The sequence below is a fragment of the Actinobaculum suis genome (genome assembly GCF_900102025.1).
Lineage (GTDB): Bacteria > Actinomycetota > Actinomycetes > Actinomycetales > Actinomycetaceae > Actinobaculum > Actinobaculum suis.
The window spans coordinates 1-49,999 of sequence record NZ_FNAU01000015.1 but is presented as its reverse complement, the minus strand read 5'-3'; the positions used below and the strand labels follow the sequence as shown (position 1 = coordinate 49,999).

At 56.3% G+C, this 49,999-nt stretch carries 42 protein-coding genes and 1 pseudogene; 8 read left to right on the top strand and 35 right to left on the bottom strand.

All coding sequences use genetic code 11. The annotated features are described in order from the left end of the window. Positions 1-160: 160 nt before the first annotated feature. The gene (gene pulA, locus BLT47_RS07840; protein ID WP_143021817.1) at positions 161-5,332 is read right to left on the bottom strand and encodes a type I pullulanase; all 5,172 of its coding nucleotides are present in this window, start codon (positions 5,330-5,332) and stop codon (positions 161-163) included. Positions 5,333-5,778: 446 nt separating this feature from the next. Between pulA and BLT47_RS07830 the strand changes: the two genes are divergently transcribed. Together BLT47_RS07830 and rpsT are read left to right on the top strand one after the other, a co-directional pair. Beyond that, positions 5,779-6,291 (top strand): PH domain-containing protein, encoded by a 513-nt coding sequence (locus tag BLT47_RS07830; protein WP_176764506.1) that lies wholly within the window; start codon positions 5,779-5,781, stop codon positions 6,289-6,291. 242 nt (positions 6,292-6,533) lie between these two features. Then, on the top strand, positions 6,534-6,797 hold the full coding sequence (gene rpsT, locus BLT47_RS07825) for a 30S ribosomal protein S20 (RefSeq protein WP_049619551.1): 264 nt from the start codon (positions 6,534-6,536) through the stop codon (positions 6,795-6,797). A gap of 171 nt (positions 6,798-6,968) precedes the next feature. Here rpsT and pntB read toward each other — a convergent pair whose 3' ends face one another. From pntB to BLT47_RS07790, 7 genes are all read right to left on the bottom strand, one after another. Continuing rightward, complete coding sequence (gene pntB / locus BLT47_RS07820; RefSeq protein ID WP_083330167.1) at positions 6,969-8,414, bottom strand: Re/Si-specific NAD(P)(+) transhydrogenase subunit beta; 1,446 nt, start codon at positions 8,412-8,414, stop codon at positions 6,969-6,971. Positions 8,415-8,426: 12 nt separating this feature from the next. Beyond that, positions 8,427-9,962, bottom strand: coding sequence for a Re/Si-specific NAD(P)(+) transhydrogenase subunit alpha (locus BLT47_RS07815; RefSeq protein WP_049619553.1), 1,536 nt, complete (start codon positions 9,960-9,962; stop codon positions 8,427-8,429). Between the two features lie 495 nt (positions 9,963-10,457). After that, a complete protein-coding gene (holA, locus tag BLT47_RS07810) occupies positions 10,458-11,456 on the bottom strand; it encodes a DNA polymerase III subunit delta (protein WP_074663524.1) in 999 nt (332 codons plus the stop codon). Positions 11,457-11,664: 208 nt separating this feature from the next. Beyond that, complete coding sequence (locus tag BLT47_RS07805) at positions 11,665-14,097, bottom strand: ComEC/Rec2 family competence protein (RefSeq protein ID WP_074663497.1); 2,433 nt, start codon at positions 14,095-14,097, stop codon at positions 11,665-11,667. Continuing rightward, complete coding sequence (locus BLT47_RS09005; RefSeq protein ID WP_143021815.1) at positions 14,094-15,446, bottom strand: ComEA family DNA-binding protein; 1,353 nt, start codon at positions 15,444-15,446, stop codon at positions 14,094-14,096. Before BLT47_RS09005 ends, BLT47_RS07805 begins: the two co-directional genes overlap by 4 nt. A 325-nt stretch (positions 15,447-15,771) precedes the next feature. Further along, positions 15,772-16,737, bottom strand: a complete 966-nt coding sequence (locus BLT47_RS07795) for an aldose 1-epimerase (protein ID WP_065415401.1) — start codon at positions 16,735-16,737, stop codon at positions 15,772-15,774. Positions 16,738-16,748: 11 nt separating this feature from the next. Beyond that, positions 16,749-19,679 carry a leucine--tRNA ligase gene (locus tag BLT47_RS07790; protein ID WP_074663493.1) on the bottom strand — a complete coding sequence of 977 codons (2,931 nt, stop codon included), beginning with the start codon at positions 19,677-19,679 and terminating at the stop codon, positions 16,749-16,751. 132 nt (positions 19,680-19,811) lie between these two features. On the opposite strand from BLT47_RS07790, the gene BLT47_RS07785 reads away from it, so the two are divergent. After that, a complete protein-coding gene (locus BLT47_RS07785) occupies positions 19,812-20,252 on the top strand; it encodes an HIT family protein (RefSeq protein WP_049619558.1) in 441 nt (146 codons plus the stop codon). Between the two features lie 212 nt (positions 20,253-20,464). Here the strand turns inward: BLT47_RS07785 and BLT47_RS07780 are convergent, their stop codons facing one another. Together BLT47_RS07780 and BLT47_RS07775 are read right to left on the bottom strand one after the other, a co-directional pair. Next, positions 20,465-21,283 carry an HAD-IIB family hydrolase gene (locus BLT47_RS07780; RefSeq protein WP_231583100.1) on the bottom strand — a complete coding sequence of 273 codons (819 nt, stop codon included), beginning with the start codon at positions 21,281-21,283 and terminating at the stop codon, positions 20,465-20,467. Continuing rightward, the gene (locus BLT47_RS07775) at positions 21,280-21,813 is read right to left on the bottom strand and encodes a hypothetical protein (RefSeq protein WP_049619559.1); all 534 of its coding nucleotides are present in this window, start codon (positions 21,811-21,813) and stop codon (positions 21,280-21,282) included. The genes BLT47_RS07780 and BLT47_RS07775 overlap by 4 nt, the downstream gene beginning before the upstream one ends. Positions 21,814-22,114: 301 nt before the next feature. Here BLT47_RS07775 and BLT47_RS07770 point away from each other — a divergent pair, with 301 nt between their 5' ends. Beyond that, positions 22,115-22,777, top strand: coding sequence for a metal-dependent transcriptional regulator (locus BLT47_RS07770; RefSeq protein WP_074663489.1), 663 nt, complete (start codon positions 22,115-22,117; stop codon positions 22,775-22,777). Positions 22,778-22,871: 94 nt separating this feature from the next. On the opposite strand, the gene BLT47_RS07765 is transcribed toward BLT47_RS07770, so the two are convergent. The 3 genes from BLT47_RS07765 to BLT47_RS07755 form a co-directional block, all read right to left on the bottom strand. Continuing rightward, a complete protein-coding gene (locus tag BLT47_RS07765) occupies positions 22,872-23,051 on the bottom strand; it encodes a hypothetical protein (protein ID WP_049619397.1) in 180 nt (59 codons plus the stop codon). A gap of 279 nt (positions 23,052-23,330) precedes the next feature. Next, a complete protein-coding gene (locus tag BLT47_RS07760) occupies positions 23,331-24,683 on the bottom strand; it encodes an NAD(P)/FAD-dependent oxidoreductase (protein ID WP_049619396.1) in 1,353 nt (450 codons plus the stop codon). A 103-nt stretch (positions 24,684-24,786) separates the two neighbouring features. Further along, positions 24,787-25,629 (bottom strand): HAD-IIB family hydrolase, encoded by an 843-nt coding sequence (locus BLT47_RS07755; RefSeq protein ID WP_049619395.1) that lies wholly within the window; start codon positions 25,627-25,629, stop codon positions 24,787-24,789. A 393-nt stretch (positions 25,630-26,022) separates the two neighbouring features. Here BLT47_RS07755 and BLT47_RS09460 point away from each other — a divergent pair, with 393 nt between their 5' ends. The 3 genes from BLT47_RS09460 to gcvPB are packed head-to-tail and all read left to right on the top strand — an operon-like array spanning position 26,023 to position 30,861. After that, positions 26,023-27,465: an aminomethyl transferase family protein gene (locus BLT47_RS09460; RefSeq protein WP_074663485.1), complete on the top strand. Its 1,443-nt coding sequence runs from the start codon at positions 26,023-26,025 to the stop codon at positions 27,463-27,465. Between the two features lie 5 nt (positions 27,466-27,470). Next, positions 27,471-27,851, top strand: a complete 381-nt coding sequence (gene gcvH, locus BLT47_RS07740) for a glycine cleavage system protein GcvH (RefSeq protein WP_049619394.1) — start codon at positions 27,471-27,473, stop codon at positions 27,849-27,851. Between the two features lies 1 nt (position 27,852). Further along, positions 27,853-30,861, top strand: a complete 3,009-nt coding sequence (gene gcvPB / locus BLT47_RS07735; protein WP_176764505.1) for an aminomethyl-transferring glycine dehydrogenase subunit GcvPB — start codon at positions 27,853-27,855, stop codon at positions 30,859-30,861. A 304-nt stretch (positions 30,862-31,165) separates the two neighbouring features. Here gcvPB and BLT47_RS07730 read toward each other — a convergent pair whose 3' ends face one another. The 6 genes from BLT47_RS07730 to BLT47_RS07700 form a co-directional block, all read right to left on the bottom strand. Continuing rightward, complete coding sequence (locus BLT47_RS07730) at positions 31,166-32,065, bottom strand: metal ABC transporter permease (protein ID WP_049619392.1); 900 nt, start codon at positions 32,063-32,065, stop codon at positions 31,166-31,168. Next, positions 32,058-32,879, bottom strand: a complete 822-nt coding sequence (locus BLT47_RS07725) for a metal ABC transporter ATP-binding protein (protein WP_049619391.1) — start codon at positions 32,877-32,879, stop codon at positions 32,058-32,060. Before BLT47_RS07725 ends, BLT47_RS07730 begins: the two co-directional genes overlap by 8 nt. A gap of 250 nt (positions 32,880-33,129) precedes the next feature. Beyond that, positions 33,130-34,215 (bottom strand): metal ABC transporter solute-binding protein, Zn/Mn family, encoded by a 1,086-nt coding sequence (locus BLT47_RS07720; protein ID WP_074663479.1) that lies wholly within the window; start codon positions 34,213-34,215, stop codon positions 33,130-33,132. A gap of 542 nt (positions 34,216-34,757) precedes the next feature. Then, positions 34,758-35,717 (bottom strand): ABC transporter substrate-binding protein, encoded by a 960-nt coding sequence (locus BLT47_RS07710; protein WP_074663472.1) that lies wholly within the window; start codon positions 35,715-35,717, stop codon positions 34,758-34,760. Next, entirely contained in the window at positions 35,718-36,386 is a 669-nt protein-coding gene (locus BLT47_RS07705; protein ID WP_218055950.1) for an ABC transporter ATP-binding protein, read from the bottom strand. It abuts the gene before it with no gap. Positions 36,387-36,427: 41 nt separating this feature from the next. Continuing rightward, positions 36,428-37,486: a FecCD family ABC transporter permease gene (locus BLT47_RS07700; RefSeq protein WP_143021814.1), complete on the bottom strand. Its 1,059-nt coding sequence runs from the start codon at positions 37,484-37,486 to the stop codon at positions 36,428-36,430. Positions 37,487-37,712: 226 nt separating this feature from the next. Between BLT47_RS07700 and BLT47_RS07695 the strand changes: the two genes are divergently transcribed. Beyond that, the gene (locus BLT47_RS07695) at positions 37,713-38,111 is read left to right on the top strand and encodes an ArsR/SmtB family transcription factor (RefSeq protein ID WP_074663468.1); all 399 of its coding nucleotides are present in this window, start codon (positions 37,713-37,715) and stop codon (positions 38,109-38,111) included. Positions 38,112-38,428: 317 nt separating this feature from the next. On the opposite strand, the gene BLT47_RS07690 is transcribed toward BLT47_RS07695, so the two are convergent. The 16 genes and pseudogenes from BLT47_RS07690 to BLT47_RS09675 all read right to left on the bottom strand — a co-directional run bounded on the left by BLT47_RS07690 (position 38,429) and on the right by BLT47_RS09675 (position 49,832). After that, positions 38,429-39,304, bottom strand: coding sequence for an urease accessory protein UreD (locus BLT47_RS07690; protein ID WP_074663464.1), 876 nt, complete (start codon positions 39,302-39,304; stop codon positions 38,429-38,431). A 15-nt stretch (positions 39,305-39,319) separates the two neighbouring features. Next, positions 39,320-39,934, bottom strand: a complete 615-nt coding sequence (gene ureG / locus BLT47_RS07685) for an urease accessory protein UreG (protein ID WP_049619386.1) — start codon at positions 39,932-39,934, stop codon at positions 39,320-39,322. A 73-nt stretch (positions 39,935-40,007) separates the two neighbouring features. After that, complete coding sequence (locus BLT47_RS07680; RefSeq protein WP_049619385.1) at positions 40,008-40,733, bottom strand: urease accessory protein UreF; 726 nt, start codon at positions 40,731-40,733, stop codon at positions 40,008-40,010. Next, a complete protein-coding gene (locus tag BLT47_RS07675) occupies positions 40,714-41,187 on the bottom strand; it encodes an urease accessory protein UreE (protein ID WP_049619384.1) in 474 nt (157 codons plus the stop codon). The genes BLT47_RS07680 and BLT47_RS07675 overlap by 20 nt, the downstream gene beginning before the upstream one ends. A gap of 168 nt (positions 41,188-41,355) precedes the next feature. Next, positions 41,356-43,056: an urease subunit alpha gene (gene ureC / locus BLT47_RS07670; RefSeq protein WP_304363205.1), complete on the bottom strand. Its 1,701-nt coding sequence runs from the start codon at positions 43,054-43,056 to the stop codon at positions 41,356-41,358. Positions 43,057-43,127: 71 nt separating this feature from the next. After that, positions 43,128-43,439 carry an urease subunit beta gene (locus BLT47_RS07665; protein WP_049619382.1) on the bottom strand — a complete coding sequence of 104 codons (312 nt, stop codon included), beginning with the start codon at positions 43,437-43,439 and terminating at the stop codon, positions 43,128-43,130. Positions 43,440-43,476: 37 nt separating this feature from the next. Then, complete coding sequence (locus BLT47_RS07660) at positions 43,477-43,779, bottom strand: urease subunit gamma (RefSeq protein ID WP_049619381.1); 303 nt, start codon at positions 43,777-43,779, stop codon at positions 43,477-43,479. Positions 43,780-43,976: 197 nt separating this feature from the next. Next, positions 43,977-45,146 (bottom strand): DMT family transporter, encoded by a 1,170-nt coding sequence (locus BLT47_RS07655; RefSeq protein WP_082160012.1) that lies wholly within the window; start codon positions 45,144-45,146, stop codon positions 43,977-43,979. Positions 45,147-46,106: 960 nt separating this feature from the next. Continuing rightward, a complete protein-coding gene (locus BLT47_RS07650) occupies positions 46,107-46,496 on the bottom strand; it encodes an SDR family NAD(P)-dependent oxidoreductase (protein ID WP_053093599.1) in 390 nt (129 codons plus the stop codon). Continuing rightward, positions 46,493-46,618, bottom strand: a complete 126-nt coding sequence (locus BLT47_RS09455) for an SDR family NAD(P)-dependent oxidoreductase (RefSeq protein ID WP_197077798.1) — start codon at positions 46,616-46,618, stop codon at positions 46,493-46,495. Before BLT47_RS09455 ends, BLT47_RS07650 begins: the two co-directional genes overlap by 4 nt. A gap of 166 nt (positions 46,619-46,784) precedes the next feature. Further along, positions 46,785-47,651: a 3-hydroxyacyl-CoA dehydrogenase NAD-binding domain-containing protein gene (locus BLT47_RS07640; RefSeq protein WP_049619380.1), complete on the bottom strand. Its 867-nt coding sequence runs from the start codon at positions 47,649-47,651 to the stop codon at positions 46,785-46,787. Positions 47,652-47,760: 109 nt separating this feature from the next. Further along, positions 47,761-48,224 (bottom strand): annotated as a pseudogene (locus BLT47_RS09680) (terminase TerL endonuclease subunit); the annotation flags it as partial. 97 nt (positions 48,225-48,321) lie between these two features. Next, positions 48,322-48,747 carry a hypothetical protein gene (locus BLT47_RS07630; protein WP_049619378.1) on the bottom strand — a complete coding sequence of 142 codons (426 nt, stop codon included), beginning with the start codon at positions 48,745-48,747 and terminating at the stop codon, positions 48,322-48,324. Positions 48,748-48,825: 78 nt separating this feature from the next. Next, positions 48,826-49,239, bottom strand: a complete 414-nt coding sequence (locus BLT47_RS09185; RefSeq protein WP_141670175.1) for a hypothetical protein — start codon at positions 49,237-49,239, stop codon at positions 48,826-48,828. A 165-nt stretch (positions 49,240-49,404) separates the two neighbouring features. Then, on the bottom strand, positions 49,405-49,536 hold the full coding sequence (locus BLT47_RS09750) for an HNH endonuclease (RefSeq protein ID WP_197077797.1): 132 nt from the start codon (positions 49,534-49,536) through the stop codon (positions 49,405-49,407). Positions 49,537-49,664: 128 nt separating this feature from the next. Next, a complete protein-coding gene (locus tag BLT47_RS09675; RefSeq protein WP_407706107.1) occupies positions 49,665-49,832 on the bottom strand; it encodes a type II toxin-antitoxin system RelE family toxin in 168 nt (55 codons plus the stop codon). Positions 49,833-49,999: the final 167 nt, after the last annotated feature.

The following is a 49,999-nucleotide window of genomic DNA, read 5'->3' as shown; positions in this document are numbered from 1 at the left end:
CAAGCCCAAAGCCTTAGCCACACACGCAATCGACTCGCCAGTATCAATCACCTGACTCGCAGCATCCCGCCGGTATTCAGGGGTAAACCGCCTTCCCTTACGATTCATAGCGAGCCAGAAGACACAACCTCCCAAGGAATCAACACCACAGGCAATCCCTCTAATCCAGTGTCAACAAAACAAGGGCAATCCCAGTACCTTCAGCACCAGTCTGGCCAGCATCTTCAGCACCGGCCTGGCCGGCGTCTTCAGCGCCAGTCTGATCGGCGTCTTCAGCACCCGGTTCGCCCGCATTATCTGTATGCAGGCGCAAAACCGTGGCGCTAAGCGCGCCCGCGGCATAGGGCGTTTCGCCGATCGTTACCGTTTGTGGCGCGGAAAGCTCTACCTTTCCATTCGCTACCAGTAGGTCGTATGTGCCGGCGGGGATATCCACAGGAACGGCGGCGTCGGTGGAATTCAACACCACCACATAGCTGTGCTCGGTGTCTCGCACCGTCCAAGCAACTACGCCGTCGGCGGCCCGCAGCAGCTTGGAATTAGCATTTACCTGTTCGAAAGTGGGATAGCGGAAGGCCGGCGCACTTTGCCGAAGCGCCAATAAGCCGCGCGTATAAGCCACCGAATCGGCTTGCTCGTGTGCCCGGCTCCAATCGATCGCATTCGGACCGTCCCCGGAATTGTAAGAATTTTCGTCTCCACCCTTGGTACGCAAGAATTCCTGCCCCAATTGCGCGGCCGGAATCCCCTGTGCCAAATAAACCGTGGAATTAGCTAGCTTTGCGCGTGCTGCCCGAGTTTGTTCCGAATCATCGGGCCGGGAAGCGAGCAGTTTATCGAACAGGGTGAGATTGTCGTGGATTTCCACGTAGTTCACGATCTGACCGGGCGCGGCATAACCAGTATTGGCATTCCCGTTCGTACACGGGCTCAGCCCCTCCGGCTTTTGGCAACCCAAAACATTATTCGCAATGAGGGTTTCCTGGCCCGATTTTCCCGATACAAAACCAGTATCGGAAGCCTCAAACACGGAACCTTTCAAACCATCACGAATCGAATCATTAAAGAAAGCCACGCCATTATCGTCAGCGCCTACCGCGCCGGGCGCGAGCTTACCCGCATTGGGCTGGATTGCCATCGCATCCTTCGGCAAAGTGCGGTTCATATCCCAACCTTCACCGAGCACAATGATGGAAGGATCGATCTGGTTGAGTGCTGCCCGCACTTCCCGCATGGTTTCCACATCGTGCAGGCCCATGAGGTCGAAGCGGAATCCGTCCACCCCGTATTCGGTAGCCCAATAGACCACCGAATCGACGATGTATTTGCGCATCATCGCCCGTTCCGAAGCCGTGTCATTACCTACCCCGGAATTATTGACCAGCTTGCCCGCAGCGTCATACCGGAAGTAATAGCCCGGAACCGTCAGATTAAAGGCGTGCTTTTCGGGGTTGTATACGTGGTTATAGACCACATCCATAATCACCCGCAAACCTGCTTTATGCAGACCAGCCACCATTTGCTTCGCTTCGGCCAGGCGGGCTTTCGGATCGGCCGGATCCGAAGCATACGAACCTTCCGGCACATTGTAATTCTCCGGGTCATAACCCCAGTTTTGCTGGCCATGTTGGGCGGCTGCATAGCCTAGATCTCCGGATTCATCCACGGAACCAAAATCGTAGAACGGCATGATCTGCACGTGGGTAACGCCCAACTGTTTCAGATAATCCAAACCGGATGGATTACCGGTTTTGGCCTGGGTGCCGCCTTCCACCACGCCCAAATATTTGCCGCGTTTTGCCGCAGAAATACCCGAATCGGGCTGAATCGAAAAATCGCGAATATTCATTTCCGCAATACTTGCATTAGTGGCCGGGCCAAAAGCTGGCATCCGCTCCCCTTGGGCACCGCGGGAAGCACTTTCCGGAGAAAGTACTACGCTTCGCATCCCGTTTTCCACAGCGGCATGGGCATAGGGATCTGGGGAAAGATTTTCCGTGCCATTAGCGAAGGTAACCCGGAAGTCATAGGCCGTGCCGTCGAGGTCTCCCGGCAGCCGCACTTGCCACACGCCTTTCTCCCCGCGGGTAAGTGCGTGTTCGGTGGCCAGGGGTGCTTCGCGGTCTGTGGTTTTGTAGAGCCGCACGTGAACTTGCGCTGCGGTAGGTGCCCACAGCGCGAAAGTGGTTCCCGTTTTTTCGTATTGGGCGCCAAGCGCGCCACTATAGGCATAAGCTGCGTCAAATTCCGGGGTGCGTACCACCGCGCCAGCGCTTGCCGTTACTTCACCGTATTCCGGTGCGCTTACCTGGTAAGCGGCGGCGACGTCGAGCGGCTGGGCCGTAGTAATCACCACTGCCGATTTATCTGCCGCCAGTTCTACATTCGCAACCTGCGCGCCGGCCACCTGCACGGTCTGCGGCGTAAGCGCGGCCGGATCCACCGGGCCGGCCAGCCGGGCCGTGATTTGCGAAAGGCCAGAAATTTCTGCTTTCACCAAACCGCGTTTGGTGTTGATAACACTAGGATTCGTATACACCGTCCAGTCTCCACTAACGAGCCAGATCTCGGCTTCACCTTTACTATTTGTGCCATTACCACCCGGATCTGTAATCGTAATCGCCGATTGCGGTATCACCCGGTCGCCTTCACCCGGATCTTTACTCTTCCACGCATCTGCGCCCTCGCGCACAATAAAACTCGGGCTGGCTATCCCGCTACCGGATTCGAGCCGGAATGTTGCTAGCTTGCCCCAATCATCATGGCTGTTGAAAGGCCGGGAAGAACCGTTGAGCCCCTCCGCCCAGGTCCACAGATCCCAATCTTGATAGTCGCCGGCCGGGCGCAGGTAGTGGACTTTCACGTCCAATACTGCCGGCCGTTTTTGGTACTGCGCTGGGGCTTGAGTCGCCGTTGTATCGCTACCGCCAGTTATCCACACTTCGGCGGTGCCGCTGGAAGCGTCGAGCATACGATCCCCGCCATCTTTATCCCAGGCCGGTGTGGTCACAATAAAGCCAAGTTTTCCTGGCTCGTAAGCTCCCGGAATTTCTGTTTCGAATACTTTCCCGAAACTATCTTCGCCGGTGAACTGGTAGTGCTTACCGGCCAAAGTATTGCCTTCTTTATCGTTTCCCCACAGGTAAACTCCGCGTTGCGCGCCGGCGGTATCCCCGGCAGCCGGAGCATAATGCACTATTACGCGGGTCTTTGGTTCATATTGGGGTGGCACCGGATTGGTAAAACTCAGCTGTTTATCTGCCACGGCCGCGTAGGTAGTGCCCGGTTCTACCCGGTAGTTACCGCCGCCTGCCGGGTTGTCCCAAACGCCAGCCCCGTTATTGAATACGAATTCGGTAGCTTGCGCGGTATTGATCCGCAAGGAATACCAGCCGTCGCCCACCTTTTGCATGGGCTGGCCCGGTACCTGGGTCCAGGCATCGCCGCGGCCATAGTGCAAGTACGGGGCGGTCCAAGTGCTTTCCGGCTTGTAGAAAATCGTGGTTTCTGGGTCTGCCGGGCCGGCTGGCGTGTTGCTTTCCGGTGGTAGTTGCGGATCGGCCGGATCGCTTGCCGCCCCGCGCGCAGCTGGATGATCGCTTCCGGGTTGTACGCCCGCAATTAGAGCTACGGCACTGCGCGGCTGGATTTCCGTGGCGATTTTGCCGTCTTTTACGGCAACCGTCTGTGAACAATCACCGGCCGCATACACGTTGCAATACGTGCCATTGGGCAGGCTCGTGTGGTAGCTAACCGCGGCCGGTTGTGCGGTGTTATTGAGAGCCAGGAAGCCCTGTTGGCCGCGCTCGAAAGCAATATTGTTATCGCCGTCGTCTTGCCAGTTTTGTACCGGTTCACCGGCAGTCGCGTTATGGAAGGCAATCATGCCGCGAATAGCCGTCCACCTTTGCGTGCAGTTCCACCCTGAACCGGGCCCGCAACTAGTTTCCGGAACCGCGGTTTCGCTCGCGCCCGGAGCTCCCGCATCCGCATCGGTGAACTGATAGCCCGAATAAACATTTGGGGTGCCATATCCGTAGCCGAGCAAGAAAGCATTCGCGAGCTGGTACATCCGCCCGTCTTTATAAGACAGCGTGGCCTCCCCGCGTTCCGTATCCCAGTTATCCACAAATACCGTGGCCTGTTGGCTCGGCACTAACCCGGAAGCAATATCGCTAAGCTTGCGCTCCCCGCCCTGCAGGGAACCCTTAAAACGCTGCCGCAACTGGTAAGCGAAAGAAAACTCGGTAACCTCCCCGCTACCTGTATATTTGCTGGGCTGGATTTGCGGGGCCTCCCCCGGATTGCCAATAACTTCTTGCATCCACCAAATCCGGGAGGCCGGCACCTCGACCTTTTCCGCAGCTTTTTCTTTGATCGCCGCAACATCTTCCGGGGACATATGTTTCACGGCATCTACCCGGAAACCAGCCACGCCCATGCCTAATAGGTCCGCAAAATATTGACCTAACCGGTCCCGAACCTTTTCGCTCCCGGTATCCAAATCTTGCAAACCAGACAGCCGGCAATTCCACACGTTTTCCGCATTCCGGTAATCGCTAATATTCTCCGTGCACTTGTGGAAATCTTCCGGACCATATCCGGCCTGGGGATAATTCCCCGCGGCATCAAAACTGCTACCCGCAATCCCGGTGCCTGCTTCCCGGTCCACCCCGGTGGTGTGATTGATAACGGCGTCTACGATGACGCCCACACCCGCCGCCCGGCAAGTATTAATCATTTGTTGGAATTCGGCCGCGGTGCCCAACTTCGATTCCAGCTGATAGCTCACCGGCTGATACGAAGTCCACCACGCCGAGCCTTTGATCGTCTCCTGCGGCGGCGAGACCTGCACATAGGCCACGCCAGCCGGCCCCAAAGTTTGCGTACATTCCTTTGCTACCGAGTTCCAAGGGTGCTGGAACAAAGTGACGACGACGCCGGAGCGCCCGACCGGCGCTTCACCCGCGGCTGCCGGTGCGGTACCGGACGGCATTTCCGCCGTGGTATCTGCCGGTATTCCCGGTGGCGTTTCTGCCGGTTTTTCCGGCAGCGCTCCGGCAGGCGTATCCACCGTGGTATCCGCCGTGGTATCTGCCGGCGTTTCGGAAGCTGTGACCGCCGGCGTTTCGGATGCTATATCTGCCGGTGTTTCTGGTGCGGCCTGCGCGAGCGGGCCGGCGAACGCAGCAATTCCTAAACCGCTCAGGGCGAGGATGAGCGCCCCGAGCCAGGCTACAGCGCGGCGTATATGTAGCCGCAAATTCTGAAGACCCATGTTTTTCCCATCTACACTCTCATCTTTGAGATTGCGGGCCAAAATTGACCTCACGCCCCCAATTGTAAATGCGCCTGGAAACTTTTACACCCGTTTTCTGGCGTTTTTCTGGCGCTATTTTCAGGTGCTCTTTTCGAGTGCTATTTTTAGGTACCCTTTTCGGATGCTGTTTTCAGGCGCGCTTTTCGGGTGCTGTTTTTCTAACACCTCTTTTCTGGAATCCGTTTTTTTTGGCGAGCAGTTTCCGGCAGATACTTTCCCGTAGATACTTTCCGGTAGATACTTTTCGGTGAACGTTTCCAGAAAGTGTTACTGGCGAATGTTTCCATCAAGCGTTGCCGGCAAGTGTTACCGGCGAGCACTTCCGGCAAGTGCTTGCGATGAATCAGGTGCTTGCGATCAGTGTTTTCCGCGGTCGTTTTGCGGTTTTCTTTCGCCGCAGCAAAGTGTGTGCGAAACTCTGGATTCGGTTCGGTTCTTCTTGTGGCACCATAGAGGGCATGAGTTTTCCGCAGAGATTGCTAGGTGCAGATGAAAAAGTCGTGCTCACTATGCGGCCCTCGGCCGCACAGCTGTTACCCGGCATATGCGGCTCCGTTCTGATTCTCATCTTGGCCGTGGCGTTCTTTATCTATCTACCAGCCTCTTGGCGCCCCGTTTCCTGGTGGGTGGTTATTGCGGTAACGATATTCTTCCTGATCGGTTTACTATTGATCCCATTTCTGCGGTGGCGAGCTACTTCCTATACGCTCACCACGCACCGGTTCCTGGCTCGCCACGGTCTAGCCCACGGCAAAGCACATGACATCCCGCTGGCGGCAGTAAGCGCGGTGAGCTATCGGGCAGAAGATTCGAAGGCTGGTTGGGGAACGCTAGAATTCACTATCCGGGATGGTTCTACCGTGGTCTTTTCCGGGGTTCCGCACGCTGAGGAATGCCACGGGCTGCTCGTGGAACTCATTGCTTCGGCACAACATAAGTACAGCGCAGCCAGTTCCCACGCTTCTGCCTAGCCAGATCTTGATCTCGCCCTAATCTCGCTATGTAAATTCTTCATCTCGCCCTAATCTCGCTATGTAAATCACACGGTTAGCCTCTTCGGGAAGCTTCTGCTCTGGTAAAGTGACTAGTTGGACTTTCCCCGGTCGGGTGGTAGGTCCTTGTTTTCCGCACAACCACGGGTGCCCCACGCCCACAGTCCAGCGGGAAACGCTTCCCTCGCCGACCAATTGGCTTTTGATCGAAAGAGATTTCAGTGGCAAACATTAAGCAGCAGAAGAAGCGCGTGCTGACCAATGAGAAGCGGCGTATTCGTAACCAGGCTTACAAGTCCGAACTGCGCACCTACGTGCGCCGGACCCGCGAAGCGATTGCTTCCGGTGACCGTGAGGCCGCCCAGGCGGCGCTCAATGCCGCCGGTCGCAAGTTGGACAAGGCGGTTTCCAAGGGCGTGATCCACAAGAATCAGGCCGCGAACCGTAAGTCCAAGCTGGCTAAGCAGATCAATAAGCTTGCCTAAGCTGAGCTTCGCGTAAAAACGTATAACGCAAAAGGCGGCGGAGACCTTATGGTTTCCGCCGCAAAACTATATATATATGAGCGAGAGCCCGTGCCATTCCAAGAAGAATTGCACGGGCTCTCGCGTTGCCTATCAGCTTCTTATATCCGCTTATGCATCCTTGCCAGAGTATTACAGCGCGGCATTGATGGCATCCACGGAGGCCTTCGCATCACCGAGGCACATATCCGTGTTCTCGTTGAAGAACAGCGGGTTTTGTACACCGGCATAGCCCACGCCCATAGAGCGTTTGAAGACCACTACTTCCTTCGAATCCCACACTCGGATCACCGGCATGCCCGCAATTGGCGAGCCCGGCTCCGAAGCAGACGGATTGACGACGTCGTTCGCCCCGATTACCAGGCACACATCCACATCGGCCAGGTCGTCATTGATTTCATCCATCTCCAGCACGATGTCGTACGGCACCTTGGCTTCCGCCAGCAACACGTTCATGTGGCCAGGCAAGCGGCCCGCCACCGGATGGATCGCAAACTTTACGTCCACACCCTTATCGCGCAGCTTCTTCGTCATCTCCGCCACCGGGTATTGGGCTTGGGCCACGGCCATACCGTAGCCCGGCACGATTACCACCGAACGGGCATCGCTGAGCTTTTGCGCCACTTCTTCCGCAGTGACTTCGGTATGCACACCGTATTCCTTATCGCCACCGGCAGCGTTTCCGCCGTCGGTACCAAAACCGCCCAGAATCACGGAGATGAAGGAACGGTTCATCGCCTTACACATGATGTAAGACAGGTAGGCACCGGAAGCACCAACCAAAGCACCGGTAATAATGAGCAGGTCGTTACCGAGCGTGAAGCCGGCCGCGGCCGCTGCCCAACCCGAGTAGGAATTGAGCATGGAGACCACCACGGGCATATCTCCCCCGCCAATAGCGAGCACCAGGTGGGCGCCCAAGGCTAGAGAAATCACGGTGAGAATAGCGAGCGGCACCATACCGGAAGCCACCGAACGCGTCCACGCGAACCAAATAATCAAGCCCACGCAAGCAATGATTGCCACCAGATTCAAAATATTGCGACCCGGGAGCATGAGCGGGCTACCGGAAATCTTCCCGGAAAGCTTCAAGTAAGCAACGATCGAACCGGTAAGAGTTACGGCACCGATAAAGACCGCGAGCCCTACTTCACCCATGTGGAAAGCGTTATCGGGGTGATCCCTTCCCGGTTGGAGCAGGAAGGAGTTGTAACCCACGATCACAGCTGCCAAACCCACGAAGGAATGCAAGAGCGCGATCAGTTCGGGCATCTCCGTCATATCCACGGTACGGGCTTTATGTACCCCGAGCACCGCGCCAATAGCCAGCGCCAAAACAATCAGCCCGGCCACGATCCCCGCGTGCTTGCCACCCTGTACTGCAGCAGCACTATCGATTGCCACCCAAATCGTGGCGATCAGGGCAACGGCCATCCCAATAATGCCCAAGCGGTTACCGCGAGAAGCGGTTTCCTGCTTGGAAAGGCCAGCCAACGCCAAAATGAAGAGGAGCGCGGCAACAATATAGGCCACCGCTTGGAAAGTGTAAGCAGGTGTATTTGCCACGGTAGTTAGCATTTCCATTTTTTCTTAGCTCCTCTTAAACATCCCGAGCATGCGATCAGTCACCACGAAACCGCCGAAGATATTAATCGAGGCCACCACGATGGCGATGAAAGCAAGGATCATAACCGCCACATTCCCGCTTGCTATCTGCAAAATCGCGCCCACTACGATAATGCCGGAAATTGCATTCGTAACGGACATTAGCGGCGTATGCAGGGCGTGCGTCACAGCGGTGATCACGTAGAAACCAACCACGCAGGCCAACATGAATACGATGAAGTGGCCACGCATATGGGCCGGGGCGCTGAACATAATCCACAAAATAACCGCGGCGGCCACTGCCCCCGCAAGCCACTTCTTCCACGGCTTGGCCGGTTCGGCTTCCACCGCGGCCACTTCTGCTTCCGGTGCGGCTGCCTTGGGCGCGGCCGGGGCGGCAGATACTTCAATCGCCGGCGGCGGCCACATTACCGTGTCATCCAAGGTTACGGTAATGGAACGGACGATCTCATCATCCATATTCAAAGCGAGCTGGCCATCGCGTTCCGGGGTAACCAAGGTAAAGAAGTTCACCAAGTTTTGCCCGAAGAGCTGGGAAGACTGGCCGGGCAACCGCCGTGCCAAATCTTCATAACCAATAATGGTTACCCCACCGGGCGTGACCACGGTTTTGCCCTTCACCGTTTGGGTGGTGTTCCCACCGGTGGAAGCAGCCAAATCAACGATTACACTGCCCGGCTGCATCGCTGCAATAGCGGCGTCGTCGAGCAAAATAGGGGCGGGTTTACCGGGAATTTGGGCGGTGGTGATAACGATATCTGCGCGCGCGGCTTCCCGGGCATAAACGACGCCGGCTGCCTCGGCCTCAGATTCGCTCATGGCCTTGGCATATCCGGTGGTCGATTCTTGGGTCACCGGGATTTCCACAAATTCGGCGCCCATGGATTCCACTTGTTCCGCAGCTTCGGCGCGCACATCCGTGGCACGCACAATCGCACCCATGGAATTCGCGGTGCCCAGCGCTGCCAAGCCGGCCACCCCGGCTCCAATCACATACACCGTGGCGGGCGGCATCTTTCCGGCCGCCGTAACTTGCCCGGTGAATTGGCGGCCAAAGTGCGAAGCCGCTTCAATGATTGCCCGGTAGCCGGAAATGTTCTGCATCGAAGATTTGACGTCCATGGCCTGGGCCCGCGAAGTACGCGGAATGGCATCCATCGCTAGGCCGGTAATCTTCCGGGCCGCCAGATCTTCAATCAGTTCGGGATTCGCTCCGGGGTTCATCCGGGCGATGAGCACCGAACCGCTCTTCATCTTGTCTAAATATTCCGTACCGGGGGCATCAGTTTGGAGCACAATATCTGCCGCCCAGGCTTCATCTGTGGAAACCATCTGGGCGCCCTGCTCCGCATAGGCACTATCGGGGAATGCTGAACCCAAACCGGCTCCCGTTTCAACGCGAACCTCATAGCCGAGCTTTATTAGCCTGGCTACAGTTTGCGGGCTCCCCGCAACCAGCGGGTCATCTGCCCGCGGGCTTTTGGGTATTCCAATAACCATAGAGTGATTCTCCTTCAACGCTACCGACACAACAGAAGCACGGTGCGGCAACCACTGCACTGACGCGCCCGGTGTCTCAGTTTTGCGTCTGCGTTTTCCTTGTGGTGTAGCAGTTATCCACTGCCTGTGTCGCTATTCTCTCACCTATTGTTTGCTAAATGTTCGGATTTTCCAATTCGCGTGGCGAACACTCAGCGCGCACAATCACCCGCACGGCTTTCGTGAGGTGATTGCGCTCGCTTCTTTTGATCGCCGAACGCGAACGCAGTGATACTGGATATCTGGGTGTTTCTTCGCAGTATCTATGACTTACCAGGTAACAGACCAGCAGGTAGCGTACCAAACTAGCCCCGCACCCGGAACGCGAATCTGTGCTGCGCCGGATACAAACCTGGACTCCGGAGTACAAACCTGGACTGTTACACCGCGTTTTTCCGGAAGCATTTTTGCTGGCAACAAATGGGTATAGTACACCATTTACCCATACCTCTGTGGTTACTGTTTGATGCGGCGAGCTTTGCCGATCCTAATGATTGCACGTTCGACGGCGTACTGCGGATCCCGGGAAGCACCTTTAACATCCGCATCGGCTTCGGCCACGGCCCGGATCGCCCGCGCCAGGCCTTCCCCGGTCCAGCGCCGCAATTCGCGCAAGGCTTGGTTTCTTTGCCAGCTTCCCATTTTGTTTTCTCCGGGCCCCATTTTGTTTTGTACCTGCACTAAGGCTATCTGGCGCAGTTTATTCGCCATTGCGGAAACGATCGGCACCGGATCTACTCGAGTGGCAAAAGCGTGGCGCGCCAAACTGAGGGCTTTCCCGGTCTGGCCCGCAATCGCCGCATCTGCCACATCCCACGGCATTACTTCACTGCGCCCGCCATACAATGCGCGCACATCATCTTCGTTAATCGTGCCCGTGGTATCCGCAATGATCTGCTGGGTGGCAGAAAGTAGTTCGCGCAAGTCTTGCCCTAGCGCGTCAACGAGCGAAGCTACTGCGCCGTCCGTAATTTGGCGCCGCGCCGCTGCCACATCCGCCCGCACCAACCGCGCTTTATCATCATCGTATTTAATTTTTTCTTGCCGCCCGACTTGGTAGCCGGCTGCCGCAATGGCATCTAGCAGGCGTTTGCCGCGCGTGCCTCCCCCATGCGAAATCACCAAAAACACACCATCTGCTGGCTGGTTAATATACGCGCCCGCTTCGGTAAGAAAAGCGTCCGTCATTTTTTCGGCGTTGTTGACGAGCACGAAGCGGGTGCTCGAAAACAGCGAAGGGCTAGTGGCGGTAGCGAGTTGCCCGGGTTCATATTTTTCGGCGTCGATCCGTACCGTTTCGGTTCCCGGTTCCCGATCTAGCACAGCTTCCTGCAAACGGTGGGCGGCGCGTTCCGCCAGTACCGGTTCGGCGCTAATAATGAGCACCACGGGCGCTACTTGTAAACGGTTTAGCGGTGTTCCGGTACTTTGCGGTTTTTTCCTCGTCCTAGCCATGTTCCCAGTATCCCATGCCGGCCGCTGATTGTTGCGCGGGTACTGGTTGCCGCTGGTTTTTGCTCGGGCTCTGGTTGCCGCTGGTTTTGCGCGGGCGCGTTTTTGGCCGGCCACGGGGTTAACCAGACACCGGTTTTGACTAGCCGCGGTTTTGCCCGGCCGCTGGTTTTTACCGGCCGCGGCTTTTCGTGTTTTTCGCAGCTACCGCTTATCCACAGCGCGATTTAGGGCCTTCCGAGGTAATAGCAATGCGCCCGCAGTTTAGGGTTTCGATGATTTGCGCGCCAGCAAAAGATTCATACACGGACGGATGCGGATGCCCGTAACTATTTTCACCGACGGAGATGAGTGCATATTCGGGCGCAAGTTCCCGAGCAAGCCGGGCAGAATGATCACGCGAACCGTGGTGAGCAACAATAACTGTACGTACTTCTGGTACACGCGAAATAAGTCTGTCTTGCACTTCCCGGCCGGTATCGGAAAGCACCAATACCCCACCTGCCACCTCAAAATAGACCACAAAGGAATCCGCATTAGCTTGTTCTTCGGAAGTATAGGCCGTACGCGGGGATAAAACCTTCGCGAAAAGTTCCCCGCCCGCCCGGATTTCTGCCGGTGCGCGCACCGCCCGGTAGGGTATTCCTGCTTTTTCGAGTTCGGCCTTTACCCACCGCGAGTTCTCCCGCGGTGCCTCATTCAGTGAAGTCCACACTTCCCCGATCTGAGCTACCTCCATAACTTCTGCCAGTCCGCGTACATGATCGGCATGGTAATGGGAAAGAATGAGCAGATCGATGCGGTCAATCTTGGCTTCCCGTACGCATTTCGCGGCGGTACCGCCCGCCAGGCCGACGTCGACCATCACCACGGCACCGTTTTTTCGCGCTAAGAAAGCACTCCCCTGGCCTACATCGCACTGTATAGCTTCCCACTCGGCAGGTAAGCGCTGGCCACTTGCCCAGCGCCACACGTACCCACCGCCAAGCAGCAGGCCAGCCAAGATGCACATTGCAAGGCCGCTACCGATCACTACCTGCCACCGCGGCTTTTTGGAGTTGCGAGCCACCGGGGATTCGGGGAAAAATTTCCGCCACGGTAGGGCTACCACTATGAGCATTACGATTTCGCACATTGCGGCCGCCCAAATCGGAATCCCAGATCCGGGCCACTCGGCCACAGTTTCGGCAACTCCAGCCAGCCACCAGGTGCAAAGCGAAGCACACTGGACGCACAGTTTTGCCACCGCCGGTGCGACAGGTGCGGTAATCGCCGCCAGGAGCCCCAGGATGGTCAGCGGGGTCACGATCGGTGCCACGAGAATGTTTGCAAGCACTCCCCACATGGAGCTGCGATCCGCAAAAAGGGCAAGAATCGGAGTCACGGCTAGTTGGGCTACCAGCGGGATAACGATCAGATCGGCCAGGTGGGCCGGAAGAATACGGCTGAGACGGGCCGCAAGAGGCCGCCCGAAAACCACTATTGCGCCAGTGGCGGAGGCAGAAAGCAGGAAACCGTAGCTGGTTGCAAGCCACGGGTCGAGCGCGCAGGCAAAAAGAATTGCGAAGGCCAACCCGGAAAACGCGTGCGGGTTTTTACCGAGTAGCATCGCGGCTATCACCATGATTCCCATAAGGGCAGCACGTAAAACCGAGGGCTCGGTACCTACTAGAGTTACTAGGCCCGCCAGTGCGGCCGCGCATCCCAATCCGGTAAGTACCCGGTAGCGGCGTCCTAAAAAGGCCAGCACAATCCCGGTCAGGATCGAAACGTGCCCACCGGAAACTGCGGTCAGATGTGCCAACGAAGTTGTTTTCATGGCTTCATCCAGCGATGGACTCATCTCGGATTCATCGCCTAAGGCCACCCCGGGTAACAGCCCGCGCGCATGGGCGGGAAAACTAGCGAGAATCTCCGAAAATGCGCTATCGATAGCTGCCACCGCGCGAGCCGTGAGCGTACCCGTGCCACTAATTTCACCTGCGGGGCCGCGCAAAAATGCTGCTTCGCGGCGGTTTTCTAAGGCACTGAGCCGGCCGGTAGCAGTAATAGTTTGGCCGCGTAGCGCCCCGCATGGAACGGTGATGCGCAAACGGGCGCGCGGGCCGTGCCGCAACTGCGTGCCATTTTGACCGGCGGTGGAGAAGGTAATACTGTGTGGCTGTACGGAGGCCTGGCAGTTTTCTTCTCCCCACGGGGTGCGGTATGCCCGCGCGTTTTCGGTGAGCGTGCCGTAGACCGTCACCGTTTGTGCCCGGCCGGGAGCCTCACGCCCAGAAACCTCTCGCGTGGGTTTCTCTGCCGCAGATACCTCTGACGCAGGTATCTCTACGCGTGCCATATAACTTGCTAAACCCGCGCCGGTAGCACCTAACGTGAACCCGAGGCCGATCGCGATAAAAAGCGGGCCGAGCCCATTCCAAAAGGCGCAGTTTTCCATACGTGGCCGTGCATCTAGCGGTTTTCTCCCGAACCCGGGCTGGCTGTGCCCGGCAGACTTCGCAATGTACCAAGCTACGCTCACAGCAAGGATGATTATGCCGGCCAGGATTGCCAGCCACCGGTAGGCACCGGCCAAGGTAATCCAAGCGGCGGCGAGCGCACTGAGGGCAGGGCCCGCTAAACGCAGATCAACCCCGGTCACACCGTCACCGAGTCACGCAGTTTTTCGAACTTCTTGGGCCCAATTCCGGAAACCTCAAGCAGGTCTTCCACTCTCGTAAACGGTCCGTTATTTTCCCGCCACGCAAGAATATCGCGCGCAGTAGCCGGCCCCACCCCCGGTAAGGTTTCCAATTCGGCAGCTGCGGCCGTATTAAGATTTACCAGGCCGGCCGGGCCGCCACTTCCACCTCCACCATTTCCTGTGCCGTTTCCGCTGCCAGTAGCACCCGCCCCTTCCCTTCCGTTGGCATGCCCGGCGCCGGCACTGGTTCCAGTAGGCAGAGTTTCACCCGGTTTGAGCACGTGAATATGTTGCCCATCAGCAACGGGGGCCGCCAAGTTGGTAGCTACCGGATCTGCTTCCGGGGTAAGCCCGCCGGCCGCATCCACGGCGTCGATAATCCTGCTGCCCGCCGGCACACTATAAACACCGGGCCGTGCCACCTGCCCAGAAACATAGACAACCACCGCTTCCCCTCCGGTGCCCCCGCCCCGCGCTCCAGCCGTGTTGCTTCCGCCGCTACTACCGCCGGCGGCATTATTTTCTCCCGAGCTCGCGGCCGTACTCGCATTGCTATCGGTAGCGGGAATATCTTCGGGCACGCTGGTTTCCAGGGTGCTGCCTTCGCCTGCGGCCGGTGCTGCGCCCGCGCTGTCTTTGGAAGCGGAGTTGGCAGAGTTAGTGTGCAGTGAACTTTCGTTTGCACCGGTGTTTCCCGCGGTGGCGCTATGTGCGGCAGCGTTTCCCGCGACCCAGGCGGCAAGAAGTGCTAATACTCCCAGGATTACGACGACGAAAGCGCGCAGTGATGGTTTTTCCCACCGCCACCGGTTTTTCGGGCCGCCTACCCCTATGGCCGCAACATCTTCGCCGGTCCCAGAAGCTAAAGCTAAAGAAGCCAGCCCGCGCCGCACCTGATCCGTATCATCGAGGTCTGGTCTGGCCGCGGCCGCTGTTTCGGCCGCAGCCGCCGCGTTGGGCAGAACCGCCGTGTTGGCCGCAGCTGCCGTGTTGGCCCCAACCACCGCGTTGGGCAGAACCGCCGTGTTGGCCGCAGCTGCCGTGTTTACCGCAGCCGGAAGGCTGGATTCTGCGCGGTGTGTTTTCGCGCGGCGGAAACCGGCGGCGTGAAACTCAGCGCGGCGGGAACCGGCACGGTGAGACTCCGCCCGGCGAGATTCGGCGCGGCTAAGCTCCGCGCGGCGCGAGTTGGCGCGCCTACCCGCGGCAGGGGCCGGAGCGCTGGTTTCCGCGATTGCCGCGGCCGAAATATCGCTCCGGTCAAGAGTGTGCGGCCGCGGTGCTGAACGCGGAGGTGGGACAGACATACGGGTATATTCGCTAATCCCGCTTGCACAGTGCGGAATTGCGCCGCCGCCTGTGGATACCACTCCCACCGAAAGAATTGTGGAAACTTGCTGGGCAGCTACAGCCGCCCCATAGGTACAACTGCCTGGCCATAGTAAGTAGGAACTGCCTGGCCATAGTAAGTAGGAACTACCTGGCCATAGTAAGTAGGAACTACCTGGCCATAGTAAGTAGGAACTACCTGGCCGTAGTAAGTAAGAACTACCTGGCCGTAATAGCCGCCGGTAGTTCTAGCCGCCCGGCAGTTCTTACTACCGGGCGGCTAAATCTATTCGGCGGGTGTAGTTACCGGGCAGCTTTGTAGCTGAGGGTGGCCGTCATAGATCGCCGCTCCCCGCGGCCGAGCCGCAAAAATACGGCTTGGTCAGGCCGATTGAAAGCGTTGACCATGGCCGTGCGCGGGGCCAAAGCCAGAGCCTGCCGCGCGTCGCGCTCCAAACTATCCCCGGTAGATACCGCCACGAAGGGCGATTCTGCTGGTTCTTGGGTGAGCTGCAGGAAACTCCCGGTAGCGGGGTCTCCAATGCGAGTGACTACTACGCCGTCGCTATTAGGAACCAGGTTGGTGAATGTTTCCCGCAACTTTTCCCGGCCGATATATTCATAAACCACCGGGGAGGATACTCCGGTTAGAGCCGCATCACCGGGAATCGGTACACCGGCCGGGTTGGCGGCGATCCGCGTGCGTGCCCGCACCGAAAGTGAAAGGTTAGAAATACCCGCTACTTCCGGCAGCTTCACATATGGAGACCACCCGATCGCTACCGGCGCTTCTTCTCCGGAAGCGTTTTTGACGCTTACCGTCAAAGAAAGATGCCGGCGTTCATCTAGGCCCTGTTCGAGCGCGAAAACCACGCTCACTTCCAGCTTCCACGGGTAGGCGGCGCTGGGTTTGATCGTGCCGGCCAGCATGAGTGCATCTCCGGCCCGCACGCGCCGCATTTCGACCTTGCTGAGCAGCCCGTTGGCGGCCTGTTTCACCTGGTAGGTTTTACCGCCAAACTGGTATGTTCCGCCGTCGATCTCCCCCACCCAAGGAACAGAAATCAGGCTTCGTTTCCCGGCTACTGCTTGCAGTTCTGCCGCGGTGGTGTATCCGTCAATCACTTCGACGCCGGGTTCTGGCTGCCAAGACAGCAAAGTGCCACCCTGCCGGGCGATGAGCCCGGTGGCGCCGTCTGGAGAACGTAAACGCCAAGCCGGTACCCCATCGAATTCTTCCGCGGATATTCGAGTCAACTGTTGCGCCACAATAAACTCTCCTAAGGCACTACGTTTACGATGTTCGGCGCACGCACGATGACCTTACGAGGTTCGCCATCCAGGTACTTTTGCACCTTATCTTCGGCAAGCGCCAACTTTTCCAACTCTTCGGCAGCGATATCAGGCCGGACTTCGATCCGGGCGCGCACCTTCCCCTGCACTTGAATAACGCAGGTTACGAGGTCGTCTTCCAGCAAAGATTCATCGCTGACCTGCGGGAAGGGGTGGCGTGCCAAAGATTCGGTACGGCCGAGTTTCTCCCACAGTTCTTCCGCGATATGCGGAGCCACTGGGGAAACCATGAGCACCAGCGCTTCCGCGGCGGCGCGAGGCACTTGCGGCAACCCGGTCAGGTGGTTATTGAGCACGATCAGCTTAGAAATCGCGGTATTGGTACGCATGGCGTCATAGTCTTCAGTCACGCCCGCGATCGTGCGCGCCAACAGCTTAGCGGTTTGCGCATCCGGCTCGGTGTCCACCACTGTGACTTCACCGGTAGTTTCGTCTACCACATTGCGCCACAACCGTTGCAAGAAGCGTTGCGAACCCACAATTGCGCGAGTTTCCCACGGGCGGGATTCGTCCAGCGGCCCCATCGACATTTCGTAGACGCGGAAAGTATCCGTGCCGTATTCATCCGAAACGCTTTCCGGGGTGACGATATTCTTCAGGGACTTACCCATTTTCCCGTATTCGCGGGTGACCGGCTTCCCCTGGTAGAAGTATTCGGTGGTGCCATCGGCCGCCGTTTTTTCTTCTACGTCTTGGGCGGGCACGTACTGCCCGCGCGCATCCGTGTACGCATAAGCCTGGATGTAACCCTGGTTGAACAGCTTGTGGAAAGGTTCGGAAGACGATACATAGCCGAGGTCGTAGAGAACCTTGTGCCAGAACCGGGCGTACAGCAAATGCAAAACTGCGTGTTCGACGCCGCCCACGTACAGGTCTACCCCGCCGGAAACGTTTCCGTTTTCCGGCCGCGGGCCCATCCAATAGTTTTCGTTTTCCGGATCTGCGAAAGCATCCGGGTTTTCCGGATCGGTGTAGCGCAATTCGTACCAGCAAGAACCAGCCCATTGCGGCATGGTGTTGGTTTCGCGCCGATACTTGCGCAGGCCGCGCCCATCGCCCAAGTCAAGTTCCACATTGACCCAGTCTGTGGCCTTGCTGAGCGGCGCCTTCGGCTGGGAATCGGCGTCGTCCGGATCGTAGGAAACCGGAGAATAATCGGAAAGTTCCGGCAGCTCTACCGGGAGCTGGGAGGCCGGCAAAGCGTGCGGCACCCCTTCTTCATCCCACACGATCGGGAAAGGTTCACCCCAGTAACGCTGCCGGGAGAACAACCAATCACGCAGGCGGTAGTTTACGGTCGCCTTCCCAGTGCCGCGTTCGGTAAGCCATTGCGTCATGCGTGCTTTTGCGGCATCCTTACCGAGCCCGTTGAGGGAAACCTCTGCGTTTTCCGAATCTACGGCCACACCATCTCCGGTATAAGCACCGGCGCTCAGATCGGGGCCGTACGGATCATCTTCCGGACCGATAGTACGAACGACGTCGAGGTTATATTTCTGCGCGAATTCCCAGTCCCTATCATCGTGGGCGGGCACCGCCATAATCGCACCCGTTCCGTACCCGGTAAGCACGTAATCGGCCACGAAGATCGGCACCTGGGCGCCATTTACGGGGTTGATACCGTACAGACCGGAAAATACGCCGGTCTTTTCATGCTCATCAGCAGTACGTTCCGTATCAGATTTGGAAGCGGCTTGCGCCCGGTAGGCGCGGACGGCTTCCCGCGGGCTGGCTGCTCCGCCCGTCCATTCACTGCGTGTACCTTCCGGCCAGGTATCGGGAACGGCGAGGGCCGCGGCGTCGCCGGAAGCTCCGGGCGCGGTACCACCCAAAACTTTATGTTCGGGAGCTACGGCCATGAAAGTGGCGCCGAAAAGCGTATCGGGCCGCGTGGTATAAACATCAAGTTCGGGCGTTGTACCCCCACCGGTCACGGTGAAACGCACGGTGGCACCTTCGGAACGGCCGATCCAGTTCACCTGCATGGCCCGCACTTTTTCTGGCCAGTCGATGGTGTCAAGATCGTCAATCAGACGGTCTGCGTAAGCGGTAATCCGCATCATCCACTGCTTCAGATTGCGTTTGAAAACCGGATAATTGCCGCGTTCGGAACGCCCTTCTGCGGTAACTTCTTCATTGGCGAGAACGGTACCCAAACCCGGGCACCAGTTAACCGGTGCTTCCGCCACGTAAGCCAAGCGGTATTCGGCCAGTTCGGCCTCTTTTTCCGCCGCGGTAAGATTTGCCCACGGCTGGCCATTGGCAGGAGTTTTTTCGCCCTTTTCGAACTGTGCTACCAGTTCGCTAATCGGCCGGGCCGCTCCGGTTCCTCGCCCATCCCGGCGCGGGGCTTCCGGATCAAACCAAGAATTGTAAACCTGCAGGAAAATCCACTGCGTCCACTTCACATAATCGATATCGGTAGTGGAAAAAGAGCGGCGCAAATCGTGGGAAAGGCCCAGGCGGGCCAACTGGCCGCGCATATTCGCCACGTTTTCTTCCGTGGTGATGCGCGGATGCTGGCCGGTTTGCACCGCATACTGTTCCGCCGGCAAACCGAAGGCGTCATAGCCCATCGTGTACAGCACGTTTTTGCCTTGCATGCGCTGGTAGCGGGCTACGCAGTCGGTGGCGATATAGCCCAGCGGGTGGCCCACGTGCAGGCCTTTCCCGGATGGGTACGGGAACATATCCGCAATGTAGTATTTCGGTAATTGCGCGTGCTCACCGGCGAGGTTTCCAACCGGGTTATCCGCGTTGAAAGTACCCTCCTGCTGCCAGCGTTCCTGCCAGCGGGCTTCAATTTCATTAGCCAATTCCGCCGTGTAACGATACGGCGTACCGGATTCAGCACTCAATGTTGTTTACTCCTATAACGTGTTAACGTAGCTGCCCGTAATTCTAACGCGCTTTGCCTGTTCTGCCCGTTGCATCCCACACTGTGCACAGGCTTCGGGCTGGTTATTCCTTGAACTGGCTAGAATTGGGGCATGACGATTTTCACGAAGATTATTGCCGGGGAGATCCCGGGGCGCTTTGCCTGGGCGGATGATTCCGTGGTGGCTTTTGCTGATGTGGAGCCGCATAACCACGGCCATATGCTCGTGGTACCACGCGAACCGTATGACAAGTTTACGGACATTCCCGATGAGCTTGCCGCGCACCTGTTCTTAGTGGCGAAGCGGATTGGGAATGCACAGATCGCGGCTTTCGAAGAAAACCGGGCGATGCTGGTAATAGCCGGCTTGGGCGTACCCCATACGCACTTGCACGTATTCCCTTCCGAAGATGAAAAACTCATTAGCTTCCAATCTGCACAAAAGAATGTAGACGGTGCCGAATTGGATGCCAATACCGAAAAGATTCGGGCCGCGCTCATCGCGCAAGGCTGGGGCGAGTTCGTGCCGGCCGATATGCACTCGCTGAGCTAAGTCACGGCTGGGACGGCTAGTGCCGGTAGGTGCAACACTGGGACAGGTGACGCAGGCTGGCACGGCGTACACGGACCGGCGCCGGCCTGGCACGGACTGGCACAGGCTACACCGCCTGGCCTTAGAAGTTATGCAGTGCCGGAACGACGACGAACGGGGGTGGTTGTGCTTGGCAAAAGCCAAGTACAACCACCCCCGTTGGGTTAGTTTCGCTATTTTGATTTGGGGCCGGAGGTTTTTTCCGGGCCGCGCACGGCATTTACATAGGCTTCGATGAAAGCGGCGGTTTCTTCCCAGTTGGCTACGGCGTGGGTGGCAATCCCGAGCCGGGTTACTGGATAGTCATTGCCGCCTGGATCAAGCCGGTCTCCAATAAAGAGCATACGCGCGATTGGAATTCCGGTTTGTTTTGCGAGTTCGGCAATCCCGTAGGCTTTATCAATACCTTTTTTGGTGATATCCACCGAGGTTGATCCGCCCGAACGTACTTCCAGATCGGGTAGCCGGGCCGCCGCGGCTTGGCGCAGCGCTTCTTTCTTCTTCCCGTCTGGGTCCCAGGCCCGTTTGGCTTCTAAAGGTGCCTGCTGGCCCAGGGCCGAGAAAGTTATTTGCGAACCTCGATCTTCAAGGATTTCTCCCCAAGTATTGCTTTCCCACAGGCCGAGCCGTTTAGCTTCTGCCTCGAGTACGGTTTGGGCTGCTTGGCGCTGTTCCGCGCTCAAGTTGCGCGCATAAACATCCACCCATGCCCCGTTTTTGCGGACCACATAGCGGGTGCCGCAAGTAGGCATGAGGTGTAGTTTTTCGAGCAACTCTTCCGGAGCTTGCAAACCTTCCAAGAGTTGGGTTTCAAACTGGGTGAAATTTCCGCCTGAAATCACGCAAACCTGGGATACTTCCAATAGTTCCCGCAGGGCCTTGCCCATACGCGTAGGCAAGGGTGATTTGGAGGGGGCCAGCGTATCGTCTAAATCGAAAGCCAGAAGATCGTAGAGCCCTGGCGTAGGGATTGACGCGACCTGTCCCGTCACTGCTGCGCTGCCGGTTCTTCCCCCTTCGTGGCTGCTTCACCGAGAAGACGCACCACTGCCGGGATGAGAAGTGCCAAGCAGACGCGGAAAACGAAACCGATGAGCGAGGCGATAATTGCCATCGCGCCCGGGGTGTAGTATGCCCCGCCCTGCGCCAGCACGGAAATAAAACTAAATAGCGCAAAAACAATCAGCGCGCCCGCTACCACTAGGGAAAGGGTCTGGGCGAGCTTTGCGAAGGCTTTCCCGCCGCGGCGATTGAAATCAGTGGAGAAGAGCAAGCTGAAAGCCGAAGGTTGCGCCGGTTGCGGATAGCCGTAGCCACCAAATTGCGTCTGCTGGCCGGGAGCCGGAGCCGAATAGGCGGAAGGGGCCCATTGTTGTTGCGACTGTTGTTGCGACTGGGGTTGACCATAGCCTTGCTGGGCTTCGAATCCCTGTTGGGCTTCAAAACCTTGCTTGTATTGGGCTGCATTCGGATTAGGTTGTGCAGAATTCTGGCTCGAATCCCCGGTGAATTGTTCACTCATAGGTCTATCCTTCTTCCTTTAAAAAACTCCCGGAGCAGTACCGGGGGCATGTGCATGTTTCAAGATACCAAGAATCAGCCTTTGCAGAGGTAAAGATCTCGCTACTACAGTATCCCTCACATCCAGGACCCTGATAATAATAATGTGGCTACCAGCGAGCTTGTTTATACGCACTAGCGCAGGCAATGCATATACGGCACTAGCCCGGGCTGGTTATAAGCACGGGCACAGGCCGGTTATAGGCACTAGCCCGGGCTGTTTATAGGCACTAGCAGGGTGGCAAGAATAAGGAAGGAAACACATGGATCTTTCGGCTTCGAGTGAAGACTATATTTCCGCCATCTGGAAACTTGTGGAGTGGACTGGGAAAGCTCCTTCTTCCACGGCTTTGGCGAAGAAGCTTGATCTTTCTCCTTCTACCGTTTCCGAAGGCATTACCCGGCTCGTACGGCAGGGCTTGGTTTCCCACGCTCCCTACGGCTCGGTGGAACTGACCGAACGCGGCCAAAAGGAGGCGGCCCGTTTGGTGCGCGGCCACCGGGTGATCGAAACCGCCCTGGTACGTTTCCTCGGCTACACCTGGGATGAAGTCCACGAAGAAGCTGAACGGCTCGAACATGCGGCCTCCCCCAAGCTCATCGGCAAACTCGATGCCCTACTTGGTTACCCCAGCCATGATCCGCACGGGGACCCAATTCCGCGGTTAGATGGCACCGCCGAAAATAACTCGGTAGGTTCTCCGCTTTCCGACGCCGCACCCGGGCATTCTTACCGCATCGAAAGGGTTTCCGACCAGTTCCCTGACCTGCTCCAATATCTTTCCTCCGTAGACGTTGAAGTAGGCACGGTAATCACGGTGGATACGATCGGCAGTGGCACCGGAATCATGCATATGAGCTCACCTGGTGGCCCGCTCGCTCTTTCTCTTCCTGCTGCCGAGTCCATCCTCGTCACCGCAATCTAACCCGTTTCCAACCGCATTTAACACACCTCTACCCCATAGCTACCCCATAGTTACCCCATAGTTACCCCATAGCTAACCCTTAGCTAACCCTTAGCTAACCCGCGCCTGGCGTGCGCTGCCGAAACGGGATCCACCACCCCCAAATATTGCCCGCTCTCCCGGCAGTTATGAGATCAACATTGGAAGCGGGCCGGCCTACCCGCCGCATCACTTCCTCCCGCACATCAACCGGGAGCAACTCCCACCAGGAGACACTTCGTTTCTGCTTCTCCATATCCTTATATTCACCCCTGCTTCCTTTTATTCGCCTCTGCTTCCGAGGCATCTGCTTGCCATATCCCTATGATCACCTACCCCTCCGACACATTTATCTTTCGGGCATCTTTCTGATTTGTTTCTCCTTCACACCGCCACTTCCAAGACAGCACAGTGCCGTCCAAGACAACGCAGTGGGCCGGTACTCAGCTTGCGCTGAGTACCGGCCCACTGACTGTGCTGTGTACTCGCTATTTACATTTTTAGTTAGGAGTAACTAGTTGCTAGTTAGGAATAACTAGTCTTTGGTAATTGCGGCTACCGCGGCATCGTCGAGATCCTGGGAAGCCGAAAGTACCCCATCGCGCGCCCGTTTGGAGAAGACGTTGTAATCGCCCGCAACCAAATCGTGCTTGCCTGGGAAGAGGAAGTACTTGGAAATCAAATTGGCCGTGGTGGCAACCCGTTCGCGGCCCGACTGGAGCTGTACCACATGGATAAAGTTCCAGATCAACCAGGCGATCCGGCCGGAGATCGGCGGTACCTTCGTAATTTCGGCAACTGCAAAGCCTGCCCCAACCGTGGCCATGGAGCCCAAATCCACGTATTCGAAGGGTTCGGTCTCTACACCTTGCAAGCTGTTCTTGATTACCTTTGCAACGTGTGTACCGCCCTGCTTGGCCGGCTGGGCGAGCTGCGGCAAACCGCGTTCGCCGATTACCGCTACGTCCCCAACGGCAAAGACGCCGTCGGCACCTTCTACGCGCAGGTTCTCATCCACCTGGATGCGCCCGCGCGCTCCTTGCGGCAGACCCCACTGGGAGGCAACCTTCGGTACGCCGACGCCGGAAGACCAAACGATAAGGTTGGCATCAATCCAGTGTTCTTCCTTGGTGTCCATGTTCTGGAGCTTGATGCGGTTAGCTTCCACTTCCCGCACGGCTTCCTTGAGCATAATCTTCACACCGCGCTCGAGCAGGGCCTGCTTGGCCGCTTCTTGGCTTTCTTCGGTGAAGGGCCCGAGGATTACCGGCGCCATATCCACGAGGGTTACCTCGAAAGCATCTGTGTTCATCCCCGGGAAGAGCTCGCGGAAGTTGTATTTCTTCAGTTCGGCAATGGCGCCCGCGGTTTCTACACCGGTCGGCCCGCCGCCGCACACCACTACGCGGAATGGCTTACCATCCTCGTTGAAGTCATGGCCATCGAGCAAGCCAAAGAGCCGATCGCGCAATGTAATGGCTTCATCGCGCGAATAAATCGGCAAAGTATGTTCTTCTGCACCCGGGGTGCCGAAGTAATTCGCACCCACGCCAGTGGCCATAATGAGGTAGTCATACCTCATGGTCCGGTTATCGTCCAGATAAATCACCTTGCTATCGGTGTCAACCTTCTGGAACTCGCCGAGAACAAAACGGAAATTCTTTTGCTTTGCCCCAAGTGCGCGCAGGTAGTACGTGATATCGCCAGCGTTGAGCGCGCCAGCGGCAACCTGGTAAAGCAACGGCTTAAAGGTCTGATAAGCGTTGCGATCAATCAGCGTTACCCGGACGGGAGCCTTGCGGAGCGCCTTCGCTGCCGCAATGCCACCGAATCCGCCACCCACGATTACTACGTGCGGCAATGAGGAATTACGGAATGCATCAGTCATAAGTCCTAATTTAGTCCAACATCACACTCGCAATCAACTTGAAAGGTTAACAGGGAAATTCCGTTAGACCCGGCATAAAGCCCGTAAAACCGGAAAACTTCGATCACGCAAATGTGATTAAGGAGTCAATTAGGTGCGCGACGGGATCTTCCACATCAGGGAGCTGCCAGCGAGCTATCTGCGACACCAGTGCGCTGGCATTTGCCACCGCAATCGGCATCCCGATTTGAGCCAACCAGGCAGCGTCGTTATCGGAATCTCCCACCCCTAAAGTTTCTTCCGCTAGCAATCCGCGATCCCGCAAAGCTTCGGAAATACCTACCCACTTATCGACGCCGGGTGGCTGTACATCGTAAAACATGGCGTGGCCGCGCACGGACCCCGGAAAACGCTCCTCGATTTCTGCTGCTAATTCGTCCAGCCGGGCCGCGGGCGCCGCAAGTCCCATTTTCAGCACCTGCGTCAAATCTAGGGATTCCAAATCGGTCTCAATAATCGGCCGGCCTTCATTGGCATTTTGCAGCACCTCGCGCGGGGCAGACCGGGCAAATTCCAGGTTGAAAGCTTGCGCGTAAAGCTCATCGGCAGTTGCAGCGGTAAGCACCAGTTCCTGGCGGCGGGCAAAATCAATTACCGCGCGGGCGCGCTCCACCCCAAGCGGGAATGTGCGCACAATACGTTCCCCGTCCCAAACGATCGCGCCTCCACCGGCCACGACCCATCCGTGTTCCACCCCGGCGCGACGAAACACATTAGTTGCGCCGTAAAGCATCCGGCCAGTAGCCAAAGTCAGCGGAAAACCTGCCTGTGCGGCAGTGCGCAAAGCTTTCAAAGTACGCTCGGAAACCTGCGAGCGTTCGTCCGTGAGAGTACCGTCAATATCGAAAACGAGGTTGCTAGGGTTCTTTTCCCAAGGAAGCTTGTTGTAATCCAGTTGATTCGCCACGTTTCCAGCCTATCGAAGCAAACTGGGATTTCAGTAGTAAAACACGTGGCGGCGGGTTCATCGGGTTCGTGCGTTCATCGGGTTTGTCGGGTTCATCGAGTTCATAGGGCTCACCGGGTTCACCGGGCTCACCGGGCTCACCGGGCTCACCGGGCTCACCGGGCTCACCGGGCTCACCGGGCTCACCGGGCTCACCGGGCTCACCGGGCTCACCGGGTTCACCGGGTTCACCAGGTTCCTATGGGCAGGCCACGCCCACCGAACCGGGCCCGCCCCCAGATTCTGCCGCGCCCGCTGTTTTACTTGCCGGAAAGGGTGGGCGCAAAGCGAACCAAAGGGTAACCTAGCCTGAAAGACCAGGGAATATTTAGCTACACCGGTATGTAAGGGGCGATGATGCCAGAAATAACTACGGGTACGGCCGAACTTCGAACTACGCCGCTATATGCGCGCCATCAAGAAGCGGGCGCTACTTTTACGGATTTTGGCGGCTGGAAAGTTCCGGTCCGTTTCACTTCGGATTTGGCGGAGCACAAAGCGGTACGCCAGGCGGCGGGCCTTTTTGACGTCTCCCATATGGGAGAAATTGAGGTACGCGGCCCGGATGCCCTAGCTTTCCTCAACTATGCACTGGCCGGTAACTTCACTAAAACCCGGCCGGGCCGTGCCAAATACACTTTTGTGCTCAATGCACGCGGCGGCATAATTGATGACCTAATCGTTTTCCGCCTCGCCGCCGATGCTTTCCTCCTCATCCCGAATGCGGCAAACCGCGCGGCCGTTTTGCAAGCTTTGCGGGAACGCGCCGGGCAAGGCAGTGCTACAGCTAGCGGTACAGCTAGCGATGTTGCCAATAATACTGCCAACAATCGGGACGGCGTTACTGCCGGTACTACCGCAGCTACCGCAGGGGGCGCCGGCGCAAATACCACGGCGGCAAATGAGACAGCAGATACGGCAGAAGCGCCAACCACACATCCCAGTTTTCCGGAAGTTACGATCACTGATCTTTCGGACCAAAGCGGTCTGCTGGCTTTGCAGGGCCCGCTCGCGGCGGAAATCCTCGCTGCCACCGCCGGATTTGCCCCGCACATCCCGCTGTCCGAAATGCGGTATTACTCTTGGCAAGAAGTCTCTCTTGCCGGTATTTCTTGTTTCCTTTCCCGCACGGGTTATACCGGGGAAGACGGTTTCGAAATCATGGCGCCGGCCGCAGATATTGGCACGGTCTGGGATGCGCTAATTGCCGCTGGCGAGCCGCGCGGCTTATTACGAGCCGGTTTTGGCGCACGTGATTCTTTGCGTTTAGAAGCGGGAATGCCCCTGTATGGCCACGAGCTTGGCCCCGATATATTCCCGGCTCAGGCGGGCTTGGGGCGCCTCGTCGTCGGCACTGAAAACCCCGCTACCGCACCGGAAAGTGCCGGGGTAGATAAAAGTTCCGGGGTAGCTACTGCTACAGGTAGCGCGCCGGGTACAGCTGCAGGCACGGCACCGGGTACGACGCCGCCCGCTACTCCCCCAGCTGACTATCCGGGAACGCTTGCAGCTCTGGCGGCCGGGGAAGCACAAACAAAGGCTCCCACGCTCCCCGTCTTGGTGGGTTTGCGCGGCGAAGGGCGGCGCGCGGCACGAGCGGGCTACGAAGTCTTTGCCGCAGACCGTAACATAGGGCATATCACCTCAGGCGTTCTATCCCCTATCCTGGGGTATCCGATTGCCATGGCATATATAGATCCGGCTTTTGCTGGCGAAGGTACCGAAATCAGTGTGGATATTCGAGGTAAACAATTTGCTTTTACCGTTACCACTCTTCCCTTCTACAAGAGAAAGTAAACATCATGGAAATTCCCGAAAATCTTCAGTACACCGCAGATCATGAATGGGTCTCACTGGAGGGTGAGATCGCCACGGTTGGTATTACCGCGCACGCCACCGCTGAACTCGGCGATATTGTTTTTCTGGATTTGCCAGATATTGGCGATGAACTCACGGCAGGTGAAGCGGCCGGGGAAATTGAATCTACCAAGTCGGTTTCCGATCTGGTTTCCCCACTAACCGGTGACGTTACGGAAATTAATGAGGCGGCGTTGGAAGACCCCTCGCTCGTAAATTCCGCGCCTTATACCGACGGTTGGCTCTACAAGATCACGGTTTCTGCGGAGGAAACTGAACTACTTAGCGCCGAAGAATACCGCCACCTGCTTATTGGAGGTAACTAAGGTGGCTGCCTTTGTGACCCGCCATATTGGCACCACTCCCGCCGAACGTGTGGAAATGGCGCAGGCGGCCGGCTACGAGAATCCGGAAGCGCTTTTCCGGGCCGCCCTCCCAGAGTTTTTAGACGCAAAACTGGATGCGGCGCAAGCGGAGAATTTGCCGCAAGCCGTTTTGGAACCGGAAGTGCTGGCGGAATTGCGAGAAATTGCGAGCCAAAATACGGTGCGTAAATCTTTTATTGGGCAGGGGTATTACGGAACACATATGCCCGCGGTTATCCAGCGGAATATTTTCGAAAACCCTTCCTGGTATACCTCGTACACGCCCTACCAGCCGGAGATTTCGCAGGGCCGTTTGGAAGCGCTCCTGAATTTCCAGACTATGGTGGCTGATCTGACCGGGCTGGATATTGCGAATGCGTCTTTGCTAGACGAAGCTACCGCGGTGGTGGAAGCCATGCTTTTGGCGCGCCGGGCGGGAAAGAAGCACGCCAGCAATGTGTTCTTAGTTGATGCCTCCGCTTTCCCGCAAACGCGGGCGGTGCTAGCGCGGCGAGCACGTGCGGTAGGAATCGAACTGGTGGAATTCGATCCGGATGATACCGCTGGGCTTTCTGCACTTCCGCCCGCTTTCGGGGCTTTCTTACAGTACCCGGGCGGCGATGGGGAGATTCGTGATCCGCGCCCGCTCATTTCGGCGGTGCACAAAAACGGGGGGCTGGCGATTATTGCGGCCGATTTATTGGCGCTTACTTTGCTCGAATCGCCCGGTGAACTGGGCGCAGATATTGCGGTGGGAACCACGCAACGTTTCGGTATCCCGATGTCCTTCGGGGGCCCGCACGCAGGTTATATGGCGGTGCGGGATAAACTAAAACGTCAGTTGCCGGGCCGCTTGGTTTCTATTTCGCACGATACCGAGGGCAAGGCTTCCTACCGTTTGGCTTTGCAAACTCGCGAACAGCATATTCGCCGCGAAAAAGCGACCTCGAATATTTGTACCGCTCAAGCATTATTGGCTGTTATGGCTGGCATGTACGCCGTCTATCATGGGCCGGCGGGAATCACCGCGATCGCGCGGCGCGTGGCCGGCCAAGCCCAGGAACTGGCCGATATTTTCCGTGCCGGTGGCTACCAAGTTCTTACCCGGAACTTCTTCGACACCTTCCGGGTGGAAATGCCCGGCCAAGCCGAAACCTGCCGCGAAAAACTGGCACAGGCCGGCTACCTGGCCTATGGCGTTGATGCGAATACGCTCAGCTTCAGCTGTGATGAAACGACGACGCCGGAAGACCTTGCCGCAATTCAGGAAGTGCTTGCGGCTCTTCCGGCCGGCACGAATCCGCAGTGCGAGCCGATGTCTGGCTCGCCCGCAGCAGCCCCAGCCGGCGGCGCAACTGCGAACTCAGCGCCAGAAACCACACCAGAAAGTACGCCGCACACCATGCACACCGCAGCGGCAAGCACTTCGCACGCCGCGGCGGCAACGGAAACCCCGTTGGTAAACCTGCCAGCGGAGCTGCGGCGCCATACTCCTTTCTTGGAAGCCGAGGTTTTCCACAAGTATCACAGCGAGACCGCTTTTATGCGCTATCTAAAACAGTTAGCGGATCGGGATTATGCGCTGGATCGAGGCATGATTCCGCTTGGTTCGTGCACGATGAAGCTCAATGCGGCTACCGAAATGGCGGCTATTACCTGGCCGGAGTTTACTGGTTTGCATCCTTTCGCACCGGCTGGAGATGCGGCAGGAAGTTTGCAAATTATTGCGGACCTAGAAAAATGGTTGGCCGCTTTGACCGGGTATGACGCCGTAACTTTGCAGCCAAATTCGGGCGCACACGGTGAACTGACTGGTTTGCTTACGATTCGTGCCTACCTCGAATCGCGCGGCGAAGCACACCGGGACGTGTGCCTGATTCCGGCTTCCGCCCACGGTACGAATGCGGCTTCTGCCGTGCTGGCCGGTTTGCGCGTGGTGGTGGTTAGCACTTCGGAAAATGGCGATATCGATCTGGTTGATTTGCGCGCCAAGATAGAACAGTACGGTTCTGAACTGGCAGCACTCATGGTCACTTATCCTTCCACCCACGGGGTGTTCGAAGCGGGCATCCGGGAAGCTTCACGGCTGGTCCACGAAGCAGGCGGCCAGGTTTATATTGACGGTGCCAATTTCAATGCCCTAGCGGGAGCGGCCACCTTTACCGAATTGGGTGGAGATGTTTCCCATCTGAACCTGCACAAAACTTTTGCGATCCCGCATGGCGGAGGTGGCCCCGGAGTAGGCCCTGTGGGCGCGAGAGTCCACTTGGCGCCTTTCCTGCCCGGCCATCCGCAAGAGCAGGTTTCCACACATGCTGGAAAATACGTGTACCAGAGCGGGCCGGTTGCGGCCGCGCCCTACGGTTCACCCGGAGTGCTGCCGATTACGTGGGCGTATATCCGTTTGCTCGGAGCAGCCGGTTTGCGGGAAGCGACCCAAGCCGCCGTCCTCGCCGCGAACTATATTTCCCATAAACTAAGAGATTCGTATCAGATCCTGTATACGGGACGTAATGGTTTGGTGGCGCACGAATGCATTATCGATCTGCGGCCACTGCGGGCCAGCTCCGGAATCACCGTAGACGATGTGGCAAAACGGTTGGTTGACTACGGTTTCCATGCTCCTACGATGAGCTTCCCCGTTTCTGGAACCCTCATGGTAGAACCCACCGAATCTGAACCATTAGCGGAACTGGACCGTTTCATCGCTGCTATGGAAGCGATCCGGGAAGAAATCCGCAAGGTGGAAACCGGGCAGTGGCCAGCGGAAGACAATCCGCTCAAACAGGCACCTTTCACCGCGGCAAGTGTTATCACTTCCCAGTGGGATCACCCCTTCACGCGGGAAGAAGCCGCCTACCCGGCAGGCCCCGCCCAAGTAGATAACAAATACTGGCCGCCGGTACGCCGGATCGACCAAGCCTACGGAGACCGCAACCTCGTCTGCGTGCACCCATCCCCCGCAAACTAGTAGCCACTAGCCACTGCACAACCGCGTTAGTGGTGCGCTAAGGGCTAGATACTGCGGAAAATAGGCCGCGGGTGCCCTGCCGGGCCGAAGAACGAATACCGCCCGGGCTAGTAATAAGAAACTGGCCCGGGCTTTTTACTAGCTCACCTACAGCAACGGTATTCCTAACGTTCCGCGGTGGTCCCGCGTTACGCTGTGCTCCTAACGTTCCGCGGTAGTCCCGCGTTACGCTGTGCTCCTAACGTTCCGCGGTAGTCCCGCGTTACGCTGTGCTCCTAACGTTCCGTCGTGGTCACGTTCCGTTTTACGCCGCGCTCGCGGCTAGCTCCGCGGTGTTTTCTGTTTGGCTGAGGCGGCGCTTCGTCCAGCCGGTGCGTTTGCGCACGGCTCCGATCCCCAGGCATACCAGATAGATCAGGAAGCTCACCGTGGTCACGTAGGGGCTGATTGGCAGGCCGGGCCCGAGGGACAGCAGGATGCCGCCCACGGAAGAAACCGTGGCAAAGATTATCGAAAGCAAACTGAGCATGGCTGGCCGGGCCGTAACCTTCGCCGCGGCAGCCGTGGGCGTAATCAGCAAGGAAAGCACGAGCAGAGCGCCTACCAGTTGCACGGCCATCGCGGAGGTCAAACCGAGTAGCACCATAAAAATAATTGATAGCGCCCGCACGGGCACGCCCCGCGCCCGTGCCACTTCCGGATCTACGGAAGCGAAGAAGAGCGGACGCCAGATTATGGCCATGCACGCTGCCACGATTACGGCTACCACCACGAGCGTGGTCAGTTCGGAAGTATCAACCGCCACGATCTGCCCGGCAAGGAGCCCGAACTTATTAGAAGAACGGCCCGGATACAAGCTCAAGAAAAGCATCCCAATACCGAGCCCAAATGGCAACATCACGCCAATAGCGGCATTACGTTCGGTAGCTCGTACGCCGAGCATCCCCAAAATAATCGCGGCTACGAGTGATCCGGCAATTGCGCCGCCGGTTACCGAAACTCCGAAAAAGAGCGCTATTGAAGCGCCAGCAAAAGAGATCTCAGAGGTGCCGTGCACGGCGAAAGCCAGATCGCGCGCGTGTACCATCGGTCCGATTAGGCCAGCCAATACCCCCAAAATAAGCCCGGCCAGAAGCGATCCGGTTACTAAGGGCACCAGCTCCGCGAAGTTATCGAAATTGATGATCGCATGGATATCAAACATTGCTCACCCGCAATTCGGTTTCTGCACCGTGCACGTGCGGCGCATTTTCTTCATCCGCAAGCACAATGATCCGTCCATTTTGGCGCAATACTTCCACGTGCGAACCGTACAGTTCGCTGAGCACCTCGGTGCGCAACACCTCATCGGGAGTACCGATTTTTACGCGTCCCCCGGCGATATAAACCACCCGGTCCACATAAGGCAAAATCGGATTGATTTCGTGAGTCACGAAAAGCACTCCCATCGGCCGTTCCCGGCGGGCCTGATCGATCAACCGGGCCACCGCTTGCTGATGATTCATATCTAGGCTCACCAACGGTTCATCGCAAACCATGAGCACCGGGTCCGTCACCAGCGCCTGGGCAACACGCAAACGTTGCTGTTCCCCACCGGAAAGCACCGAAAGTGGTGCCTGCGCATAAGAACTGGCCCCCACGGCGTCGATCGCTGCCGAAATACGGCGTTGTTTAGCCCGGCTCGGCAACCCGATGCCCCACTTGTGACCATCTAAACCCATGGCTACCAGGTCCCGCCCCCGAATTGGCGCATACGAGTCCACCGTCCGCCGCTGCGGAATATAACCAATATTGGAAGAACCGCGCCGCACCGGTTTCCCGGCCACGAAAGCTTTACCTTCCGTGAGTCGTTGCTGCCCCAAAAGCACCCGCAAAAGCGTGGTTTTCCCCGCCCCATTCGGCCCGAGAATCACCACAAATTCGTGCTCCGCTATTTTCAGATTCACGTGCTTCCACAGCACGCGCTGCCCGAAAGCTACCGCGGCGTCAACCAACTGCGCGCATTGCCCAGAACCCATCGTCACCTTTCACGCCTTGCCAAACCATTCCTGCCGATCTGAAAAATCACTTTCTTTGCCGGCGCCGCCCAAATTGGCTATTGCAGTGTTGCCCTAACTAATTATTGCAGCAGCTCGCTAGCTGATTCGTGCGAGCCCGCGCGTTTTACCGCAGGGCCGTTTACCGCAGGGCAGCTTACCGCCAGGCCGCTTACCGCAGGGCAGCTTACCGCAGGGCCTCTTACCGCAGGGCCACTTACCGCAGGGCCACTTACCGCAGGGCCGCGCTGATAGCCGTAATCGCATCGCCCACGAACTGCTCGTATGTAGAAATACCTTCCGGGAAGGTCTCGTAGACGCCAACGGCCGGGATCCCCATTTCTTCCGCGGTTTTCACCAACTGGTCAGAAACTGCGTCCGTAGTCTGCCCGTTCACTAACAGGGCCGCTACCTTCTTACTGGTCAGCAGTTCCTTAGTTTCGGCAATAACCTTCGTCGAAGGGCCCGCATCGGTTTCCGACTGCTCGATGTACTCGTCCGGAGTCAGGTTCGCAATGCCCATATCCGCAAGCAAATAGCCGACCACCGGTTCGGTTGCGAGCACCGCGGTATTCGGATGTTCCTTACCTACTTCCGCGGCGCGCGCCCGCAGCTTTTCAGTTTCGGCCTTAAAATCCTTCGCGTTCGCGGTATAGGCTTCCGCGTGAACGGGATCCGCCGCGCCCAATTGCTTGGCTAGTTCATCGGCCACCTTACCCGCAGTTTCCAGTGAGAAGAAAACATGCTCGTTGAAATCGGCGTGATGATGGTGGCCCGCATGTTCCCCATCGGTAGCGGCGTGCGGATCGGCGTCGTTTTCCCCGTGGTTTTCCGCCTCACCTTCCGCATGTTCATGCGTATCGGTATCTCCTTCGCTGGCGCCTTCAGAATTCTCATCGGCAGCGGCGTCTTGCAAACCGGAAAGTGCTACGGCGTCGATCACCGTGGGCGCAGACTTTGCCGAAGCTGCCAGCTTGGTAGCCCACTCGTCGTACCCGCCACCATTGACGAGTACTACGCTCGCATCCGAAAAAGCAAGCTTGTCTTGCGCGGTTGCTTCGTAATCGTGCGGATCCTGCGTCGGTTTGGTAATGATCGAAGTTACTTCGGCGTACTCGCCCGCCACTGCTTGCGCCACCGCTCCCCACACGTTGGTAGAGGCGACGACGCCGGGTTTGCCCGCTTCGCCCGCAGCTGTGCTCGCGCTATTGCTCGCCGCTGGCGCAGCACTGGAATTAGAACTTGTATTATTGCCACAGGCGGCCAGGCCAAAAGCGAGGGTGAGGGCCGAGGCAAGAGCGATGAGACGACGTTTCATCGAATACACCTTCCATTGAGAGCGGTAATCATTTCCACCATTTAGAGTACACCCGTCGCGATGCCACGACTACGCAGCTCACCCATGCGCACATTAAATGAAAAGGACCACGGTAGGGAATTTAAGGGCCGCGAGCTGGAAAACTCCGCGCCTGAAACAGAAAATTCGTGTACCCGAAACCGGCGCGTACCCGAAACCACACGCGTACCCGAAACAAAAAATACTTGGCTCCAGAAACCAAAAAATTCCGCTGGTTGGTACAGCTCTTCGCCGTACCAACCAGCGGAGTTTTAATTTGCGGCGCCGGGCCAGCTTCGCCTAGCTTCGCGTTAGCCACCAGGTTCGCGCTAGTCACTAGCTTCGCGTTAGCCACCAGGTTCGCGCTAGTCACTAACTTCGCACTAGCCACTAACTTTGCGCTAGCCACCAGATTCGCGCTAGCCACCAGCTTTGCTTAGCCAGCATGTTTAGCCAACCTTGCTTCCAGCCCCGCCACGCCGGCCCACGCGGACCAGCCTTGCAGTTATTCGCAATTATTCGTATTACTTGAGCTTCTTGAGCTCACCTTCCAGGTATTGTGCACCTTTTACGGCGAGCGGCGTGGGCGGCTCAGCGAAGGAGAGCGGCATGGAAATAATCGCATCATTTTGCATTGCTGGCGTGGTTTCCATTCCAGAAAGGCTGGTGACTGCAGAAACTGCGTCCGCTTCGCCCATGTGCAAAATCAACACTACATCTGGTGATTGCGCTACGATCTGTTCCGCGGTTACTTCGAAGACGCGCTTATTTTCATCTCCGAACACATTTTCCAGGCCAAGTGCCTTTACCACTGGGTTGGACATTGAGTCCTTGCCATAGGCGTAGGTGGAGGCCCCGCCCACACCCGGGTAGAGCACCGCTACCTTCTTGCCTGCGCCAACCGTGGAATCCAGCGCATCAATCTGCTTTTGCAGTTCTGCCTTGTATTTTTCAGCTTCTTCCTGCTTGCGGAAAATATCGGCGTAAAGATCTACATCGCGGAACACGTCATCCCAGGAAGCGTTCTTTACTTCCCCGCAGAAGCCGCGGTTAATGATCACGGGAACTTCGGTAGTAGTGTCTTGGTTTACAGAGTCACTAGCCCCGAAGATCGCGTCCGGCTCTTCGGCCATTACTGCTTCCTTGCTAATCACCAAATGCCCGGATTCACCGATCCGGTTGGTCATATCCGGGATGTCTTGCAAGGCCTTATTCGTGGCATCGTCAAAAAGGATTTCCGGGAAATACCCGGCCTTTGCTACCACATGGTCCAGCACTCCCAGATTCACCAGGGTCTCCACCGAATAAGCGTTTTGCAACACTACCCGTTCCGGTACCTTTTCGAATGTCAGATTGTGGCCGCAGTTCTCAATCTGAATTGCTCCAGTTTCCGGCCCGGTAGCTTTTTCGGTTTCTCCGGTACAGCCCGAGAGTGAGAATACAAGCGCGGCCGCGGCAACCGCGCTTATAAGTGTTTTCTTCACTTATTTTTTCCTTTCGAATCGGAGGATGCCATCCCTCATGGTTACCCGCACGTCATATACGGGTTCTAAAATTTCAGGTTGGAATACTTCTTTCGGTTCACCCGCTGCAACGATCTCTCCTTCTGCCAGCAAGTACACATAATCGCAATACTGCAAAGCAAAATTCAGATCATGTAAAACTACCGTGACGCTGCGCGGGTATTTAGAAATCTCGTGCAATACCTCAAGTTGGTAGCGGATATCTAAATGGTTCGTGGGTTCGTCAAAGAGCAGGTGGCGCGGGGCTTGCGCAAATCCGCGCGCAATCATCACCCGTTGCCGCTCTCCCCCGGAAAGTTGATTGAGATAGGAGGTTGCCCGATCTTCCATCCCCAGCCTTGCCAGCGAATCATAAATTATTTCATCATTTTGGCCCCCGCTGGCGATGTTACCGAGCCGGACGATTTCGGCTACCGAAATTTGCGGCGGCTCCCCCGAATCTTGCGCGACGACGGCGATCTCCCCGGCAAGTTCTCGCGGGCGATACGAGTTGAGATCCTTACCGTTGATCTCTACCTTTCCGCCGGATATCTTCAGGGCCCCAAACAGGCACCGCAGCAACGTGGTTTTTCCGGAACCATTGGGCCCTACCAAACCAGTTACGCCGTGATCCGGAATTGATATAGACACACCACGTAGAATGTGTTTGAACGTAATGTTTTCAGCGACGATCATGCGTTTGCCCTCCGAACAATCAAGAACAGCAAGGGCGCTCCGACGGTAGCCGTCAGGATGCCAATCGGTATTTCTTGCGGGGCCAGCAAAACCCGGGCCGCAATATCTGCCAACAGGAGCAAGGCAGCTCCAGCTAACGCGCTTACCGGTAATAGGTGACGATGCGAGCCGCCTACCAAACGCCGGCAAGCATGCGGCACTACCAGCCCCACAAAGCCAATCGAACCAGCCATTGATACCACGGTCCCAACCATTAAGCAGGTAAGAATCGTGAGGGTAATGCGCAGCCGATCGGGATGTACGCCAAGGGTACGGGCGGCGTCGTCACCAATGGTGAGCGCATCAATCTTCGTACCCAACAGCCACAGAATCACCACTACCAGGATCACCACGCCGAGCGACAGCGCGAGGGCGAAATCCCATTTACCGAGCGCGAGGCTACCTAGTAGCCAGAACATAACGCTACGTGATCCTTCCGCCGAATCCGACGCAAAAACGAGGAAGGATGTTACGGCAGAAAGTGTGTATCCAACAACGACGCCGGACATCAGCAAACGCGGGGAAGAGAGTTGACCACCTTGCTGTGCGATGGCGAACATGAGAATGGAGGCGCCCATGGCGCCCACAAAGGCCGCTCCCTGCAAGGCAAATTGGCCAAAGCCCGCGCCCACGCCAAAGAGGATGGCCAGCGCCGCCCCGGTGGAAGCCCCAGAATTAATACCGAGCGTGTACGGATCTGCCAGCACGTTACGCACTACTGCCTGCAACACTGCACCTGCCACCGCGAGTCCGGCCCCCACTGCCGCTCCAAGCAGAAGTCGCGGCACCCTAATATGCCAGACAATGGAGTCAATCGTCGTATGCGAGGCCGGGAGGTAGCCACCCGCCAGGTGGTGCTTGAGCACCAACCACACGTCGGAAAGCTCCAGCGGCGTCGGACCTATAATGATCCCGATCACGAATGCGGCCACCAAGACGCAGGTCAGAACAGCGGACCACGCGAGCGTGACGCGTTTCCGCTGCGCAAAACCTAAGGAATCTTTAACCTGATGCACAGATCCGACACTATCAATCACTCAATTGATTGGCAAGTTGCGATGAGTGGTCAAAAATCACGCATCTTTGGAAGGGCTTGGGTCGGATATCCCTTGTTTTCTGCTGGTTTTCATGCGCCCTTATGCCCGCATGCAGGCAGATAAGAGTATCGGGTAGATTTATTGGTAGTAGTACATCCTAGGAAGCTCATAATCCCTGGATTTCATATGCAAGGAGTGATGACACGTGGCTGATGCGGAAAGAAATAGGCAGCTCGTTGAAAAATGGGCTGATATTTTCAAAATACTTGGCGACCCCACGCGCCTGAAGCTTCTCAACGCCATCCATTTTGCTGGAGATATGGAGCTTACGGTTACGGAATTGGCGGAACTGGCCGAAGTGAGGGTTCCTACGGCCTCGGCAGCCTTGCGGGCAATGGAAAAAACCGGGGTTGTGAGAAGTGCCCGTTCGGGCCGGTATATCCGCTACGCGATTGCCAGTGAGAACGTGCACCAGGTAATGCACTGGATCGGACTCACACACAGCGAAGCGGTAATACCACGCTCCGTAGCTGCAGACAATGCGGATACGAAGCTAACGGAAACGAGCCCAGCAGGTACCGCCGCACAAGCTGGCGCCGAGTAACCCGCCACCGCACGAGCCGCTGCCGAGCAGCCAGCTACTACACAAGCGGCTGCCGGCTTAGTAAACTACCGACCTCAAACGCGCGGCGGAGACAGCAATCAGCCTTAGTCTGCCTTTAGACCGCTCGCAGTCCTCCTTTAGACCTCGGGCCCCTGGCCTGCAGGTTTCTGGCAGTCTGCCTTTAGACCCTGGCACTCCGCATGCGCGGGCGGGCGGCGCGCAGAAAGCGCCGAGCGGTATGTACGTTTTTCGCACATGCCGCCCGGCGCCCGGTTTAATGCTATTTAGCCGGCAACCATACCGTCTGCCTAGTAGTTCTAGTATTTGCGCAGGTGCAGCTTGCCTTGGCCGCGCAATTCCGCGCGCACAATATTAGCTACAAGCATGGTTAGTTCCAGTAAATGTTCGGTGCGGTTGCCAAGCCCGCGGAGCATAAAGCCCGGTTTGTCGAGCTTAGTAACGGCCGCGTTCAGGTCCGTAAACCTACTAGAATATTCCTTTACCTCATTTTGTACGAGGGTGAAGAGATCTTCATCAATTCCTGGATCGCAACAAATCGCGGTAGAGAAATGGGTGCGCCCATCCATGTAAAAGTCCAGTTCTTTGGCGAATCCCGGATCGTCAGGGCGAATAACAATATTATCCAGAACTACCGGCTCATCATCAACGTAGATAATATTGCGTAAACGCGCCTGATTGTACCCGAATTGGCTACCATCTGGCGCCCATCCTGGCGTGACGACGTCGGAAATAAACAAGGAACCTTCGCTAGAAACCCGGGCAACCAGGTTTTGGCGGAAATCCGCCTCCCGGTAGAGAATCAGCTGGTCTGGAATATATTCCAAAACCCCGCCGGCTTCTACCGAGAAGTCGATATTTTGTACCACGTAGTTACCCGGGGTCCGGTACACCTTCGCTGCCGATTGATCCGTGACGAGGGCCGAGGCACCCGGCTGCACATTAATATCAATCCGGTAGGAATCTCCACCCAAATATCCGCCGCCCGGATTAGCAATGGTGTAATACACCTGCCCGGAATCGTCCAGATAATGCGGGCGAATAATCTTAAAGGCCTGGTGGTGGTACTGGTCGAGCGCAATCGAACGCCCGCCCGATAACCCAATATCTAGTTCCAGGACCCCGGTTTCAGGTTCCGAACCTACTTGCCGAAAGTATTTTTCCAGATTCTCCACGCGGCTATTACCCTCCTAGACCGCGAGATCCGACATGAGCACATCGCGCCGGAGCCATTCCAGCACGCCTTCCAGGCCCTCATCAGTCTTCAGATTCGTCATTACGAACGGCTTATCCCCTCGGAAGACCTTTGAATCGGCTTCCATCACGCTCAGATCGGCTCCCACATAAGGCGCCAAATCCGTCTTATTGATAACGAAGAGATCCGACTTGATCATGCCTTGGCCGGCCTTGCGCGGGATCTTCTCCCCCTGCGCCACATCGATTACGTAGATCGAAAAATCCACGAGTTCCGGGGAGAAAGTGGCGGAAAGGTTATCGCCACCAGATTCTACGAACACGAGTTCCAGATCTGGGTGCCGTTCCTGCAGTTCCTCGAAAGCGGCGTCGTTCATAGAAGTATCTTCCCGAATCGCCGTGTGTGGGCACCCTCCGGTTTCCAGCCCAATAATTCGATCTACCGGGAGCACACTTTCGCGCGCCAAAATTTTAGCGTCTTCCGTGGTGTAAATATCGTTGGTAATTACGGCCATCGAGACTTCGCCGTCCAGGGCGCGGGTGATTCTCTCGATTAGCGCGGTCTTTCCTGAGCCGACCGGGCCGCCCACTCCAACTTTAATAATAGACATGGCTATTTTCCTTTCTCATGTCTTTATGAGTCAGTGTCACATGCATGCATAACATAGACAGAGGCTACTGTTTTTATGACATAAACATTCTGGAACGTAGGGTTTCGTGTTCCATTTGCGCAATCTCTAGGCGCGGTGCGACGACGCCGATATCTGCTTCGTCATGCGCGAGCGTCATATCCGCAGCTTGCAAAATTACGTCGTAGGTATTGACGATAACGCGCTGCCCAGCATCTTGCCCGAGCGGAATTGCACGAATCGCGTTTTGTACCATCGAGTGCATAATCTGCATTAGGTATGCGGTTACAGCTTCTGCTTTTCCGGTACCGACGCTGGCTAATACCAATCCGGTAACGATACCGGGATTGGCATGGTAACGCCGGGATTTAATTCCTTCGCTATATTCGGTAATGCGCGGATCGTCCGGAGAAATCAGGGATGCAATAATGCTCATCCGTTTCCCCATAGAACTCATGGAAGTACGCACCTGCGAGGCGGTTTGGGCTGCACGGTAGAGCGCGTCCAACTCCCGCAGTTCTTCCTTCCAAGCTTCACTTTCATCGGGAAGATCGCGATGGTAGAGCTCCCAGGCTAGTTTCACTGCCAGTGCGTCATTGAAACTCGCCTGGCGCACGTAGCCGTGCAGCCAGTCCGTGAAGCTCTCCGCATTACCTACTTTCCCGGTTTGGATATAGGTTTCCAAGCCGGCAGAATGAGCGAAACCACCGGTAGGTAGAGCAGAATCGGTCAGGTGCCACATGACCAGATCTGCGCGGGTATTAGTGTGTGTGTTCGGCATGACGGAAAGCCTCTGGCATAACCTTGCTATCGCGGGTGAAGGGGACTTGGACGTGCTCGAGGTGAGATTGCACGGTGTGGTCGTAACGGACCACCATTACTTCCCCATCCCAGCCGTCTTCGGCGGTAAAGAACTGTGCTTGTAGGTGCCGGTTGCCCAGGGCATGAGCAACAGAGAGCGCCTCATGAATAGACCGCGGGCTAATAATAAGCACGTCGGTGGGTTTTACATCAGCGACGATTGCCCGGCCGTCTTGCTGGTACAAGATATCTCCGGGTTTGATTTCCTTGTACTCATTCGAAAGCCGGAGGCCTACTTCTTCCCCAGTGCTGGTTACTGCTCGCTGGATTCGCTTGAGCCGACTTTCGTCGTCGAAAGAAATCGTCTCAATTTTCCAGTCCGAAGCGGGTAAATCTACTGTGGCGGTATTACCCACTATTTCGGTGATTAGCATCTTAGCTCCCTAATATCGCGGCTATTTACTATTTTTTCGAGAATTAGCGGTGGGAAGCGCTCTGGGCCCTTCCCACCGCGTTTCTCTGTGCGCTAGCGAATTTATAGCGCGGCCGCGCCGAGTGGCTCGGCCGCGCTGCTAGCTTCTTTTTTAGTTAGGTGCCGAGTTTTAGAAGAGGAAGTACCTCTGGGCCATAGGCAGTACCTCGGCCGGTTCGGAGGTAATTTCTTCTCCATCAACCCTCAGCACGTAGGTTTCCGGATCGACTTCAATGTGCGGAGTCGCATCATTGAGCTTCATATCCTTCTTGGAAATCGTGCGCATGTTCTTGGCGGCTACGAGCCGGCGGCGCAGACCCAGCTTCTCTTCAATGCCGTCTTCCAGCGAAGCAGTGGAGACGAAGGTAACGCTGGTGTCGTTGACCAGTGCGCCACGTGCAGCCCAGTTATAACGCATGGTGCGCGGCTGGGGCGTGGGAATCGAGGCGTTCGGGTCACCCATGATCGAGCGGACGACCATACCACCCTTGAACACGAGCGAAGGCTTGACGCCGAAGTAAGCCGGCTCCCAGAGCACGAGGTCAGCCATCTTGCCTTCTTCAATCGAACCCACGGTATCGGCAATACCAGAGGCGATTGCCGGGTTGATTGTGTACTTGGCAATATAGCGCTTAATGCGGTTATTGTCGTTATTCGTGGAATCACCCGCCAGGGCGCCACGCTGTTGCTTCATCCGGTGGGCTACCTGCCAGGTGCGGAGCACTACTTCACCCACGCGGCCCATGGCCTGCGAGTCCGACGACGTGATGGACATGATACCCATATCGTGCAACACGTCTTCGGCGGCAATGGTTTCCTTCCGAATTCGCGAATCCGCGAAGGCCACGTCTTCCGGCAAGTCCGGGTTCAGGTGGTGGCACACCATAATCATGTCCAAATGCTCGTCGATCGTATTGACCGTGTACGGCAGGGTTGGATTGGTGGAAGCCGGGAGAACGTTCGGCAGCCCAGCTACCTTAATGATGTCAGGAGCGTGCCCACCGCCCGCACCTTCGGTGTGGAAGGTGTGGATTACGCGATCCCCGATTGCGGCAATGGTGTTATCTACAAAGCCACCTTCGTTAAGGGTATCGGTGTGGATCGCCACCTGGACGTCCATTTCGTCTGCTACCTGCAGCGTCGTATCGATCGAGTTATAAGTGGAGCCCCAGTCTTCGTGAATCTTGAAGCCAATGGCGCCCGCGCGAACCTGGTCGCGGAGCGGATCCTTAGTGGATGAGTGTCCCTTACCGAGGAAACCGATGTTAATCGGCAGCCCTTCCGAGGCCTTGATCATCGCACGGAGGTTACCCGGGCCGGAGGTAAGAGTGGTGGCGTTGGTGGAATCTAACGGGCCTACGCCGCCTCCAACGAAGGTGGTTGTGCCGTTGTCCAGAGCGGATTCTACCTGTTCCGGGGAAATATTGTGAATGTGCGTGTCAACCGCGCCGGCCGTGAGGATCTTACCCTCGCCGCCTACAACTTCGGTGCGCACCCCCACTACGATATCCACATCGTCCTGGATATCAGGGTTACCGGCGTTACCGATCTTCAAGATCTTGCCGTCACGGACAGCCACGTCCGCAACATAAATACCCGTGTAGTCAATGACCATCACGTTGGTAATCACAAGATCTGGAATTTGACCTTCATCTACAACGGTAGAGTTCTGCCCCATACCGTCGCGGATTACCTTGCCACCGCCGAAGGAAACTTCTTCTCCAGGAACGGTGTAATCCTTTTCGACTACTGCTACCAGATCTGTATCCGCGAGCCGTACGCCGTCGCCCGTGGTCGGACCGTGCAGTTCAGCGTACTCTCTACGCTTCATACTAAAAGCCATATCGATTTTCTCCTTGACCCATTCTGTATGGGCACGTAGTTGCTAATCCTGAATCTTGATTAATCGAGCGGACCGTTGGTCTTGTTGTTGAATCCGTAGACCTTACGACTGCCGCCGAAATCGATGAGGTTGACCGTGCGGCTATCGCCGGGCTCTAACCGAACCGCGGTACCAGCCGGAATGTCCAGCCGCTTGCCACGTGCTGCTTCGCGGTCAAACTCCAATTCGCTATTGGCTTCGTAGAAGTGGAAGTGCGAGCCAACCTGTACCGGCCGATCGCCCCTATTCGTGACTTCAATGGTGACGGCTTCCTTGCCCTCATTGAGGATGATGTCGTCAGCCTCTGCAATAAAATATTCGCCTGGGATCATTGCTAAAACTCTCTTATTACGATGTTGTGGTTTTATATCAACGAATCGGATTGTGTACCGTCACGAGCTTCGTGCCATCCGGGAATGTGCACTCCACCTGGACGTCCGGAATCATTTCCGGTACACCTTCCATAACGTCATCGCGCGTCAAAATATTGACGCCTTCACTCATCAGCTGCGCCACGGTCTTACCATCCCGGGCACCTTCAATGATTGCCGCTGTAATAATTGCTACGGCTTCCGGATGATTCAGCTTGACGCCGCGGTCCTTACGGCGTTGCGCGAGATCCGCGGCCACAACAATCATTAGCTTTTCTTGCTCACGCTGCGTTAGATGCATGCGAACTCCTTAGTTTTACTTCGGTACGGACGTAAATGAGGGCGCCGATTCCATAGTTTTCACTTGTCTCGCCGCCCTCATACGTTTGCTCGAATTTTTACTTTTCCTGCGTGGGAAAATGCCAAGTTATTAGGACTGCATCAGGTAGGTCCACCGTATCACAGTTGCCTACCCAAGCATCCTAGGAAACCTTTTATTTAGCTTCCGGCACCAACCGCTTGTGGATCTTCGCTCGTAGGCTGGGAACTACCCCCTGATGAGCCTGCGGCAGTGCCACCCGCTTGCCCATCGCCTTCCTTCTTGGCTCTACGACTCTTTGGTTTCAGGAAGTCCAGTAATCCGTTCTGATACATCACTGAACCCAGAATCATCACCACGCCGAGCCACTGCAGCGGCGAAGGAATTTCCCCGAAGAGGGGCCATGCCAAGATCAGCGAGGTTACCGGCGAAAGCAACAGGATACCAGCGGAGAGAACCGGCTCCAGCCACACCGAACCGTACTGCACCATCGTCCACGCCAAAGCCTGGCCGAGCACAATCAAGCAGATCAGGTGGAACCAATTGGTGCCAGTGAGCGGGTCACCAAGCGTGGTTTCCGGATTCACCATCGGCAACTGGCCATCAATCAGCACGCCGTACTTGAAGTCGAAGCCACCGCGCGGGGAACCCGTGTATGCCCAAATAGTCGGGGCCACCATCTGCGCCACCATGGTCCAGAACATCGGCTGGATGTAAAGGTCCTTACGCGGCGCGGATACCGAGGCCTTCCGCGAGAAGTAAAGGTAGAAGGAGTAGCAAATACCGGAGGTGAGTCCCAGGGCCGTACCAAGTACAGAAGTCTTGATGCCGTAAATGGTTTCCGGTCCAGTTGCCTCAGCAGGTTCGAAGACGCCGCCCGTGAAGAGCACGCCAACCACCATGATCGGCACCAAAACGATGAAGTACCCAGGAATACGGTACTTATCGAAAATAGCCGTGAGGATTGGCACTACAATAACCTGCAAGTTCAGCAGAATAGCGGCAACGCCTGCGCCAATGTAGAAGATGGAGTAGTTCCAGCAGGTAAAGTCAACACCTAGGAACAGGCCCGCCACGATAGACATAATGACGCCTGCCTTTGGCAGTGCCATCTTCGTCTTCGCTTCCCGAATCGCGAACGGGAGCAACATCAGCATCGCAATCGACACTCGCAGGAATGCCTGCGTTGCTGGATCCATATTCGTGGCCTTAACCCACAGCGGAGTTCCAGAAAGAAATGCCGTACCCAAAAGGAGGACCAGCGTAGCCTGCAAGCGTGATACAGGCTTTACTGGCCGCTTTCCATCGGCGCGAGCAACACCGTCGTTTAAGCTCGATTTTGTAACCATGAGAAGGAGGCTAACAGCTTCCCGGAACTTAGACAAACGTTCTTTTACAGCGTTTTCATGCATTAATTGAGCAGGTTTCAACCAGTTCGCAATATTTTCAAAATTTCGCCCGTCGAAAAAGTACATTTTTACCAGTAAAAATGCAGACCTTTTCCCAGCGCCTCGCAGAATTCACTAAACGCCCCTCCGCCCGGCCCGATAAGTGAAACTACAACTACCGCCATTTCCTAACCAATTGCGCGCGCTTCGCAATCATTCTGTTACATTCCCCACAGCGGCGATTTTACAAGGAAAGCGGGCGGTTCAAAAAGTTCACAAAAGCAGTAGAGGACTAAAACATTCCAGCTTTCACTAACCGCCTCAGTTTTCCGCTTACTAAAAGTCCTAGCGCCGTAAAGTTGGCATCTTGACTGATTCAAAATTCGCGCAGGCGTGAATTTTTCACTGGTACTGCCGTGCCAAAATTTCGCATACAGGCACTTTTTTATCAAATTTCTAACACTCGGTTAGTTAATTTGCGACCCGGTGGACGGGGATACTGACATTCGTGCCAAAATGGCCCCACCCTTCCATCCGGACAGGAATAATTTTCGGGATAAAAGTCCCGATTCAAGCCGCGGAATTGAGAATTGTCAGGTTACAACCCGCGCATGTTTTACCAAATATGTGACCAACCCGAAAGGGTGCGCCTCCACCATGTGGAACTAAGTTCCGCACTATCATCCGACTCTACTACTTATTTGCTTCACTGGCAAAGATTTTTCTGACAGACTCGGCATATTTTCTCGGAAAATAGATTGCAGTAACTCCGAAATGCTTCTCAGCTATTTTCGGTTTTTCTGGACGGCCGGTATTTTTGCGCTCGCAGAAAAAGAAGTCAGCAGGCGGCTTTCGCCTGCTGACTTCCGAAAATATGCAATGAGTTGCGTTATTTTTTCTACTGGCTGTTTGCTGGTCTGTTTACTGGCCGCCGAACAGCATTCCGTAGATCTGGGGTGTATCACCAAGGGCAAGGCCACCATCCACAACGATTTCGGTACCGGTAATGTAGGAAGCGCCGTCCGAGGCAGCAAAAGCCACTACCTTCGCCACTTCTTCCGGCTTGCCATGCCGATTCAAGCTTGCCAACGCCAGTGGTTCTTCGGCGTCGACGCCCGTCATGGGCGTGGCAATCGAACCGGGATGCACGGAAAGCACGCGAATTCCGGAAAGTCCCAGATCCATCGCCGCAGATTTCGTTAGGCCGCGCACCGCAAACTTCGAGGCCGAGTATGCTGCCGTAGAAACCTGCCCCACTAAGCCGGCCGCCGAGGACATATTAATGATGACGCCCGCGCCCTGTTCCTTCATAACTGGCACAACTTGCTAACGACCTTCGCACCTTGCTTGACGAATTCCTTTGCGCTCTCTGCGCCCATGCCGCTGGCACCACCGGTAATAATCGCAACCTTTTCGGCAAGAATTCCCGTCATGTATTGCTCCTTCGCTAACAGTGAGTTGCCACTTGTGTGGCATACGAGAACTATACGTAACCGCGCAATTTACCGGGGCAAACTAACTGCGCAAACTATCGTGCTAGCTACGGACTACCGCGCTAACTACAGGGCAGCGTAACGCGCGTATTTTGCACGGCTGGTGTTATTTTTCTTCTCTGACTTTGAGGAAACCCTTGAGGTCGTGATCGCGCTTGGCTGCGCGGGCCTCCGGATCATCTCCGTATGCCTTTTCGATAGCAGTGAAAATATCTTCCATATTGTCTAGGTCAGGCTGGAGAGCCTTGAGGGTTTCGTCCCAAGAATAAGCGATATTTCCGAAGAGCCCACGCACACCTTGTTTGCCTCCTCCGAGCTGGTTGGCTTCGAATGGCCCCACGGTGGCGTACCGCAATCCCAGAGAATTGCGGACAATGCGGTCGGCTTCCTCGACGTCTACAACACCTTCTTGTACCAGACCGATAAGTTCCCACAAAACAACTTTCTGGATGCGGTTGCCCACGAACCCGGGAATCTCTTTCTTCAGCTGCGATGGATCGAAACCAATCTCGGTGTAAACCTCGCGGGCCCGGTCGAGGGTTTGCTGTGAGGTGCTCGGCGCAGGAACGATTTCCAGCACTGGCATTATCGACGGCGGGGTGAACGGGTGGCCGATGAGAATACGATCGGCAGCAGGATTGCCCTCAGCTATTTTCGAAGGCAGGAGGGCACTACTCGACGAGGCGAGTGGCACTCCTTCGCCAGTAGCTGCAGCTAGGTCGGCAAACAATTGACGCTTGATATCGATTCTTTCCGGCCCCGCTTCCTGCACGAAGTCCACTCCTTCGGCGGCCTTCTTCAGATCGGTGGAAAACGTTACCTTCGTCCCAAACTTATCGCCGAAAGTTTTCGCAACCTGATCTTCTACTTCGGGCACGACGTCGGTGATGTGAACGTTCCAGCCAGCCTCGACAAAACGTTGCGCGAACGACATGCCGATCAGACCAGCTCCTACAAGCAATGCTGTATTCATGGCAACGAGAGTACACCTCTCTTTACTCCGAGGGGTAATCGCTTAATGATCGGAAGTTAAGGGGCGGGCCCCATCCAGCAGATGCCCACGATTTGCTCCAGCTGTGGAACGCGCCCCACCGGTCGAAGGCGATCTCGCGAATATCAAACCGGGCACCAAGATCCTCAATTAACTTCTCGATATAGCCAATGCGCCACGTTGCCCTCAGTGGTCTACAGGAAGCCTGTTGCTGCCACAAGTCATAAGGCACGTGCTCACGGGCGGCGCGGAGTTTCAGGTTGTCTTGCGGTATCCAAAACCACGGCACACTCACGTACGGCTCGTCACCAGTCTCGGGCGGAAACGAGAACGAACGCCGTGTCATCCGTCGTCGAAGCGAGGTCAAGACCGCCTTAACAAACCAGCCCTACAAATCAGACAGGTCAACGAGTGCGTTGTTAACGTTCCAGACGTGCATGGGCATCCACCGCGCGAATTGATTGATCCACTGGTTCAAACGCAGCTGGCAGAATGTGTTTTTCTCAACCGGATTCTGCTTGCCTGCTCACACACTACCCCGACTTTCTCAATGGGTTAGAAACCGTGGGATATATAAATGTGTTGGTGGGTGCTGTACGTGCATAAGCACATACAACACCCACCAAGAACCTGAACTGCACAAACTAAGGCGTTAATCTTCCTTAGATAGTTCTATGGTCATTTCTTTCGTCTCTTGTAGAGCAGTTCGCAGTTCTCCTGTGCTCATTCCACGCTCCCAACTCTTGGTAGCAACCTGGGTAAAAATCTCGAGAGCCAAAGCTACAATCACGATAACGGTGAGCGCGGTACTCAATTGGAAAAATATCCCGGCTACTAACAAGTAGGAAATAAGAGTGAGGATCACATCGGTGAATGGAACCGCCCAACCACCTGGGATTGGATGCCTGAACTTTCTACTGCGGTACTGGCTATGAACTGTGCACAGAAACTCTTTAAGGACAACCGAGATGGCAATTGCGATAAAGATAAGCGCATACGATGGTTCTTCTACAAAGAAATATGCGGCAATATCACTAACGATGAGCACCCCAATACCAACGATCGAACCCGTGATCATGTGTCCAGTAAACTGATCCGCAAAAGGGGACGGCTTCCAATCCGGATCTTCCGTCAATCTAGCTGAAGCAAGCACTGATCACTCCGTCAACACCCAGGAGCATTTCCAGAACTTAGCGCCTTCTTCGCCAATGTCTGCAGCTGCCCAGCCGTACCTGATCGCACGCCAAATCCCCTTTTCGCCGCCGTAGAGTTTTCGTGCCGGTGACCCACCAATGCACATGCCGTGGAGCGCCTCTGAAAGCCGTTGTTCGTAGTTTGGTGTCGTCCGCGGGTCAGCGTGCTTGAGTTCCTCCGGCAGGTTTTCAAGCGCCGTAAGAATACGTGTCAGCTCAGCGTCACTCATATTTGGCGATGCACTCACCCTGCTTGTTGCTGTGCTCCCAATCGAAGATCCGTCCAAAGACGATGCATAAGCTACATTACAGAACCCTAAAGTTAGCGCCATAACGGTTGTGCCCGCCACAATCCCATGCCACGTCTTCTTTGACATGATTCCTCGCCCATCAAAGTTTTGACCGTACTGGTTAACGACATAAGTCACGTCTACTTATTATCAATAGGTAATCGCGGAATCAGAGCGGATGATGGCATGTTGCAGCAACTAGCAACATTCGTGGGTAACCGTCCGCCACCTGTCACCGTCATACGCGGTTTTCTAGGAGTGGCAAGGCTTGCCTAATGTCTGCAGATTGTTCTCTGCGTAGGTGCCGCCATGTTCGAGCAGGATGATGCGGTTAACCTCGGCCGCTGGAGCGATCCGTCCTGCTTGCCGGCAGTAAGCACACACTGGGTGGACGGCGATGTATCGTTTGCGGGTCTTGCGCCACGCATGGTCGCAACGCTTGTTAATCTCCAGGTCGCGCCTTGATCGCTAGACCTGCGTTAACACCCCACCGTCCCTGATTGAGAGATTGTTTAACGGTTGTAGATCGTGCTTCTTCGACCGATTGAGAAGACTTCAATCGTGATGATTCCTTCGTGGATGAGTGCAAGAATTCGATACGAGCCAACGCGGTAACGCCACTCGTCCAGGCTATTAACGGTCAACCCTTTGCCGAAGGCACGCGGATCAGCGTATCCCATTGCTTCGCCGCGAGGCGCAGATCATTGAAACTTCCCGGCGTATTGTTACCCGAACAGGAATTGTAGAGGCGGTAGGGCCCGACCCCCGGAAAGTGGACATGGGGGTGGTGTTTATGCTGCAAGGTCAAGTGTAGCTGACGCGTGTTTTTCGAAGGTGTCTGGGGCCT

Excerpts from the sequence above, each read along its gene's own strand:
- BLT47_RS07640 (WP_049619380.1), bottom strand. The coding sequence starts at position 47,651 with ATGAATACAGCATTGCTTGTAGGAGCTGGTCTGATCGGCATGTCGTTC.
- BLT47_RS07830 (WP_176764506.1), top strand. The coding sequence starts at position 5,779 with ATGAGTTTTCCGCAGAGATTGCTAGGTGCAGATGAAAAAGTCGTGCTC.
- BLT47_RS09455 (WP_197077798.1), bottom strand. The coding sequence starts at position 46,618 with ATGACGGGAATTCTTGCCGAAAAGGTTGCGATTATTACCGGTGGTGCC.
- BLT47_RS07765 (WP_049619397.1), bottom strand. The coding sequence starts at position 23,051 with ATGGAGAAGCAGAAACGAAGTGTCTCCTGGTGGGAGTTGCTCCCGGTT.
- BLT47_RS07730 (WP_049619392.1), bottom strand. The coding sequence starts at position 32,065 with ATGTTTGATATCCATGCGATCATCAATTTCGATAACTTCGCGGAGCTG.
- ureG (WP_049619386.1), bottom strand. The coding sequence starts at position 39,934 with ATGTCTATTATTAAAGTTGGAGTGGGCGGCCCGGTCGGCTCAGGAAAG.
- BLT47_RS07675 (WP_049619384.1), bottom strand. The coding sequence starts at position 41,187 with ATGCTAATCACCGAAATAGTGGGTAATACCGCCACAGTAGATTTACCC.
- holA (WP_074663524.1), bottom strand. The coding sequence starts at position 11,456 with ATGGCTAGGACGAGGAAAAAACCGCAAAGTACCGGAACACCGCTAAAC.
- gcvH (WP_049619394.1), top strand. The coding sequence starts at position 27,471 with ATGGAAATTCCCGAAAATCTTCAGTACACCGCAGATCATGAATGGGTC.
- BLT47_RS09005 (WP_143021815.1), bottom strand. The coding sequence starts at position 15,446 with ATGTCTGTCCCACCTCCGCGTTCAGCACCGCGGCCGCACACTCTTGAC.
- BLT47_RS07760 (WP_049619396.1), bottom strand. The coding sequence starts at position 24,683 with ATGACTGATGCATTCCGTAATTCCTCATTGCCGCACGTAGTAATCGTG.
- BLT47_RS07720 (WP_074663479.1), bottom strand. The coding sequence starts at position 34,215 with ATGAAACGTCGTCTCATCGCTCTTGCCTCGGCCCTCACCCTCGCTTTT.
- pntB (WP_083330167.1), bottom strand. The coding sequence starts at position 8,414 with ATGCTAACTACCGTGGCAAATACACCTGCTTACACTTTCCAAGCGGTG.
- BLT47_RS07815 (WP_049619553.1), bottom strand. The coding sequence starts at position 9,962 with ATGGTTATTGGAATACCCAAAAGCCCGCGGGCAGATGACCCGCTGGTT.
- ureC (WP_304363205.1), bottom strand. The coding sequence starts at position 43,056 with ATGAAGCGTAGAGAGTACGCTGAACTGCACGGTCCGACCACGGGCGAC.
- BLT47_RS07660 (WP_049619381.1), bottom strand. The coding sequence starts at position 43,779 with ATGCATCTAACGCAGCGTGAGCAAGAAAAGCTAATGATTGTTGTGGCC.
- BLT47_RS07785 (WP_049619558.1), top strand. The coding sequence starts at position 19,812 with ATGACGATTTTCACGAAGATTATTGCCGGGGAGATCCCGGGGCGCTTT.
- BLT47_RS07630 (WP_049619378.1), bottom strand. The coding sequence starts at position 48,747 with ATGATCACGGGTTCGATCGTTGGTATTGGGGTGCTCATCGTTAGTGAT.
- BLT47_RS07775 (WP_049619559.1), bottom strand. The coding sequence starts at position 21,813 with ATGAGTGAACAATTCACCGGGGATTCGAGCCAGAATTCTGCACAACCT.
- BLT47_RS07680 (WP_049619385.1), bottom strand. The coding sequence starts at position 40,733 with ATGCCGAACACACACACTAATACCCGCGCAGATCTGGTCATGTGGCAC.
- BLT47_RS07665 (WP_049619382.1), bottom strand. The coding sequence starts at position 43,439 with ATGATCCCAGGCGAATATTTTATTGCAGAGGCTGACGACATCATCCTC.
- BLT47_RS09460 (WP_074663485.1), top strand. The coding sequence starts at position 26,023 with ATGATGCCAGAAATAACTACGGGTACGGCCGAACTTCGAACTACGCCG.
- BLT47_RS07725 (WP_049619391.1), bottom strand. The coding sequence starts at position 32,879 with ATGGGTTCTGGGCAATGCGCGCAGTTGGTTGACGCCGCGGTAGCTTTC.
- BLT47_RS09675 (WP_407706107.1), bottom strand. The coding sequence starts at position 49,832 with ATGGGATACGCTGATCCGCGTGCCTTCGGCAAAGGGTTGACCGTTAAT.
- BLT47_RS07655 (WP_082160012.1), bottom strand. The coding sequence starts at position 45,146 with ATGGTTACAAAATCGAGCTTAAACGACGGTGTTGCTCGCGCCGATGGA.
- BLT47_RS07770 (WP_074663489.1), top strand. The coding sequence starts at position 22,115 with ATGGATCTTTCGGCTTCGAGTGAAGACTATATTTCCGCCATCTGGAAA.
- BLT47_RS09185 (WP_141670175.1), bottom strand. The coding sequence starts at position 49,239 with ATGTCAAAGAAGACGTGGCATGGGATTGTGGCGGGCACAACCGTTATG.
- BLT47_RS07650 (WP_053093599.1), bottom strand. The coding sequence starts at position 46,496 with ATGAAGGAACAGGGCGCGGGCGTCATCATTAATATGTCCTCGGCGGCC.